This is a genomic window from Alysiella filiformis (assembly GCF_014054525.1).
GTDB lineage: Bacteria > Pseudomonadota > Gammaproteobacteria > Burkholderiales > Neisseriaceae > Simonsiella > Simonsiella filiformis.
This window is the reverse complement of record NZ_CP059564.1, coordinates 2,361,680-2,419,350: the sequence shown is the minus strand read 5'-3', so window position 1 is coordinate 2,419,350 and position 57,671 is coordinate 2,361,680. Positions and strand designations below refer to the sequence as shown.

Annotated in this window: 50 protein-coding genes, 1 tRNA gene, 1 other RNA gene and 1 pseudogene (2 of these 53 running past the window's edge); 23 read left to right on the top strand and 30 right to left on the bottom strand. The window is 47.6% G+C overall.

Translation table 11 applies throughout. From position 1 onward, the window contains the following. From mlaD to H3L97_RS11700, 5 genes are all read right to left on the bottom strand, one after another. Positions 1-22, bottom strand: partial view of an outer membrane lipid asymmetry maintenance protein MlaD gene (gene mlaD / locus H3L97_RS11715; protein ID WP_097114283.1) — the 5' portion only. It extends 473 nt beyond the left edge of the window; only the first 22 of its 495 coding nucleotides appear in the window; its start codon is at positions 20-22; its stop codon lies off the left edge, out of view. Positions 23-73: 51 nt separating this feature from the next. After that, complete coding sequence (gene mlaE, locus H3L97_RS11710; protein WP_097114282.1) at positions 74-850, bottom strand: lipid asymmetry maintenance ABC transporter permease subunit MlaE; 777 nt, start codon at positions 848-850, stop codon at positions 74-76. 115 nt (positions 851-965) lie between these two features. Beyond that, positions 966-1,769, bottom strand: a complete 804-nt coding sequence (locus tag H3L97_RS11705) for an ABC transporter ATP-binding protein (RefSeq protein ID WP_371271261.1) — start codon at positions 1,767-1,769, stop codon at positions 966-968. A gap of 84 nt (positions 1,770-1,853) precedes the next feature. Further along, entirely contained in the window at positions 1,854-1,985 is a 132-nt protein-coding gene (locus tag H3L97_RS12115; protein WP_257010991.1) for a hypothetical protein, read from the bottom strand. A gap of 63 nt (positions 1,986-2,048) precedes the next feature. Then, the gene (locus tag H3L97_RS11700) at positions 2,049-2,366 is read right to left on the bottom strand and encodes a hypothetical protein (protein WP_097114280.1); all 318 of its coding nucleotides are present in this window, start codon (positions 2,364-2,366) and stop codon (positions 2,049-2,051) included. Between the two features lie 98 nt (positions 2,367-2,464). On the opposite strand from H3L97_RS11700, the gene H3L97_RS11695 reads away from it, so the two are divergent. Continuing rightward, on the top strand, positions 2,465-2,722 hold the full coding sequence (locus tag H3L97_RS11695; protein WP_097114279.1) for a helix-turn-helix domain-containing protein: 258 nt from the start codon (positions 2,465-2,467) through the stop codon (positions 2,720-2,722). A 74-nt stretch (positions 2,723-2,796) separates the two neighbouring features. On the opposite strand, the gene yidC is transcribed toward H3L97_RS11695, so the two are convergent. The 7 genes from yidC to H3L97_RS11660 all read right to left on the bottom strand — a co-directional run bounded on the left by yidC (position 2,797) and on the right by H3L97_RS11660 (position 8,333). Then, on the bottom strand, positions 2,797-4,464 hold the full coding sequence (yidC, locus tag H3L97_RS11690; RefSeq protein WP_097114278.1) for a membrane protein insertase YidC: 1,668 nt from the start codon (positions 4,462-4,464) through the stop codon (positions 2,797-2,799). A 20-nt stretch (positions 4,465-4,484) separates the two neighbouring features. Next, entirely contained in the window at positions 4,485-4,697 is a 213-nt protein-coding gene (gene yidD, locus H3L97_RS11685; protein WP_097114277.1) for a membrane protein insertion efficiency factor YidD, read from the bottom strand. Between the two features lie 104 nt (positions 4,698-4,801). After that, positions 4,802-5,146, bottom strand: coding sequence for a ribonuclease P protein component (gene rnpA / locus H3L97_RS11680; protein ID WP_097114276.1), 345 nt, complete (start codon positions 5,144-5,146; stop codon positions 4,802-4,804). After that, positions 5,147-5,281, bottom strand: coding sequence for a 50S ribosomal protein L34 (gene rpmH / locus H3L97_RS11675; protein ID WP_002214728.1), 135 nt, complete (start codon positions 5,279-5,281; stop codon positions 5,147-5,149). A 128-nt stretch (positions 5,282-5,409) separates the two neighbouring features. Continuing rightward, positions 5,410-6,255: a basic amino acid ABC transporter substrate-binding protein gene (locus H3L97_RS11670; RefSeq protein WP_097114275.1), complete on the bottom strand. Its 846-nt coding sequence runs from the start codon at positions 6,253-6,255 to the stop codon at positions 5,410-5,412. 76 nt (positions 6,256-6,331) lie between these two features. After that, entirely contained in the window at positions 6,332-7,069 is a 738-nt protein-coding gene (locus H3L97_RS11665; RefSeq protein WP_097114274.1) for an OmpA family protein, read from the bottom strand. A 412-nt stretch (positions 7,070-7,481) separates the two neighbouring features. After that, positions 7,482-8,333 (bottom strand): glycosyltransferase family 8 protein, encoded by an 852-nt coding sequence (locus H3L97_RS11660; protein WP_097114273.1) that lies wholly within the window; start codon positions 8,331-8,333, stop codon positions 7,482-7,484. A gap of 220 nt (positions 8,334-8,553) precedes the next feature. Here H3L97_RS11660 and H3L97_RS11655 point away from each other — a divergent pair, with 220 nt between their 5' ends. The 4 genes from H3L97_RS11655 (at position 8,554) to clpB (ending at position 20,784) form a co-directional block, all read left to right on the top strand. Further along, the gene (locus tag H3L97_RS11655) at positions 8,554-10,239 is read left to right on the top strand and encodes a ShlB/FhaC/HecB family hemolysin secretion/activation protein (RefSeq protein ID WP_097114272.1); all 1,686 of its coding nucleotides are present in this window, start codon (positions 8,554-8,556) and stop codon (positions 10,237-10,239) included. A 491-nt stretch (positions 10,240-10,730) separates the two neighbouring features. Beyond that, positions 10,731-16,523: a hemagglutinin repeat-containing protein gene (locus tag H3L97_RS11650; RefSeq protein ID WP_097114271.1), complete on the top strand. Its 5,793-nt coding sequence runs from the start codon at positions 10,731-10,733 to the stop codon at positions 16,521-16,523. Positions 16,524-16,745: 222 nt separating this feature from the next. After that, positions 16,746-17,642, top strand: coding sequence for a glycine--tRNA ligase subunit alpha (gene glyQ, locus H3L97_RS11645; RefSeq protein ID WP_097114270.1), 897 nt, complete (start codon positions 16,746-16,748; stop codon positions 17,640-17,642). A 565-nt stretch (positions 17,643-18,207) separates the two neighbouring features. Then, positions 18,208-20,784, top strand: coding sequence for an ATP-dependent chaperone ClpB (gene clpB, locus H3L97_RS11640; protein WP_097114269.1), 2,577 nt, complete (start codon positions 18,208-18,210; stop codon positions 20,782-20,784). Positions 20,785-21,039: 255 nt separating this feature from the next. On the opposite strand, the gene H3L97_RS11635 is transcribed toward clpB, so the two are convergent. Further along, on the bottom strand, positions 21,040-21,726 hold the full coding sequence (locus H3L97_RS11635; protein WP_179655825.1) for a hypothetical protein: 687 nt from the start codon (positions 21,724-21,726) through the stop codon (positions 21,040-21,042). 142 nt (positions 21,727-21,868) lie between these two features. Beyond that, entirely contained in the window at positions 21,869-22,615 is a 747-nt protein-coding gene (gene fabG, locus H3L97_RS11630) for a 3-oxoacyl-ACP reductase FabG (protein ID WP_097114268.1), read from the bottom strand. Between the two features lie 346 nt (positions 22,616-22,961). On the opposite strand from fabG, the gene H3L97_RS11625 reads away from it, so the two are divergent. From H3L97_RS11625 to H3L97_RS11605, 5 genes are all read left to right on the top strand, one after another. After that, positions 22,962-23,285, top strand: coding sequence for a DUF2185 domain-containing protein (locus H3L97_RS11625; RefSeq protein WP_097114295.1), 324 nt, complete (start codon positions 22,962-22,964; stop codon positions 23,283-23,285). Positions 23,286-23,330: 45 nt separating this feature from the next. Continuing rightward, positions 23,331-23,555 (top strand): DUF2798 domain-containing protein, encoded by a 225-nt coding sequence (locus H3L97_RS11620; protein WP_097114267.1) that lies wholly within the window; start codon positions 23,331-23,333, stop codon positions 23,553-23,555. 24 nt (positions 23,556-23,579) lie between these two features. Further along, positions 23,580-24,035, top strand: coding sequence for a 6,7-dimethyl-8-ribityllumazine synthase (gene ribH, locus H3L97_RS11615; RefSeq protein ID WP_097114266.1), 456 nt, complete (start codon positions 23,580-23,582; stop codon positions 24,033-24,035). Between the two features lie 59 nt (positions 24,036-24,094). Beyond that, positions 24,095-24,550: a transcription antitermination factor NusB gene (gene nusB, locus H3L97_RS11610; protein ID WP_097114265.1), complete on the top strand. Its 456-nt coding sequence runs from the start codon at positions 24,095-24,097 to the stop codon at positions 24,548-24,550. Positions 24,551-24,674: 124 nt separating this feature from the next. After that, entirely contained in the window at positions 24,675-25,247 is a 573-nt protein-coding gene (locus tag H3L97_RS11605; protein ID WP_097114264.1) for a hypothetical protein, read from the top strand. Between the two features lie 322 nt (positions 25,248-25,569). On the opposite strand, the gene H3L97_RS11600 is transcribed toward H3L97_RS11605, so the two are convergent. After that, the gene (locus H3L97_RS11600) at positions 25,570-27,378 is read right to left on the bottom strand and encodes a hypothetical protein (RefSeq protein WP_097114263.1); all 1,809 of its coding nucleotides are present in this window, start codon (positions 27,376-27,378) and stop codon (positions 25,570-25,572) included. A gap of 30 nt (positions 27,379-27,408) precedes the next feature. Between H3L97_RS11600 and H3L97_RS11595 the strand changes: the two genes are divergently transcribed. After that, complete coding sequence (locus H3L97_RS11595) at positions 27,409-27,573, top strand: hypothetical protein (protein WP_179655824.1); 165 nt, start codon at positions 27,409-27,411, stop codon at positions 27,571-27,573. Here H3L97_RS11595 and proB read toward each other — a convergent pair. Continuing rightward, positions 27,543-28,667, bottom strand: coding sequence for a glutamate 5-kinase (gene proB / locus H3L97_RS11590; RefSeq protein WP_097114262.1), 1,125 nt, complete (start codon positions 28,665-28,667; stop codon positions 27,543-27,545). The genes H3L97_RS11595 and proB overlap by 31 nt on opposite strands. 182 nt (positions 28,668-28,849) lie before the next feature. On the opposite strand from proB, the gene H3L97_RS11585 reads away from it, so the two are divergent. Further along, positions 28,850-28,925: transfer RNA gene (locus tag H3L97_RS11585), tRNA-Phe, on the top strand. Between the two features lie 118 nt (positions 28,926-29,043). Further along, positions 29,044-29,892 carry a KPN_02809 family neutral zinc metallopeptidase gene (gene ypfJ / locus H3L97_RS11580; protein ID WP_097114261.1) on the top strand — a complete coding sequence of 283 codons (849 nt, stop codon included), beginning with the start codon at positions 29,044-29,046 and terminating at the stop codon, positions 29,890-29,892. A gap of 288 nt (positions 29,893-30,180) precedes the next feature. Here ypfJ and H3L97_RS11575 read toward each other — a convergent pair whose 3' ends face one another. Further along, the gene (locus tag H3L97_RS11575) at positions 30,181-30,417 is read right to left on the bottom strand and encodes a GlsB/YeaQ/YmgE family stress response membrane protein (RefSeq protein WP_097114260.1); all 237 of its coding nucleotides are present in this window, start codon (positions 30,415-30,417) and stop codon (positions 30,181-30,183) included. 202 nt (positions 30,418-30,619) lie between these two features. Here H3L97_RS11575 and uvrA point away from each other — a divergent pair, with 202 nt between their 5' ends. Continuing rightward, entirely contained in the window at positions 30,620-33,466 is a 2,847-nt protein-coding gene (uvrA, locus tag H3L97_RS11570; RefSeq protein WP_097114259.1) for an excinuclease ABC subunit UvrA, read from the top strand. A 4-nt stretch (positions 33,467-33,470) separates the two neighbouring features. After that, complete coding sequence (locus tag H3L97_RS11565) at positions 33,471-34,892, top strand: pentapeptide repeat-containing protein (RefSeq protein ID WP_097114258.1); 1,422 nt, start codon at positions 33,471-33,473, stop codon at positions 34,890-34,892. Positions 34,893-35,276: 384 nt separating this feature from the next. Here H3L97_RS11565 and H3L97_RS11560 read toward each other — a convergent pair whose 3' ends face one another. Both H3L97_RS11560 and ffs read right to left on the bottom strand, forming a co-directional pair. Next, positions 35,277-35,498, bottom strand: coding sequence for a hypothetical protein (locus H3L97_RS11560; protein WP_097114257.1), 222 nt, complete (start codon positions 35,496-35,498; stop codon positions 35,277-35,279). 92 nt (positions 35,499-35,590) lie between these two features. Beyond that, positions 35,591-35,687, bottom strand: an RNA gene (gene ffs, locus H3L97_RS11555) — signal recognition particle sRNA small type. A 128-nt stretch (positions 35,688-35,815) separates the two neighbouring features. Here ffs and H3L97_RS11550 point away from each other — a divergent pair. Further along, the gene (locus H3L97_RS11550; RefSeq protein ID WP_097114256.1) at positions 35,816-36,337 is read left to right on the top strand and encodes a cytochrome b; all 522 of its coding nucleotides are present in this window, start codon (positions 35,816-35,818) and stop codon (positions 36,335-36,337) included. A gap of 155 nt (positions 36,338-36,492) precedes the next feature. Here H3L97_RS11550 and nrdA read toward each other — a convergent pair whose 3' ends face one another. Further along, on the bottom strand, positions 36,493-38,769 hold the full coding sequence (nrdA, locus tag H3L97_RS11545) for a class 1a ribonucleoside-diphosphate reductase subunit alpha (RefSeq protein WP_097114255.1): 2,277 nt from the start codon (positions 38,767-38,769) through the stop codon (positions 36,493-36,495). 371 nt (positions 38,770-39,140) lie between these two features. Here nrdA and H3L97_RS11540 point away from each other — a divergent pair, with 371 nt between their 5' ends. Beyond that, positions 39,141-40,529, top strand: coding sequence for a GntP family permease (locus H3L97_RS11540; RefSeq protein WP_097114253.1), 1,389 nt, complete (start codon positions 39,141-39,143; stop codon positions 40,527-40,529). 43 nt (positions 40,530-40,572) lie between these two features. Continuing rightward, positions 40,573-41,076: a gluconokinase gene (locus H3L97_RS11535; protein WP_097114252.1), complete on the top strand. Its 504-nt coding sequence runs from the start codon at positions 40,573-40,575 to the stop codon at positions 41,074-41,076. Between the two features lie 55 nt (positions 41,077-41,131). Here H3L97_RS11535 and H3L97_RS11530 read toward each other — a convergent pair whose 3' ends face one another. Beyond that, positions 41,132-42,586, bottom strand: a complete 1,455-nt coding sequence (locus H3L97_RS11530) for a TrkH family potassium uptake protein (protein ID WP_097114251.1) — start codon at positions 42,584-42,586, stop codon at positions 41,132-41,134. Positions 42,587-42,789: 203 nt separating this feature from the next. Between H3L97_RS11530 and H3L97_RS11525 the strand changes: the two genes are divergently transcribed. The 3 genes from H3L97_RS11525 to H3L97_RS11515 all read left to right on the top strand — a co-directional run bounded on the left by H3L97_RS11525 (position 42,790) and on the right by H3L97_RS11515 (position 46,657). Then, a complete protein-coding gene (locus H3L97_RS11525) occupies positions 42,790-43,290 on the top strand; it encodes a hypothetical protein (RefSeq protein ID WP_097114250.1) in 501 nt (166 codons plus the stop codon). 87 nt (positions 43,291-43,377) lie between these two features. Next, a complete protein-coding gene (locus H3L97_RS11520; protein ID WP_097114249.1) occupies positions 43,378-45,822 on the top strand; it encodes a heavy metal translocating P-type ATPase in 2,445 nt (814 codons plus the stop codon). 151 nt (positions 45,823-45,973) lie between these two features. Beyond that, the gene (locus tag H3L97_RS11515) at positions 45,974-46,657 is read left to right on the top strand and encodes a M15 family metallopeptidase (protein WP_097114248.1); all 684 of its coding nucleotides are present in this window, start codon (positions 45,974-45,976) and stop codon (positions 46,655-46,657) included. 420 nt (positions 46,658-47,077) lie between these two features. On the opposite strand, the gene infB is transcribed toward H3L97_RS11515, so the two are convergent. The 9 genes and pseudogenes from infB to fabD all read right to left on the bottom strand — a co-directional run bounded on the left by infB (position 47,078) and on the right by fabD (position 56,028). Continuing rightward, a complete protein-coding gene (gene infB / locus H3L97_RS11510) occupies positions 47,078-49,918 on the bottom strand; it encodes a translation initiation factor IF-2 (RefSeq protein ID WP_097114247.1) in 2,841 nt (946 codons plus the stop codon). 11 nt (positions 49,919-49,929) lie between these two features. Further along, the gene (gene nusA / locus H3L97_RS11505) at positions 49,930-51,429 is read right to left on the bottom strand and encodes a transcription termination factor NusA (protein ID WP_097114246.1); all 1,500 of its coding nucleotides are present in this window, start codon (positions 51,427-51,429) and stop codon (positions 49,930-49,932) included. Positions 51,430-51,506: 77 nt separating this feature from the next. Next, on the bottom strand, positions 51,507-51,944 hold the full coding sequence (gene rimP / locus H3L97_RS11500; protein WP_097114245.1) for a ribosome maturation factor RimP: 438 nt from the start codon (positions 51,942-51,944) through the stop codon (positions 51,507-51,509). A gap of 167 nt (positions 51,945-52,111) precedes the next feature. Further along, a complete protein-coding gene (locus H3L97_RS11495; RefSeq protein WP_097114244.1) occupies positions 52,112-52,291 on the bottom strand; it encodes an oxidoreductase-like domain-containing protein in 180 nt (59 codons plus the stop codon). After that, on the bottom strand, positions 52,269-52,502 hold the full coding sequence (locus H3L97_RS11490; protein ID WP_097114243.1) for an RNA-binding S4 domain-containing protein: 234 nt from the start codon (positions 52,500-52,502) through the stop codon (positions 52,269-52,271). The genes H3L97_RS11495 and H3L97_RS11490 overlap by 23 nt, the downstream gene beginning before the upstream one ends. A 17-nt stretch (positions 52,503-52,519) precedes the next feature. Continuing rightward, positions 52,520-52,987: an SsrA-binding protein SmpB gene (gene smpB / locus H3L97_RS11485; RefSeq protein ID WP_224446338.1), complete on the bottom strand. Its 468-nt coding sequence runs from the start codon at positions 52,985-52,987 to the stop codon at positions 52,520-52,522. After that, complete coding sequence (locus tag H3L97_RS11480) at positions 52,984-54,015, bottom strand: WaaS/CpsH family glycosyltransferase (protein WP_097114241.1); 1,032 nt, start codon at positions 54,013-54,015, stop codon at positions 52,984-52,986. The genes smpB and H3L97_RS11480 overlap by 4 nt, the downstream gene beginning before the upstream one ends. 28 nt (positions 54,016-54,043) lie before the next feature. Further along, positions 54,044-55,053, bottom strand: a pseudogene (locus H3L97_RS11475) (WaaS/CpsH family glycosyltransferase). Between the two features lie 48 nt (positions 55,054-55,101). After that, positions 55,102-56,028 (bottom strand): ACP S-malonyltransferase, encoded by a 927-nt coding sequence (fabD, locus tag H3L97_RS11470; protein ID WP_097114240.1) that lies wholly within the window; start codon positions 56,026-56,028, stop codon positions 55,102-55,104. On the opposite strand from fabD, the gene H3L97_RS11465 reads away from it, so the two are divergent. Then, positions 56,027-56,179, top strand: a complete 153-nt coding sequence (locus tag H3L97_RS11465; RefSeq protein ID WP_182073076.1) for a hypothetical protein — start codon at positions 56,027-56,029, stop codon at positions 56,177-56,179. The genes fabD and H3L97_RS11465 overlap by 2 nt on opposite strands. 84 nt (positions 56,180-56,263) lie before the next feature. Further along, positions 56,264-57,671, top strand: the 5' portion of a protein-coding gene (locus tag H3L97_RS11460) for a monovalent cation:proton antiporter-2 (CPA2) family protein (protein ID WP_097114239.1). Its footprint extends 479 nt past the window's final position; only the first 1,408 of its 1,887 coding nucleotides appear in the window; its start codon is at positions 56,264-56,266; its stop codon lies beyond the right edge, outside the window.

Here is a 57,671-nt window from a genome sequence, read left to right as displayed (position 1 = left end):
ATTCCAAAATGCTTTTTTTCATAAAATTGTTCACTTAAAAAGTTTAAATTCAACCGTTTCAGGCAGCCTGAAATCAATTCACAAACATAAATGCCGTCAAAATAAAATCCAAAGCCAACACCGTTAAAGCCGATGACACCACCGTGCGCGTGCTGGCGCGTAAAATCCCTTCGGCAGTAGGCACGCAATGAAAGCCCTGATACACCGCAATCAACGCCACCGCCATACCAAAACACAGCGATTTAATTAAGCCATTTGCCACATCATACGACCAAGTCATATTATTTTGCATGTGCGACCAATACACGCCCGCGTCCAAGCCCAGCCATTCCACGCCCACCAAATAGCCGCCATAAATGCCCGCCACATTAAAAATGTTTGCCAACAAAGGCATAGACAGCACCCCAGCCCAAAATCGCGGCGCAACCACACGCGCAACAGGGTTTACCGCCATCACATTCATCGCTTCAAGTTGTTCGGTGGTTTTCATCAAACCGATTTCGCTGGTCATTGCGCCGCCTGCGCTGCTGGCAAACAAAATCGCCGCCAACACAGGACCCAGCTCACGCAACAGCGATGCCGCCACCATAAAGCCCAACACATCAGCCGATTTGAATTTCGCCAACTGCGTGTAGCCCTGCAAACCCAATACCATGCCCACAAACAAACCCGACACCGCAATAATCAACACCGACAACACGCCCGAAAAATACATTTGGCGCAAAGTCAAACGAGGGCGCAACAGCGTTTGCGGCAAAAGGCAGCATATTTTGATGAGAAACAAAACGTTCGCGCCCAAAGTTTGAATAAAAGCCAGCGTTTTCGCGCCAATATTTTGGATAAAATTCATCATTTAAATCCGTTTTTCGTCTTTCAGGCAGCCTGAAAAATCGTTTCAACATGACAATTTAGAACGCGCGTCTTGCCGCGCACCACGCTTTCAGGCAGCCTGAAAGCCACCATTTTCATTTTTTGCCCAACAAATCTTCCTGCAAACTCGTTTGCGCTGGAAAACGGAACGCCACAGGGCCATTTGGCAAACCATTGATGAATTGCTTAATCCATTCCGAATCCGATTGCGCCATTTCTTGTGGGCTGCCTGAAAACAGAATTTCGCCATGCGCCAAAAAAATAATCTGGTCCACCAGTTGCAGCGAATGCCCCACATCATGCGTAACCATAATGCTGGTGGAGCGCAAGGCTTTATTGACACGATGAATCAAATGGGCAATCACGCCCAAAGAAATCGGGTCAAGCCCCGTAAACGGCTCATCATACAACATCAATTCAGGGTCAAGCGCAATCGTCCGTGCCAAAGCCACGCGCCGCGCCATGCCACCCGACAATTCCGAAGGCATCAAATGTTCAATGCCACGCAAACCCACCGCGTGCAATTTCAGTTTAACCAAATCATGAATCACGCTTTCGGGCAGTTGCGTCAATTCGCGCATGGGAAAGGCGATGTTGTCCAGCACGCTCAAATCGGTAAACAACGCGCCATGCTGAAACAACACGCCCATACTGCGGCGGTGTTCGGTCAATTCGGCGGCAGAAAAACTTGCCAAATCGCGTCCCTTAATCAACACGCTGCCCGATGTGGGTTGAATTTGCCCCGTAATCAAGCGCAACAGCGTGGTTTTGCCACTGCCCGAACCGCCCATGATTGCCGCAAAGCGTCCTGCCTCAATGGTGAAATTGACATCGTGCAAAATGGGGCGGTCGGCATAAGCAAAACCGACATGGCGGCATTCAATAAAAGGCGTGTTCATAAGTGAAAATGATGGCGGCGTAAAAATGGGCTTATCATAATTGTTCATTCATTATTTAAGCAAGATGCGTAAACGTGATTTAACCTAGCCTTGCATTTGGGTAACAAGAGTGTTGTTTTTTAGAACGGGTCGTGCGATGGTGTGCCAATCGGTAATGGCTTGTGATTCGGGATTAAGTGTTTGTTTAATCAATAATATTGTTGAAAATATTGCCATGATTTTGGCATGGATTGCGGAAAATAAAGCTGCCTGAAAACGCATTTCAGGCAGCTTTTGTGATTATGGTTTTTGTGGTGCAGATGCTTGTTGTTGCATCATAGGTGGTTTGGGTAGCGGTTGTGGGGTTTCACTTGCAGGCAAGCTGTATTGTTCGGGATATGTTGGATTGTGAAGAGAGATATTATGGAGTTGGGCAATTTTTTGTAAATCCTCCATTTTATCAATTTCTTGGCTCATATTTTTCATATGGTCTTCCATTTTATCAATTTCATGAACGCCTACTGCGCCAAAAGTTAGACCAATCAGCATGGTAATTGCCGCCATTAAACTGGCGGTGGCTTTGAAAAGTTCTGTTAGTTCGTTGAGTTTAATCATCATAATGAAACCTATTTGAAAAGATTGAGATAAAATTTGCCAATACGTGAAGCAAACTCCGTAGATGTAAATATATCATATCTACAAAATGGCGGTCAATCATGTCTGCACCGCTTAAATCTCCCACTACGCTACCCAGTTCCGATGATTTACGTGCCATTTTGGCTTACAATATCAAGGTTTTACGCATTCAAAAAGGCTGGTCGCAAGAATATCTTGCCAATGAATGTGAATTAGACCGAACCTATATTTCTGCGGTAGAACGTTGCAAATGGAATGTTTCCCTTTCAACGATTGAAACACTTGCGCGGGTTTTGAATGTATCCGCGTGGCAATTACTCAAAGCACCTGAAAAATAATCAATGATTGCAGTTGCATGAAAAAAAGCTGCCTGAAAACGCATTTCAGGCAGCTTTTGTTTGGTTTGAAACCCTTATTTTTTGTTTTTCGGTTCTTTATCCAAAATTTCCACTTTGGGTTGTTGTGCGGTTTGCGCCGATTGCTTGTTGATGTACCACTGTTGGGCAATGGTCAGCAAGTTGTTCACCACATAATACAACACCAAACCCGATGGGAAGAAGAAGAACATAATGGAGAACATCAAAGGCATGATTTTCATCATTTGTGCTTGCATGGGGTCGCTGGGCGGTGGGTTTAGCGTGGTTTGGAACCACATGGTTGCCGCCATCAAAATCGGCAAAATGAAAATCGGGTCGGGGCGCGACAAATCGGTAATCCAGCCCAACCATGGGGCTTGGCGCAATTCCACCGACAGGAAAATCATCCAATACAAACCAATGAAAATCGGCATTTGCAACAGCATGGGCAAACAGCCACCCAAGGGATTGATTTTTTCATCTTGATACAATTTCATCATGGCTTGTTGCATGCCCATGCGGTCTTCGCCATATTTTTTCTTGATGGCTTCCATTTTGGGGGCAACGGTACGCATTTTTGCCATGGATTTGTAGGCTTTATCGTTGAGCGGATACAGCACGGCTTTCACGATAATGGTCAGCAACACAATCGCCCAACCCCAGTTGCCCACAAAATTGTGTATCAAATTCAATAACCAAAACAAGGGCGCGGCAAAAATGTGTACGCGACCGTAGTCTTTGCTCAAAGCCAAATCGGGTGCAATGCTGTTGAGGACTTTGGTGATTTGTGGACCTGCGTACAAATTGGCGGCAAAGCTGTGTTGGCTGCCTGCGGCAATGTCGGTGGTGGCGATGTTGATGCCTGCGCCATACAAATTGTCGGCACGGCGTTTGACATCAACGGTACAGCCGTTGGTGCAAATATTGCTTTGTGCGTCATGGGTTTGCATGAGCCATGTGGTCATGAAATAGTGTTGAATCATGCCCACATAGCCGCCTGTGGCTTTGCGTTGGTATTCGGCGGTGTCTTTGCCTTTTTTGAAATCATCGTCCAAATCGCCAAATGCCACTTTTTGAAATTCGTCCGCATCGGGGGTGTACACCACGGGTCCTGTGTAGCTGTGCATGAACCAACCTTGACCTGCTGGTGTGTGGTTGTCGCGAACCACATTGTAGTGCGTACCCAATTTCACGGCTTGACCGCTTGCGTTTTGCACGTCAAAGCGGACGTTGAACAAATAGCTGCCTTTGGTAAAGGTGTAAATTTTGTCAATTTTCAAGCCATTGTGTTCGGCAGAAAGGCGCACTTCCAGTTTGTCGCCATTGAGTGTGTGGTTTTTTTCGGCTGCCTGAAACGAGACGTTTTGCAAAATGTTGTTGCCATTGGCATCAACCAAATTGGATTGGGCGATGTAGGTGTGTTCGGGCGAAGTTTGCAACAAAACAAATTCTTTGGATTCGTCTTCGGTGGCGTTGTATTGCAGCAGGGTTAATTCGCGCAAATCGCCACTTTTTTCGTCAATAATGGCTTTGACGGTGTCGGTGGTAACGGTAATGGGCGAAGTGCTGTTCAGGCTGCCTGAAACCTGTGCGCTGGTGGGTGCGGTTTGGGTGGCGGCAGGCGTGTTTTGTGCTTGCGGTTTGGGGGTGGGAAACAGGCTTTCCCAGCCAATCAAAATGAGCAGCGACAGCGAACACGCTATCATCATTCGTTTGAAATCCATAGGTTTGATTTCCTTCGTATTTAGGGAACGGGGTCGTGTCCGCTACCGCCCCAAGGGTGGCAACGGCACAGGCGTTTGGCGGTCAAACACGCGCCTTTGCACGCGCCGTGTTTGCGTATCGCTTCAATGGCATATTGTGAGCAAGTTGGCACAAAGCGGCAGCGTGGCGGCAAAAGTGGGCTGATTGCCAGTTGGTAAAAACGAACGCCAGCCAATAAAATTTTGCTTAACATTTTTCAAACAGCCAAAATCAAATTAAAAACATGAAAAAGCAGCCTGAAAATGTGCCAAAACACGCTTTCAGGCTGCCTGAAACGAAGTTCAGCACAACTGAAAATCATTTCGCTTTGGGCAACATCAATTCTGCCAACTGTTCGCGTGCTTGCTGGGCGGATTGTGCGTCAAAGCCAACGCGCACACGCACCACAAAATCGCGTGGGGGTAATTGGTTTTTGTGGCAACGAAACCACTCGCGTATCACACGTTTCATGTAGTTGCGGCGATTGGCGCGTTTGGCGGCTTTTTTGCTGACCACCAAGCCCAAACGCGGGTGTTCAAGTGAATTGCCATCAGACTGCGACACTTGCACAAAATGGCGCGAACGCTGTTTACGAAGTGCAAAAACGGAAGAGAACTCTTCCGTTTTCAACAGTCGGTAGGCTTTGCCAAAGCTGTTGCTCAATTACACAGCCAAGCGTTTGCGACCTTTGGCGCGGCGAGCTGCCAATACAGCGCGACCACCGCGTGTTTTAGAGCGAACCAAAAAGCCGTGTGTGCGTTTGCGTTTGGTAACAGAAGGTTGGTAAGTGCGTTTCATGATGATAATCCTAAATAATCAATTTGAAAAAAATTAAACGTGCGATTAAACCCTGTTTGCGCCATTTTGTCAATCAAAATGCGTGTTTGATTTGGGAAAAGCGCGTTCAGGCAGCCTGAAAATGCCGTTTATTGACCTGACGCTTGTGGGGCACTGCTGAACCATTGCGCGTGGATTTTATCGTAAGTGCCATTGGCTTTGATGGTGCTCAAACCTTTGTTGATGGCTTCGCGTAAGCCATCGTTGCGCCCTTTGCGAAAGGCAAAGGCATAGTTTTCAGTGGGAAAGCTGGGGTCAATGAGGGTGTGCAATTTGGCGTTGGGGTTTTGCGAAAAGTAGTAGCCCACCACGCTGGAATCGCCCACAACCGCGTCCACGCCACCGCTTTCCAATTCTTTGAATGCCAAGGGCATGGTGTCAAAGCGTTTGATGTTGGTGCTGTCCTTGCCTTGTAAATTTTGCAAAATATTGTCGCCCGATGTGGAATGTTGCACCGAAACGGCGCGTGTTTTCAAATCGGCAAAACTTTTAATGCTGTCGGCATGGCGTTCGGTGGTGATGACCATTTGGGTGGCTTGGAAATAGGGGTCGGAAAAATCCACTTGTTGTTTGCGTTCATCGGTAATGGAAATGCTTGCCAGAGCGATGTCGCTGTCGCCTTTGTCCACATTGGCTAAAATGCCTTCAAATGGGGTGTTCACAAATTCCAATTTCACATTTTCGCTTTTGGCTGCCGCGTCCAACACATCGTGTGAAAAACCGACCACTTTGTTGCCTTCCATGTATTCCATGGGGGCGTAGCTGGCATCGGTGGCAACGATGTAGGTTTTGTTGGTGTCCAATCCCGCTTGGCTGGCGGCAGATGCGCTGGGTGCGGAAGCGGGGGCGGTGGGGGACGGGGTTTCTGATTTGCCGCCACACGCGCTCAACAACAAGGCTGCGCCAATACAGGCGGCAAAGGTTCGGTTTAACATGATGATTTCCTTGAAAATGATGTGAAAGGCTGCCTGAACGCATTTTCAGGCAGCCAAAAATAAAGTGAATATGCGATTATTGCAAAACCACTTCCACGCGGCGGCTGTCGTTGTCGGCGGTGGAGGGTTCTTTGATTTCAATGCTGCTTTCAGGTACGCCAGCCGCCAGCAACACGCTGCGTACGGCAAAAGCGCGTTCTTTTGCCAAGCGTTCGTTGGCTTCCACGCCTGCGTAGCTCAAAATCACGGCTTTTTGACCGTTTTTCACGCCATCAACCACGCCATTTAAGGCTTGCAAAGTGTTGGCGGCAACGTCTGATTTGCCTGTGGCGAAAGTGAATTTGACCACGCCATTTTCTTCAATCACTTGGGTTTGGCTGGCTGCGGTTTCGTTTGCCAAGATGGTTTGTGCTGGGCTGGGGGCGGCAGGGGCAGATGCCACTTGGCTGGCTGCCTGAATTTGTGATGCCGCGATTGCCACATCGGAGGCGGCGTGGGTGTCGTCATCGTTTTCTTCGGCAGGGGCGGTCATGCCATTGATTTGCTGGTCGGAATTGGCAACTGCCAAGCTGGCGGCTTGAGCTTCGGTGGCAGGCACGCTGCTCAAAATTTCAGGCTGCTGTGAGCCGTTGATGCTTGCGCTGTTGGCAATGCTTTGTTCTTGATTGGGCTTGCCTTCTTGATAATTGATGTAAAATGCCAAGCCCAAAACGCCCAGCGCGGTTAAGGCTGCCACGCCCAATCCAACCCACAAACCGACACGTTGTGTTTGGTCTTGTTCATTTGAAGCATTGTTTTGATTTTTTGTGGACATAAAACCGTTCCTTTATAAACTGTGTTAATAGGGCTTCAATCCCTAGCTAAAAAATGCGGTTATTATACACAAATGATGAAACTTTGCGTAATTTTACGCGCTTGGTGGGCAAAAATTTTCAGACTGCTTTTCATTGAACTACAAAAATAAAGTGCGCTCTGTCGCTGCGTGGGCGACTTACTTTTTTAAAAAAGCAAGCCAAATACCCCGATATACATCTATTTTATTTTTTAAACGGTGTTTTGGTGCTTTCAGGCAGCCCGAAAATGTTGTTGAGGCACAAATTGTTGAGCATTGATTTATTTGGCTTACTTTTTTAAAAAGTAAGTCGCCGAAGGCAAAAACTTTATTGAGTGGGGTAATGAAAGGCAGCCTGAAAAAAGCAATTCAGGCTGCCTGAACAGTTTGCCAATCAATTTGTTGGGTTGTGATGACGGGCAATGATGTCTGACCACTGCATGCGTTGATAATGCCAATAACGTTGGCGCAATGGCACGTCTTCCTCGCCTGTTGGGGTGATTTGCCACGGTTTATGCGCTGTGGTGTAGTGAATGATTTGCGCTTGTGCTTGTAATTCAACGGCTTTTTCTGCCCAACCAAACAATTTGTGTTCACGCAAATTGCGAATGGCACCCGTTTGGTAATTGTAGGCAGGATTCAGTTGCAACCATTTGTTTTGAAAATAAATGTTCAAAATATCTTGGTCGGCATATTGCACATTGTAGCTGCTGGTTAAGTTAAATAAATCGTGTTGGGCGTTGTGTTCGCGCCATTTGTCGTTGTCCACCAGCAGCAAGCCTGCGTTGAAATAGGGTTTCATATTGGGAAATTCTTTGTACCAATGCGTGCCAACGTGATTCAGAAACATATCAGGTGCGGCTGCCAAAAAATTGCCTTGCAAATTCAACAGATACAATTCAGGCAGCATATTGCTGTCCACCACCATATCGCAATCCAAATACAACACGCGGCTATCGGGTAATTGCGGCAGCATGTAGCGATAAAAGGTTGCTTCGGTAACATGGGGCAAGGTGTGGTAGTGATTTAACCAATCGTAGGTGATTTTCGCGTCCAAAATTTCACAGTTGATTTGATTGAGTTGCGCGTTTAAGCTGTGAAACCATTCCAAAGGGTATTCTTTGTTAAACAAATAAAAGCGCACGTTTTGATGGCGATAGCAAATGGACTTGATTAAAGTTTGAACCTGTTCAGCGTAATGTAAATCGGCGGCGAGGGCGACTGCCATATAAGTATGTGATGTCATAATGGTCTTTCAAAAATAGTTGTAATGATATTGGTTGGGTATTTGATTTTGTGCTCAGTATCGTGCGTGAATGCAGGTGATACGAGTTATTACTTTAATTCGGCTCGGTACATAAAATGCTGTAAAATGGCAAATACCAATTGGTTTTGGACAGTATTGAAATGGTAAAGTCAATGCTGCCTGAAAATGTAATTTGACAAAAATAAGAAATTTTTATGCCATGTCTCTAAAAAAACACACTCTGATTTCGGCAATTGTGGCTTCAACGGTTGCCAGTTTACCCGCTTATGCGGCAGATTTGCCCTTGCCCGAACGCCCCGTGCGACAAATTGACGAAGATTTGCGCGACAATTTGGACAAAATTCACGAACTGGAAAACAAACGCCGTGAAGATGCCGCTTGGAAATTGCAAGAACAGCAACAAAATAACGTTTCAGACAGCCCAAATCCCCCAAAGCAGCCTGAAAACACCGACCACACGCAACAATCTTGCGTTGATTACGAATCGGTGCAGCTCAACGGCATCAGCTATTTGAATGCGTCAAAATGGCAGGCAAAACTGCCAAAATGCGTCAATGATGTCAGCATCAATCAATTTAACCGCGACTTGATTTCGGCTTATTTGGCAGCAGGCTACCCCCACACGCAAATTGATTTTGAAAACACCGAAGACCGCGTTTTAAAAATCAATGTCAAAGAAGGGCGCATTCGTGAAATCAAAGGCAAAAGCCGCCGCGTGAACGTGAACACCTTGTTTCCCAAGCACAAAGGTCGCCCTTTAAACATCAAATACCTTGACCAAGGCATTGAACAAGCCAACAAATTGGGCGGCAACAATGTCAGCATGGACATCTACCCCCACAGCGATGGCACCGCCACGGTAGAATTGCAAAACGAAGCAGGCAATCCCGTTTCAGGCAGCCTGACCATAGACAACAAAGGCAGCAAACCCAATCAAGTCGTAGCCCGCGTCAATTTGGCAATTGACAGCCCTTTGGGTTTGTCCGATAGCTTATATATTGGTGCGTCCAGCAATTTGCGCCACGGCAATCGCCATTACAGCCGCAGCGCAAACGCCTTTTACAGCCTGCCTTACGGCGCGTGGACGATGAGTGCCTACGCCAGCGCATCACGCAGCCAAAGCATTACCCATTTGCCCGAAAGCGGCTTGGATTTAGCCTATCGCAGCAAATCGGGCGCAGCAGGCGCAAAAGCCGAACGAGTGGTATCGCGTGGGCAAAAACACATTTTATCCTTATATGGTGGGGTGGATTACATTTCACAAAGTGCCACTTGGGGCGGTGCAGGGCTGAAAATCCAAAGCCCCAAATTGACTTCCGCACAACTGGGCGCATCGCACACCAAAATTTTAGCCACAGGCGTGTTGATGAACGATGTGAACGTGGAACGCGGTCGCGCCAAAAGCGTAGAAAGCACCCCATTTGACAAAACCTACACCAAATTGGCACTCAATACAAACTTGATTCAAAACAGACGTTTGGGCAACTGGGTGGTGGGCAATCGACACAATTTGTCAGCCGAATATGGCAAAAACGAATTGTATTCCGCCAAGCAATTTGATGTGGTGGGGCGCAGCAGCGTACGCGGTTTTCGCAATTTGTCGCTCAACGCCAATCGCGGTGCTTATTTGAACAACACGGTTACATTCCGCCGCAATGTGTCGCCCAAAATTTATGTTGAGCCATTTATCGGTGCAGACGTGGGCGCGGTTAAAGACGAACAAGGCTGGCAAAAAGCCGCAGGTGTGAGCTTGGGCGTGAATGTGGCGCAATATGGCAGGTGGAATGTGTCATTTGACGTGGCGCGTGGCTATGCGCGTACCACAGGCAGCAAAAACACGATTCGCCAAGAGCAAGTTACCGCCTCGGCACGATTCTCATTTTGATGGGTAAAGACGTTTCAGGCAGCCTGAAAAACAAAAAGCGACAGTCTTTTTCTGTCGCTTTTTGTTTTTTGGCAGGGCGATGGGTGTGAACTGACGTTTTTTTGGCAGGGTGAATCAAGAGCATTTATTTGTTTTGATGTTTATGAATAATGGCGATGGAGATTTGTTTGTAAATTTGAGTTAAGTCAAATGATTTGGGCTGACAAAAAGTGGCATTTTGACCTTTGGGAGTATGCAATTTTGCGTCATGATGGTTGGTGGTGTTGTCATGGGCTTGGTATTTTTTATTGATTTATTTTATTTTAAATCAGTGTGTTAAACTCAATTTGTCGTTTTTTGTCAGGTGGTGTGATATGTGTCGCAAAGTGAAAAGATTGGTTTGAGTCGGAATGGGCGTTGCTTTGATTTTCGTAACACTTAACATCATCAAATATTGATGAAGTGGCAAACGCTATTTCAATTTGTAATAACTCAATTTAAGGATTCAGATTATGAAACCAGAACAATATCAACCCAAATTATCCGCAACTGGCAAAATGGCAGTTGCTTTGAGCTTGGCATTCATCGGTCAAGTGGCTGTTGCTGCGCCCAGCGATGCTGTAATGGCACAACGTGCAGCTGCTTATCAAGCCAAACTTGCTGCATCTCATCATGCACATACTGCCAAGCAAGCTGTTGCCAACATTGAAGCAGTAAAAGGCGGCGCACAAGTATTCCAACAAAATAAAGTTGATGTGGTAAACATCGTTAAAGCCAACGAACAAGGCTTATCACACAACCAATTTAACAAATTCAACGTTGCCAAAGAAGGCGCGGTGTTGAACAATGCCGTTGCTGCTGGTAAATCTGAATTGGCTGGCAATTTGGCTGCCAACAAAAACTTGCAAGGCAAAGCCGCTTCTGTCATCTTGAATGAAGTTGTGAGCAAAAATCCTTCGTTGATTTTGGGTCAACAAGAGATTTTTGGTATGGCTGCCGACTATGTGTTGGCTAACCCCAATGGCATTACTTACAACGGTGGCAGCATTCTGAATGCGTCTCGTGCTTCTTTGGTTGTGGGTCGTCCCGACATTCAAGGTGGCAGCCTGAAAGCCTTCACCGTTGGTGCAAATGGCGAACAACAAGAATTGCGCGTAAACGGCACCATGAGCGGCAACAGCGTGGTGGATTTGGTTGCACCAAAAGTGGTGGTGTCCAAATCTGCTAACTTGAACGCTGGCAAAATCAACATGGTTACTGGCGCAAACAAAGTAGGCTATGCTGACGACAAAATTGAAAAATTGGCACAAGCCAACAACGCGCCTGTGTTGGACGGTCAAGTATTTGGTGCAATGCGTGCAGGTTCTATCCGCATTCACGGTACAGACAGCCGCGCGACCCAAACTTTTGACGGTGCAAACATTCAAGCCGACAGCGATTTGAACGTTAAAGCGGCTGGCGATGTGAAAGTGATTGCTTCAAAAGTAAGCGGTAACGACATCACTGTGGCTGCCAAAACCACTACCATTGACGGTTTGAAAACCACCAAAACCGACAACTACAACTACAACAACACCGAATCTGGCAACGTAAAAGCCAATAAATTCGGTAACACCAAAACCGAAAGTTTTGCAGCCAGCAACATCAATGCAAAAGGCGCATTGAACTTGGAAAACACAGGTGATGTGAACCTGTATGGCGCAAACATTGAAGCAGGCAACCTGAATGTGTCTGCTCAAAACGTGGCAACCGATGTGTACACCACCGTTGAAGCCGTAGACCACAGCTACAACCGTTCTAAAGGTTTGTGGTTCAACAACAGCAAAACCGTTTCCAGCGATGCAACCGTACACAACACCAAAATCAATGTTAAAGGCGGCGCAGTCATTGACGCAGCACAAAACTTGACTTTGAAAGCGGCTGTGTTGAACGTGGGCGGCGATGCGAAATTGACAGGTAAAGAAAGCATCAGCAGCTTTGGCGTGAACGAAGTGGATTCTGTTCACGAACATGTTGATTTCAAAAATGAAACCGCTAAACTGAAAACAGGTTACAGCGACAAACAAGAAAGCACCGCCAAACAAATCGGCACACAAATTACCGTGGGTGGCGATTTGGGCTTGGTAACAGGCAAAACTTTGAATACCCAAGCAACCACCGTTAAAGTGGGTGGCAGCGTGGTGGGCAATGCCGCAACCATGAATTTGGGCGCACAAAAAACCGCCAACAACACTTCTGTTGATGACAAATTGAAATACTGGGGCGGTATCGGTGGCGGTCAAGACGGCTCTGGTAACAGCCACAAAGAAACCTTGCACGGCACTTCCATTGTAGCAGGTGGCAGCGTATTGTTGGGTGCGAAAGACGCTGTGAATGTGTCTGGCGGTACCGTTAAAGGCAAAACAGGCGCATTTGTGAATGCCGCAGAAGTGAATGTGAAACACGCAACTGCCAATGACGTTGAAGTAAGCAGCAACCGCACAGGTACCATTTTCAACATCACGAAGAGCAAAACCCAAAGCAGCAGCCACACTCAAAACATCACTGGCACTGTGTTGCAATCTGACGCTGATTTGAAAGTGGTGGCTCAGAAAAACATCAATGTGGTGGGTTCTAGCTTGAAAGCCGCTGAAAAATTGGGCATTGAAACCGCAGGCAGCCTGAACATTGCCGCAGCTCAAGCCAAAAACAGCAGCACACAAAAAGAATTCTCCATCAAAGGTAAAGCAACGCCTTCAGCCAGCCTGAAAGACGGTTCAGCTTCTATCGGTTTGGGCTTGGTGATTACCAACAGCACCACCAAAACCGACAGCGTGGTTAATACAGGCAGCAGCGTAGCAGGTAAAGACGTAAGCTTGACCGCCAAAGACAAAGTAAAAGTGGTAGGCAGCCAAGTTAATGCTGAAAACAACGTAAGCGTAAGCGCAAGCAATGTTTCTGTTGTGGCAGCCAAAGACACCACCGTTACCAACGAGAAAAACCGCGTAACCGACATCGGCATTACTGCAACCGCATCTTACAACGGCGGTGCGCCAAAAGTGGGCGTGAGCGCAGGTGTATCCAGCAAATTTGCAGACACCACAACCACCAACACCACAGCACAAGTGTCTGGCATTACCGCAGGTGGTAACGTTGATGTAAGCGCAACCGAAAACATCTTGCACGAAGGCACCAAAATCAATGCCAAAGGCGATGTGAACCAAACTGCGAAAAACATCACCAACAATGCCGCACAAAACAGCTCTAACGTGGACGTGGTAAAACACGAAGGTGGCATTGGTATTGGCGCAAGCATTGACACAGCCAAACGTGTAACCGTTCAAGGCAACATTTACGGTCAAGGCGGCAAAGCGCAAACCACCAGCACCACTGCTGTTGTGGGCAGCGTTGAAGCCAACAATGTGAACTTGAAAGCCGAAAACAACATCACCGATGTGGCAACCAACTACAATGCCCAAGGCGATTTGAACATCAGCGCACAAAAATACGACAACCAAGCAGCGAAAAACACCCAATCTATTGATTCTAAACAAGGTGGCGCGTCTATTGGTGTGGCGGTTTCTACCAATGATGGTCAAACATTTGATGTTGATGCCAAAATTGGCGTGAACTATGCCGATGAACATGGCAAATCCAGCCAAGCAGTTAAAGGCAATATTGCTGCCAACAACGTGAACATCAATGCAGGCGACACCGCAGCGATTGCTTCTAACGTGGCAGCCAAAGAAAACGTGAACATCAACGCAGCAAACGGTGTAACCTTCACACAATCCAAAGACACGGCTGAATCCAACGGCACCAAAGTGGATGTTGGTTTGAGCGTGGGTGCGAAAGTACACGTTTCTGGCGCAGTGGCACCAAAAGGCAGCCTGAATGTGGGCGTGAACGTGGGCGACAAAGAATCCACAGTAGGCAGCGCAGGCACCATTACCGCAGGTAAAGACATTGTGGCAACTGCCGAAAACGGTAAAGTGCACGTTGATGGTGCAAACTTGGTAGCCGAAAACTTGGTTAAATTGGAAGGCAAAGTTGTGGAAAGCAACGGCTTGACCAATACCCGTCAAGAAAACGGTGTGAATGTGGGTGTTTCTTTGGGTGCAAGCTCTGCTTTGACTGAAACCACCACAACCCAAACCACCACAACAACCGAACAACACTTGGTACACGACAGCTACTGTGAACCACCACGTTTGGTATTGGTTGAAAACACCCAAACGACTGAATTTACTGAAATTGGTTCACAAATGACGGGTGCAAACTTTGGTGTGAATGTGGGTGTGAAAAAAGAAGATGAAGTATCCAACTCTGCCAACGTGATTATTGGTAAAGGCGGCATGACCAGCACACCTGACACCATCGTGAAAGAGCCTGACACCATCGTGAAAGAGCCTGACACCATCGTGAAAGAGCCTGACACCATCGTGAAAGAGCCTGACACCATCGTGAAAGAGCCTGACCGAGTTATTACAACACCTGACCAAATTATTACTGTTTCTGAGGATGAGATTGACAATACTGAAACAAGTACTACTCCTGGTAACACGACAGCAGATGGTTCAAGTGTTGTGCCTTCTACACCTGCAACGACTACAACAATTATTCCTGGTACAACAACAGTTATTCCTGGTAAAGTAAACGTGATTCCTGGTAAGGAAACTGTGGTTCCTGGTAAGGTAAATGTGATTCCTGGTAAAGAAACTGTGGTTCCTGGTAAAACAACCGTTATTCCTGGTAAAACAGCACAAACAGGTGGTGTGATTATCAATGCAAACTCTGCTGGTAATGGTGTATCCATCAAAGGCACCAACATCACAGCAGGTGTAGCAAGCATTACCAATGCAGGCGGTAATGTTCATATTGGCAGCATGGAAGGTCATTTGAACAAAACCAATGCGGAAGTAGGCGTAGGCTTGAGCTTGGATGTGAACGGTGGTGAAGTGAAACCTACTGGTGGTTCTGCTAGCGTAACTGTTGATTTGGCGAAAAACAAAACCTTTACAGGCAGCAGCATTACCGCTACCGAAGCCGTGAACATCAATGCCAAAGACAATTTGGACTTGATTAGCAGCACCATTACTGCCCCCGAAGTAAAAGGCAATGTGGGCGGCAATGTGAACATTGAAGCACAACAAGATGTGGTTGATGAAACATTTGTTCATGTTGGCGTGGGTGTGGGTGTGAAAGGTAAAGGCTTTACACCTAGCACAGAACAAACTGTTGAGCACACTGCAGAATGTGGTCCTTGCGGCTTGGTTGAAACCACCAAAGTAACCACTGAAGAAACCAAATTGTTGGGCAGTCAAGTGGAAAACCCACAAACTGCTGACAACAATGCCCTGATTGCCGCAGGTGGTACTGTATTGCAAGGCGCACAAACCGTTCAAGGTGCAGTAGGCATTGCAGACAGCATCAAAAAAGGTGATAAAGTTCAACGCGATGACATTGCTGGTGTGATGACTGGCGCATTGGGTACTGTAACCACAGCCACTCAAAACAAAGGTGAAGCAAGTGGTGTATTGAATGCGTTGAGCAATGACATTAATGCAGGCAGCATTGGTGGCGTACATGCACACTTGAACATCGGTGTTGATGTAGAGAAAAGCAAAACCACCAAGCAAACTGGTATCACTGCCAACAACTTGGATTTGAACGTGGGCAATAAAGTGATTAACAAAGCGGGTCAAATCACTTACCAAGAAGGCAGCAATGGCTTCGGTAACGCCCAAGTGGTTGATGCAGGCAGCAATGTGGATTCCAGCAAAAAAATCCAAGGTCATTTGAACTTGACCACCGACATTGCACAAAACATTGCCAATGGCATTGAAATGGCGCAAACAGGTAAAAATCCTTGGGTAGGTGGCAGCAGCGCTCAAACTGCACCCACTGCTGTGAATACCAATGTGAATGAAACTGCCAAACCTGTATTGGCAGAGCCTGCTGCCCCAGCAGCTGCAGGTGAACCTGTGGTTATTCAAAAACCTGCTATTGTGATGGACAAACCTGCTCCGATTGAGTTGGATAAACCTGCCCCAATCGTGTTGGACAAACCTGAACCAATCGTGATTGATAAAGGTACGGCTGCGAATGCGCCAGCAGCAACTCAACCTGCTGTTAACCCAGCACCTGCTGCTATCAATCACAATGTTGAAATTCATGAAAATGAAGCAACTGAACCTGCTAATCCAGTAGAGGTATTTGCACCTACATCTGCGGTAGAACCAACAGAAGTGGCAAACAACAACCATAATGTTGAAATTGAAGATGAAGAAGCTGTACCATCACAAGCAGCACCTTTGTTCTTCTAAATCTTGAGTGATGTCGCAAAGCTGACTGAATCTGTGAAGTTGGGCTAAGTCAGTTTAAGCACCCCAATCCCGTAACAGGTATTGGGGTGCTTTTTTGTATTGCGCGAAAAGGTTTCAGGCAGCCTGAAAATCCAGTAAAATGGCGCGGTTTATCGCTTTTCAGGCAGCCTGAAACGCCTTTTTGTTCCTTCTTTTATCCAGACTTTTTACAAAGAAAACATCATGCTGACTTTTCAAGAAATCATTTTCAAATTACAAACTTATTGGGCGGCACAAGGCTGCGCGATTATTCAACCGTTTGACATGGAAGTGGGGGCTGGCACTTCTCACCCGTCCACTTGTTTACGCGCATTGGGTCCCGAGCCTTGGAATGTGGCGTATGTGCAGCCATCGCGCCGCCCCAAAGACGGTCGTTATGGCGACAACCCCAACCGTTTGCAGCATTATTATCAATTTCAAGTGGCGTTGAAACCCGCGCCCGACAATATTCAAGATTTGTATTTGGGCAGCCTGAAAGAATTGGGCATAGACCCCACCGTTCACGACATTCGTTTTGTGGAAGACGATTGGGAAAACCCCACTTTGGGCGCATGGGGTTTGGGTTGGGAAGTGTGGCTCAACGGCATGGAAGTTACCCAGTTTACCTATTTTCAACAAGTGGGCGGCATTGATTGCACCCCCGTGTTGGGCGAAATCACCTACGGCATTGAACGCTTGGCGATGTATTTGCAAGGTGTTGAAAATGTGTATGATTTGGTATGGGCGAAAACGCCACAAGGCACCCATTTGACTTACGGCGATGTGTATCATCAAAACGAAGTGGAACAATCCACCTACAATTTTGAATATTCAGACGCAGAATGGCTGTTGCGCCAATTCAACGATTACGAAGCGCAAGCCAAACGCCTGTTGGAACAAGAAAATGCCCAGCTTGCCTTGCCCGCGTATGAATTGGTGTTGAAAGCAGGACACACCTTTAACCTGCTGGACGCACGCGGCGCGATTTCCGTAACCGAACGTGCCACTTACATCGGTCGCATTCGCACTTTGAGCCGCATTGTGGCGCAGAAATTTGTGGCAAGCCGCGAGGCTTTGGGTTTTCCTTTGTTGAAATCTTGATAAGATGCAATGATTTATCCGCAAAAAATGCTTTTCAGGCTGCCTGAAAACGTTTTTGCGGATTTTTTGTGAATGCGAGTTCGGGATAAAAATCATTGGTAAATTGAAGTCACTTTACTCCCTCTCCCTGTGGGAGAGGGGGAGGGTTCAGCTCAACAAGCCTGAAACTTTTGCAAAACTCGGTTTGTAGGTAGGGGCAGATTTCATATCTGCCCTTTTTTTCAATTTATTGATAACGCGATTTCGGGATAAAAGTGATGGATAAATTTAAGCCACTTTGCTCCCTCTCCCTGTGGGAGAGGGCTGGGGAGAGGGTATGCTGTTCAACAACCCCTCTCTCCAACTCTCTCCCATAGGGAGAGAGAGCGGGTTGGTTGGCAAATTGACAGTTACTTATCCCGAGTTCACGTTTTGTTTGGGGAGAACGACAATTTTGATGAAAAAACAACCGTGAAACAAACCGTCCTTCTCTCCTAACATAAAAATACGCAAAACGCCACTTGTTTTTTTCAAAAGCTGCCTTATATCGTGCCTATCAAAAACTTAATCCGCAAAGGACAAAAACATGCGATACGATAAACTCACCACCAAGCTCCAACAAGCATTGGCAGACGCGCAAAGCCTTGCCCTTGCCAAAGACCATGCCTACATTGAAAGCGTTCACGTTTTGCACACGCTGCTCAACGACACCACAAGCGGCATGGGTGCATTGTTGGTTAAAGCCAACGGCAATGTGGCGCAAATCAAACGCGATGTTCAGGCAGCCATTGACGCGCTGCCGCAAGTATCGGGGCAGGGCGGCGAAATCAACATGAGCCGCGAATTGCAAAACGTGTTCAATTTGATGGACAAAGCCGCCACACGTTTGGGCGACACCTTCATCGCCACCGAATTGTTTCCATTGGCATTGATTTTGGAAAAAGGCAATACAGGCAGCCTGTTGCAAAACGCAGGCGTGAGCGAACAAAGTTTACAACAAGCCATACAAGCCATTCGCAACGGACAAAACGTTCACGAACAAAATGCCGAAGACCAACGCGAAGCCCTCAAAAAATACACGCTGGACTTAACCGAACGCGCACGCGAAGGCAAACTTGACCCCGTGATTGGGCGCGATGACGAAATCCGCCGTGCCATTCAAGTTTTGCAACGCCGCACCAAAAACAACCCCGTGCTGATTGGCGAACCAGGAGTGGGCAAAACCGCGATTGTGGAAGGCTTGGCGCAACGCATTGTGAATGGCGAAGTGCCAGAATCTTTGCGCGGCAAACGCTTGCTGGTGTTGGATTTGGCAGCCTTAATCGCAGGCGCAAAATACCGTGGCGAATTTGAAGAACGCCTCAAAGCCGTGTTAAACGATTTGGCGCAAGACGATGGCAACAGCTTGATTTTCATTGATGAAATTCACACGCTGGTGGGCGCAGGCAAAACCGATGGCGCAATGGACGCTGGCAATATGCTCAAACCCGCTTTGGCGCGTGGCGAATTGCATTGCATAGGCGCAACCACGCTGGACGAATACCGCCAATACATTGAAAAAGACGCGGCTTTGGAACGCCGTTTCCAAAAAGTGTTGGTGAACGAACCTTCTGTGGAAGACACCATCGCCATTTTGCGTGGCTTGCAAGAGCGTTACGAAATCCATCACGGTGTGGACATCACCGACCCTGCGATTGTGGCGGCGGCAGAATTGTCCAACCGCTACATTTCCGACCGTTTCTTGCCCGATAAAGCCATTGATTTGATTGATGAAGCCGCCAGCCGCATCAAAATGGAAATCGATTCCAAACCCGAAGCAATGGACAAACTTGACCGCCGCATCATTCAATTACAAATGGAAAAAATGCACGTTGCCAAAGAAACGGATGAGGCGAGCAAAAAACGTTTGGCTTTGATTGATGAAGAAATCGGCAGCCTGCAAAAAGAATATGCCGATTTGGACGAAATTTGGAAAGCGGAAAAAGCCGCCTCCACCAGCAGTGCCGACATCAAAAAGCAAATTGATGAAATCAAACTGAAAATTGAACAAGCCAAACGCGCGGGCAATTATGAACAAGCGTCCAAATTGCAATATGGCGATTTGCCGCAACTGGAAACGCAATTACAATCTGCCGAACGTTCAGGCAGCCTGAAAGCCGAAAACAAGCTGTTTCGCACCGAAGTGGGTGCGGAAGAAATTGCCGAAATCGTGTCGCGCATGACAGGCATTCCCGTTGCCAAAATGATGGAGGGCGAGCGCGAAAAATTGCTCCGCATGGAAGAAGTTTTGCACAAACGCGTGGTGGGGCAAGACGAAGCCGTTCGCGCGGTGGCAGATGCGATTCGCCGCAGCCGTTCGGGTTTGGCAGACCCCAATAAACCTTATGGCAGTTTCCTGTTTTTGGGGCCAACTGGCGTGGGCAAAACCGAATTGTGCAAAACGTTGGCAAGTTTCTTGTTTGACAGCGAAGAGCATTTAATCCGCATTGACATGTCGGAATACATGGAAAAACACAGCATTGCGCGTTTAATCGGTGCGCCCCCTGGTTATGTGGGTTATGAAGAAGGTGGCTATTTGACCGAGCAAGTTCGCCGCAAACCATACAGCGTGATTTTGCTGGACGAAGTGGAAAAAGCCCACCCCGATGTGTTCAATATTCTGCTGCAAGTGCTTGATGATGGACGATTAACCGATGGGCAAGGGCGCACGGTGGACTTTAAAAACACGGTGATTGTGATGACCAGCAACATCGGCAGCCAGCACATTCAAGAATTGGGCGACACCGCCGATTATGGCGCGGTGAAAGCGGCTGTGATGGGCGATGTGAAAGCCTATTTCCGCCCTGAATTGATTAACCGCATTGATGAAGTGGTGGTGTTCCACGGTTTGAGTCAGGCAAACATTCGCAGCATTGCCGAGATTCAACTGGGCAGCCTGAAACGCCGTCTTGCCGCGCAAAATCTGCATTTTGAAATCAGCAATGCGGCTTTGGATTTGCTTGCCGAGGCGGGATTTGACCCTGTGTATGGGGCGCGTCCGCTCAAACGGGCGATTCAGGCGGAGATTGAAAATCCGCTCGCCAAAGCCTTGCTCAATGGGCAATATGCGCCTGAAAGCACAATTCGCGTGGACAGCAATGGCGAATATGTGATTTTTGCTTAATGTGAACTCGGGATAAGTAACTGTTAATGTGCCAATAAATTAGCGCTCTCTTCCTCTGGGAAAGCGTTGGAGAGAGGGCTGGTTGAGCAGCATACCCTCTCCCCAGCCCTCTCCCATAGGGAGAGGGAGTAAAGTTACTTAATCCCGAACTCGCGTTTGCTTAATGGTGTGTTTCAGGCAGCCTGAATGGCATAATTTAGGCGACACAATGACAATGGGGCAGATGAAAAATCTGCCCCATTTGCATTGATGAAATCAACTTGGCGCGCGCATGATGTTGTAAACGCTAGATAAATCATACACTTTATAACGCGCAGGTTCTTGGCGACCTTCGCCAGCATAGCTTAATGTCAAGCCCAAATTGCGGCTTTTGTCCACCCAGCCGATGAACATGCCACTGTGTTCAATGTTGTTGTAGCTGTGGTTTACATGGTAAATCCAGTCGCCTGCGCGCAAATCATCAACGTTGGCGTATGCACCGCCGTGGCTGCTTTTGTAAACGGTTTGGCGCATATTGCGGTTTACGCCAGCGCGTGTCCATGCCGCGTCCAAATAATCCCAACAGCCGCCTTGAATGATTTCTTTGTGAAACAAGGTCATTTCACGCGATTTTGCCAAGATGTTTTTGATGTATCCCGAAGATTGGTTTTCAGCCTGCATGATTAAGGGCAAAAAGTCGTCATTGGTTTTGCCACGGTATGCGGCGGCTGCCGATGGATTGGGTTGTTTGGTGTAGGCTGTGTTGGGTGTGTAGATGGGTGTGTGATGATGTGGCTGAACAGCCGTATGGTGTGGTACGGCAGAACCATAAACCCCACGCGCGGCATCATCGTTTACATGCCACACACGCGCGTGGCTGATGTCGGGCAAGGCGCGAGGCGCACCACCGCAGGCAGCCAAAATCAAACACAGGGGCAATGTGGTACAGATTGAGCGTTGCATAATCGCATTTCCTTTGAAAACGTGAACCAAAACGGCAACAATCATAAAACAGTACATTGAAAAATGGTGTTATTGGAAAATCATTTTTTGTTCAAAATCGCCCATTTTCAGGCAGCCTGAAAATGGGCGAACCATACGGCATTTAGGGCATGAGCATACCGCCATTCACGTGCAAAGTTTGCCCTGTGATGTAGCTGGCTTGGTCAGAGGCGAGAAACAGCACGGCATTGGCAATGTCTTGTGCTTGTCCGAATTTGCCCAATGCGGTTTGGTTTTCAAAGGTTTTGCGTGTTTCTTCGGGCAGGGCGCGGGTCATGTCGGTGTCAATGAAACCAGGGGCAACACAGTTTACGGTAATGCCGCGACTGCCCACTTCACGCGCCAATGATTTGCTGAAACCTTGCAACGCGGCTTTGGCGGCGGCATAGTTGGTTTGACCTGCATTGCCCATGCTGCCCACCACCGATGTAATCGTGATGATGCGACCTGCACGCTGTTTCATCATGCCGCGCATCACGGCTTTGCTGGCGCGGTAAACCGATTTTAAGTTCACATTCATGATGTCGTCCCACTCATCGTCTTTCATGCGCATGAGCAGATTGTCGCGCGTGATGCCTGCGTTATTGACCAAAATGTCCAGTTTGCCAAATTCTTTTTCAATGTCGGCAATCAGGTTTTCAATTACGTTATCGTCTGCCGCGTTCAGGGCGCGACCCACGCCATGCCATTGTGCCAAACGTTCGCCAATGGCGGTTGCGCCGTTTTCGGAAGTGGCGGTGCCAATCACGGTTGCGCCTGCTTGTGCCAAAGTGTCGGCAATCGCTGCGCCAATGCCGCGAGACGCGCCTGTTACCAAAGCGATTTTGCCTGTTAAGTTTTGTGTTGTCATGGTGTTGTCCTTGTTTCAAAATGGGGGAAGTGTTTTTCAGGCAGCCTGACAATACACGACAATTTTTGATGTTGCCACGCACCTAACCCCTCACCCTGTGTAAGGGGGAGGGCTGGGGTGGGGGTTAGAAAGCCAATGCGCCACCCCACCCTAACCCTCCCCCGCCAGACGGGGGAGGGAACAGATTGCAGGCAGCCCAACCATTTTTGTCGCGTGTTGTCAGGCAGCCTGAAAAAGGCGATTATAGCAGTTAGTGTGATAACACCAATCACGAATGTGCATTTTCAGGCAGCCTGAAACAAAAGCGCGTATAATTCGCCCATTTATTTTCAGATTCAATTTAACCATGAACGCTTTTGCCCAAGCCCTATCTGCCGCATTACAATATGCGATTGTCAGCCGCCAAGTGAGCGATGAAGGCGAATTTGTCGGCTTTTTGTACCGCGAAGAACCCGCTTTTGAACACGATAGCGGCTGGCGGTTTTTTTCGGGCGCGGAAGACGATGAATATGCCGACAACCCCGACCATTTCATCACCGCCCCTTTGAGCGATGTGCTGAACACCCACCCCGAAGTTGCCCCACTCATGTCGCAAACCCAAGGCGCGTGGGAATGGCACGATGAACAACAGCAATTTGTTGCCGTGGCAGATTGGCAAGGGCAAAATTGATTTTCAGGCAGCCTGAAAAGCCTTTTTATTTACATCAATCAAATCATGATTCACAAAAAATACGTCAATATTGTTTTCGCATTTTACATGGCAGCGATGATGGCATTTATGATGTCGTGCGTGTTGGTGGCGGTCAATTCGGGCATAGGCAGCAACTACATGTTGCGCGTGCTGAAATCGTATGCCATTGCCATGCCCATTGCGTTTTGTTGCGTGTTGCTGGTGCGACCCATTGCCGTGTGGCTGACCAACAAAACCTTAAAACCCTAATTTAATGATACATAAGGAAAAAACATGAATACCATTCTCCCCAATTTAAACGGCGCAGGCTTAAAAATCGGCATTGTGCAAGCGCGTTTTACCAACGAAATCGGCAGCGCAATGGTGCAAGTGGCACACCAAAAATTATTGGAACTGGGCGTGGCAGACGAAAACATCACACTCGCCACCGTAGCAGGTGCTTTGGAAGTGCCATTGGCATTGCAAAACATGGCAGCCAGCGAAGAATATGACGCGCTGATTGCCTTCGGTGCCGTGATTCGTGGCGAAACCTACCATTTTGAATTGGTGGCAAATGAATCGGGTGCCGCCATCACGCGCGTGGGCTTGGATTTCAATATTCCCATCGCCAACGCCATTTTGACCACCGAAAACGATGAACAAGCCCACGTTCGCATTCAAGAAAAAGCCACAGATGCAGCGATTGTTGCCGTAGAAATGGCAAATTTGCTTTTGGCTTTAAGTGAATAAGCCGTTTTCAGGCAGCCTGAAAACCCCTCCCGCAACCCCATCAAACGAAAAACACCAAAATGACCGAACCCAAACGCCCCAACAAATCCCCACGCCGCCGTGCGCGTGAATTTGCGGTACAGGCTTTGTACCAATCCATGATGAACCAAAATACACCATTGGGCGACATCGCCAACCACCTGCGCGAACACACCGATTTCAAAAATGCCGATAAAGAATTGTTTAATCGCCTGTTTTTGGGTGCCAGCCACAACCAAAGCGATTACATGCAGCAAATCGTGCCGCATCTTGACCGCGATGAAAAAATGATTAACCCCATTGAACGCGCCATTTTGCTCATGGCAACGCACGAACTGAACGCCATGTTGGAAACCCCACACGCCGTGATTATCAACGAAGCGATTGAAGTAACCAAAACCTTTGGCGGCACCGACAGCCACAAATTCATCAATGGCATTTTGGACAAATTGGCAGCCCAGTTGCGCCCAGCCAAACAGCCCGAATCCGAAGCGTAAATCAACGCGAGTTTGGGATAAAAGTGATTGATAAATTTGGCGCATTGACAGTTATTTATCCCGAATTCACGTTAAATCAAAGCTGCCTGAAAAACCATTTCAGGCAGCTTTTGGAAATGCGTTTATGAAACCCAATTTAATTGATTTATTGCGCGATGCCCTCAACATCATGCGCATGCGTTACCAAGTTGCCGAGGCTTATGACTACGGCTTACCCGTGTTTGTTGCGGTGATGTTTGCCGTGGGTGCCATCAATGCCGTGGCAATGACCCCCTTGTTTGGCAACAGCCCAGCCGCGTTTGCCTTTGGCGTGTTGATGAGCCTAACCCGTTGGCTGGTACTCACACGCATGGCAGCCGAGATTTTGCGTCCCCACAAAAGCCCACGCATCCCCTTTTTGGGTTACACTTTGGCAGGCGAAGCCCTTGTTTTGCCACAGGTTTTGGTATTTTATTTTGAAACATGGGCATTGCCATTGTCTTTGTGGGCAACGTGGGCATTTTGGGCGCAAGCCATTGGTTTTTATCACATTAGCCAACAGAGCATGGGCAAAGTGGCGGTGGTGTATGTGGCGCATTGGTTGGTGTCGGTGGTGCTGATGAGCGTATTTTTGGCGATGTTTGTGGCAGAAGGCTGGTTTGATTGGACAATGATTGAGGTCAATTTCAAAAAATACACCGATTTGTACGCCAAATAATGCAATAACAAGGTTTCAGGCAGCTTTTCAACATTTCAGGCAGCCTGAAATCTTTGCAAAACTCGGTTTGTAGGGGCAGATTTCATATTTGCCCTGTTTAGACTTGCAGAAATTTTTATTTTTGGGACACCATGTAGGGTGCAACTTGTTGCACCAAGTCCATGTTTTATCAGGAAAATGGTGCAACAAGTTGCACCCTACACTCGTCCTATTTTTACATAAATTGAAAAGAGGCCGATATGAAATCCGCCTCTACATCAGTTTAAAAGTAGGTTTTGCAAAGGTTTCAGGCTGCCTGAAACCTTTTTTTGTGCAAACAAAATCAATTCGCAGCCGCCAAGCGATTGTGCAATTCATTGGCAAATGCCGACAAATCAAACTCCGTGCGGTTTTCAGGCAGCGTCAAAACCACAGGCAAGCGTGTCATGCCATTATTGCCAGCAGGATAAGCATAATTGCGCTGCATTTCATTGGTAATCAACAGCGAATCAAATTCCAAATGCACCATTTGCTCCTTAAAATCCTTGGGCATATGGAAAATGTTTTGATGAACCCCCCAAGCCGTTTGGCGCATTTCCTTTTTCAATTCGTCCAATTTTTCCTGTTGTTTTTCCTTGGTGTGCAACATTTTACCAATGAAACCAACGGGTTTTTCCATCAATTCCTGTTGCGCTGCCACTTGCTTAACCAAATCGCGATAAGGCTTAATTTGCTTGTTTACCCAATCGCGCACCTTGTTTAAGCCTTCTTGGGCGCGATTGTGGTGATTTGCCCAATCCACCTCGCTTTGATGCACAAACACTTCCGTGCGGCGTTTTTCCAAAAATGAAGCATAAGCCACCAGTTGTGCAAACAAAGTGGTTGCCGTTTCATTGCCCAACACAGCAGGCAGCGTTTGGAAATCCTGAAACGATTGCACAATGCTGCCAAATAATTGGCGCATGCCCACATACAAATATTCACACTCATCATTGTTTTTCGCCATTTTGGATACCGCTTGGGTCATCGGTTCCAAAATGCGTTGCGTGAGCAGTTTTTCGTATTGTTTCAAGCGTTCAGCCACCGCCACATCAATGTTTTGCACCGATTTAAATGGCTCAAACAACATCGGCAACAATACATCATCATGATATTGTTCAATTTCCGCAAAAAAATCAATGATGGCACGACTCACGCTCGCCTCAATGGTGATGACCAAATCAATTTGTTTTTTGAATTTGGCAATGTAAATGTCATCGCAATTTGCCAGCATTGCCGTGTTCAAAGCCACACCATTGAGCAGCACGCTGCCACCAAACAAGCGTTCCTCCAACAAAAATCGGCGAATGGTAAAGGGATTGACCGCATATTCCAAACTCGGCGCAATGGAAAACAAATATTTGGACGCGCGCACCACTTCCAGTTGGCGAATGCGTTGTTCTTGACGCAAAAATTGGTTCAACACTTCGTGTGGCATATCGGCAAGCTGACGATTGCGTAAGGTTTTAAACCAATAGCCAAGCAGTTGATGTTTCAAATAAACTTCGTTGATAAAGGTTTTGATAATGGGCAAATTTAAGCCGCGCACGGTTTTGGGAATCAGAAATTCTTTTTTCTGTTTGATGATGTCGGCGGCGGCATAAATGAATTCGGTGAGCAAGCGTTGTTTGGCGCGTTGTAATTGCACGCTGTCTTGCACGTCTTGTTTGTGGATTTGCCCAATCAGGTTTTCCAAAAATTCGGCAATTTTAACCACATCGTCCATGGTTTTGAGTGCATTCAAATGGTCGGGCAATTTCAGGGCAAACGCTTTCATGCGCTTGGCGTTGGCTGGCACTTGGGCAATGGCTTGTTCCAAATTGTCTGCCTGATTGTGATGATATTCAAAGATTTTTTGCTCGGCATTCCAAGCAATGCGTTTGGGTGCCAAAATTTGTTTGGCAACGTTTTGCCGCTCTTGTGCCGACATGGCTTTGAACAAGTCAAGCAAATGGTCTTGCCAAAACACGTCTATGCGCGGGTCAATTTGGTTGATTTGGGTACGCAGGGTGTAGGGAATGTGGTCAATCAAATCATGAATGGATTGATTGCTTGGTTGCTTGGTTGCTTGGTTGCTTGGTTGCTTGGTTGCTTGGTTGTCATTTTTCATCATCTTATTGAAAATAAAATAAAAAATAAATAGATGAATCATTTTAACACAGATTTGCACAATAGTGCATTTATTTACATTTTTGCCACAAAATCAAATGTGCCGTCATTTTCGTTGTGGGCAAGCATGACGGCACAATTCTGTTTCAGGCTGCCTGAAACCGCATTTTACCAATGCAAAGCCAAATTATCGCGATGAATCAATTCATCTTCAAAGGCATAGCCCAGTTTATCGGCAATTTCGTTGGCATGACAACGCACGATTTTTGCCGTTTCTGCGCTGCTGTAATTTGCCAAACCACGCGCAATTTCTGCGCCCGATTCGTTCAACACGGCAATCAACTCGCCACGGTGAAAATGACCGTTTACGCGCACCACGCCCACGGGCAACAAACTGCCATTTTTGTGCAACAAAGCCTGTTCTGCGCCTGCGTCCACGTTTACGCTGCCTGAAATTTGAATGTGTCCCAACAGCCATTGTTTACGCGCATTCACGCGGCTCAATTCGCTGGTAAACAGTGTGCCTATGCTTTCGCCTGTGCTCAATCTTTGCAACACATCGGTTTCGCGCCCCGATGCCACCACCGTGTTTGCGCCGCTCAAAGCCGCCCGTTTTGCTGCCAATACTTTGGTGTACATGCCGCCTGTGCCAACTCCTGTGCCTGCACCGCCTGCCATTTGGGTGAGATTGGGGTGGTTGGCGGCAATTTGGCTGATGAATTGGGCTTGGGGATTTTTGCGCGGGTCGCTGTCGTACAAGCCGCGCTGGTCGGTTAAAATGATGAGTGCGTCTGCGTCCACCAAATTGCTGACCAATGCGCCCAAGGTGTCGTTGTCGCCCAATTTGATTTCATTGGTGGTAACGGTGTCGTTTTCGTTAATCACAGGCACGATGTTTTGCGACAACAGGGTTTTGAGTGTACTTCGCGCATTCAAATAGCGTGTGCGGTCGCTCAAATCTTCGTGTGTGAGCAGAATTTGTGCCGTGTGCAAACCGTGTTGCGAAAAGGCGCGTTCATAGGCTTGGGCTATGCCCATTTGCCCAACAGCCGCCGCCGCTTGCAATTCGTTGATGGCGGTGGGGCGTTTTGCCCAGCCCAAGCGTTTCACGCCTTCGGCAATGGCTCCGCTTGACACCAAAATCACATCAACGCCATTTTGTTTGATGTGGGCGATTTGTTTTGCCCAATTATTGAGCGCGGATTGGTCTATGCCGCGTCCTTCGGCGGTAACGAGGCTAGAACCGACTTTCACAACCAATAATTTGGCGTGGGATAAATTTTGCGTATTCATGTTTCAGGCAGCCTTTTTGGGTAAATACAGATGAGAAAGGCAAATTGTAACGCAATTTAACGAATAAAGTGTTTTCAGGCAGCCTGAAAAATTATTTTTATTTTGAAAACAATATTCAAAAACAAAACAACACAATTTTTCTTGCCAAAAATGCGGCGATTTGATTTAATACACGCTTTCTAGGTCGGATAGCTCAGTCGGTAGAGCAACGGATTGAAAATCCGTGTGTCGGCGGTTCGATCCCGCCTCCGACCACCACATTCAGACAGCCCAAACATCGCGTTTGGGCTGTTTTTACATTGATTTTGGCTTGAAAAAGTGGTTTCAGGCAGCCTGAAACGGCATTTCCCCAAAACATTCACATAAGGAAAACATCATGCGTTGGCAAGGCAGAGAAAAAAGCACCCATTTTGAAGACAGACGCGGTTCATCAAGCGGTGGTGGGGGAGGTGGTCGCCCCACGATTATCGGCATTATTGTGTTGTTGGTGGGTGCGTATTACGGTGTGGATTTGAGTGGTTTGGTTGGCTCGCCACAAATGGGTGCGGTACAGCAGACCCAATCTGCGCCACGCCAAGTTTCGGTACAAGAAAAACAGTTGGAAGATTTAAGTTTGGTCGTTTTACGCGAAACTGAAAAAGTGTGGGGTGCATATTTTCAAAAACACAATCAGAAATATCCTGCGCCCACTTTGACGGTGTATAACGGACGCACCGCCACCGCTTGTGGCACAGGCGATGCCAATGCAGGACCTTTTTATTGCCCAGCCGACCAAAAGGTGTACATTGATTTGTCGTTTTACAACACGATGAAAAACCAGCTTGGTGCAGAAGGCGATGCGGCATTCGCCTACGTTTTGGCGCACGAAGTGGGGCATCATGTGCAAACGATTACGGGGACAATTCAAAAAGTCAATCAAATGCAACAGCGTGTTTCCAAAAAAGAAGCCAATGCCTTGTCGGTTAAATTGGAATTGCAGGCAGACTGCTATGCTGGCGTGTGGGGGCATTATGCTGAAAAAGACGGCTTGTTTGAACAAGGTGACATTGAAGAAGCCTACAATGCCGCCGAAGCGGTGGGCGATGACACTTTGCAACACCGCGCACAGGGCTACACCGTGCCACATACTTATACGCATGGCACATCGGCACAGCGCAAATCGTGGTTTGAGCGCGGTTTTAAAACAGGCGATGTGGCACAATGCAACACGTTTGCGGTCAAATAAATTTCGTTTAAAAACATTTGTTTGTTGATTTTTACGCTATTGATAATAATTTTTATTTGCAAAGTTGAGCGATTTTGTATACTATACGCCTACCAGCTACACAACGCAGCTTAAACGCAAGTTTGAACCAAGCAGTCAGTCGTGTATTTTGGTAGTGGTTTGTGTTCCTTTTGGGTCTCTTGTTTCTCCAAGCAAGAGACCATTTTTCTTGCGGTTTCAGGCTGCCTGAACGCACAAAAAGGGAAGATGAATGCACATCTGCCCTTTTGCCATCGTTTTAATCTGAAATTATTTTTTCATTTTATTGTAAATCGTCAATAAAATCACAGCCATGATGACCGATGCGATAAACCCTGCTGTTTCATCGGGTGCATACCAGCCCATGCCGCGTCCCACCACGCCTGCACCAAACGAACCTGCAATGCCCAAGAAAATGGTGGCAATCCAACCCATTGCGTCTTTACCAGGTTTGAGAAAACGCGCCAACAAACCCACAATCAAACCAATCACAATTGACCAAATCATTGTCTTTCCTTTGTGTTTCAGTTAATCAGGCGAAACAGTATAGCACAAAAAATGAGCCATTCTGTTGAATTGGGTATTTTTGATGAAAAATTGGTAAAGAAATGCGGTGGGTGTCATCTTGCGTTTCAGGCTGCCTGAAAGCCAATTTTTCCAGCAAAAATGTTAAAATACCCAGTTTTCAATTTTTCAGGCAGCCTGAACCATGTCCAAATACACCCCCATTCAAAACAACGACTTCATTCGCATTCGCGGTGCGCGCACCCACAATCTCAAAAACATTGATTTGGACATTCCCCGTCATCAACTGGTTGTGATTACAGGGCTTTCGGGTTCGGGCAAATCCAGCTTGGCGTTTGACACGCTCTATGCCGAAGGGCAACGCCGCTATGTGGAAAGCCTGTCGGCTTACGCGCGTCAATTTTTGCAGATGATGGACAAACCCGATGTGGATTTGATTGAAGGTTTGTCGCCCGCCATTTCCATTGAACAAAAATCCACCAGCCACAATCCGCGTTCCACCGTTGGCACGGTTACGGAAATCCATGATTATTTGCGCCTTTTGTATGCGCGTATCGGCACGCCCCATTGCCCCGAACACGGCTTGCCGCTCGCCAGCCAAACCGTTTCACAAATGGTTGATTTTGTTTTGCAATTACCCGAAGACACGCGCATGATGATACTCGCCCCAGCCGTGCGCGGACGCAAAGGCGAATTTGTGGATTTGTTTGCCGATTTGCAAGCGCAAGGTTTCGCGCGTGTGCGCGTTGATGGCGAAGTGTACACGCTGGACGAAGTGCCGAAATTGGCGAAAACCCACAAACACGATATTGATGTCGTGATTGACCGCATTAAAGTCAAACCCGATTTGCAACAACGACTTGCCGAAAGTTTTGAAACCGCCTTGCGACACGGCGGCGACCGCGCCATCGCCCTAGAAATGGATACCAATCAAGAACATTGGTTTTCCGCACAATTTGCCTGCCCCATGTGTTCGTACAGCCTGCCTGAATTGGAACCGCGCTTGTTTTCGTTCAACAATCCAGTGGGCGCGTGTCCGAGTTGCGATGGCTTGGGCAGCAACGATTTTTTTGACCCCAACCGCGTGGTTGCCCACCCCGAATTGTCGCTGGCGGCTGGCGCGATTGAGGGCTGGGACAAACGCAATCAATTTTATTTTCAAATGATACAATCACTTGCCCACCATTATGGTTTTGACGTGGACGAACAATGGTGCAGGCTGCCTGAAAACGTCCAAAAAATCATTTTACACGGCTCTGGCAAAGAAGTGATTAACTTCAAGTATTTATCCGAAAAAGGCGGCACATTTGAACGCCCCCACGCCTTTGAAGGCATTTTGCCCAATTTGGAACGCCGCTACCGCGAAACCGACTCCGAAACCATACGCGACAAATTGCGCGAATACCAAAGCCACCGCGCCTGTCCAAGCTGTGGCGGTGCGCGTTTGCGAAAAGAGGCACGATACGTTTTGGTGGGCGACACCGCCTTGCACGATTTGTCCGCCTTGCCCTTAAATCAAACACTTGAATTTTTTGAAAATTTGAAACTGGACGGCAACAAAGCCCAAATTGCCGACAAAATCCTTAAAGAAATCACCGAACGCTTGGGCTTTTTGATTAACGTGGGCTTGGATTATTTGAATTTAAGCCGTTCAGCCGAAACGCTTTCAGGTGGCGAGGCGCAACGCATACGCTTGGCAAGCCAAATCGGTAGCGGCTTAACAGGCGTGATGTATGTGTTGGACGAACCTTCAATCGGCTTGCACCAGCGCGACAACGACCGATTGTTGATGACCTTGAAACGCTTGCGCGATTTGGGCAACAGCGTGATTGTGGTGGAACACGATGAAGACGCAATCCGCCATGCCGATTTTGTCGTGGACATGGGCGTGGGCGCAGGCGAACATGGCGGTCGCGTACTCATTGCCGACACGCCCGATAAAGTCGCCCAATGCGAACATTCGGTTACAGGACAATATTTGAGCGGCAGAAAACAAATCAGGCTGCCTGAAAAACGCACCCCCGTTAATCCCGACAAAATGCTGGTTTTAACAGGGGCGCGTGGCAACAATCTCAAAAACGTTACCCTAGAATTGCCTTTGGGTTTAATCACTTGCGTAACAGGCGTTTCAGGCAGCGGCAAATCCACGCTGATTAACGACACCCTTGCCAAAATAGCCGCACGCGAACTCAACCGCGCTCACGAAGAACCCGCCCCCTACGATGAAATTCATGGCTTGGAACATTTGGACAAAGTCATCAACGTAGACCAATCGCCCATTGGACGCACACCGCGTTCCAATCCAGCCACTTACACAGGCTTGTTCACGCCCATACGCGAATTGTTTGCAGGCGTGCCATTGGCGCGAGAACGCGGTTACAGCGTGGGCAGATTTTCATTCAATGTCAAAGGCGGACGTTGCGAAGCCTGTCAAGGCGATGGCGTGATTAAAGTGGAAATGCACTTTTTGCCAGACGTGTATGTGCCATGCGAAGTGTGCCACGGCAAACGCTACAACCGCGAAACGCTGGAAGTGCGCTACAAAGGCAAAAACATCAGCGAAGTCTTGGACTTAACCGTAGAAGAGGCGCGTGAATTTTTTGATGCCGTGCCGACCGTGTCGCGCAAATTGCAAACGCTGATGGACGTGGGTTTGGGCTACATTCGTTTGGGGCAATCCGCCACGACCTTATCGGGTGGCGAGGCACAGCGCGTGAAATTGGCATTGGAATTGTCCAAACGCGACACAGGGCGCACTTTGTATATTTTGGACGAACCGACCACAGGTTTGCATTTTGCCGACATCGCCTTATTGCTGGAAGTGATACAGCGATTGAAAGGCAAAGGCAATTCCATTGTGATTATTGAGCATAATTTAGATGTGATTAAAACGGCGGATTGGATTGTGGATTTGGGGCTGGAAGGTGGTGCAGGTGGCGGGACGATTTTGGTTTCAGGCAGCCCTGAACAGGTGGTAAAATGCAAGGAAAGTCATACTGGTAAGTATTTAAAACAAGTTTTGGAGGTTTAACATCATGAAAGATGATACTAAAGATAAAAAGAGTATTCTAGTGGAGGGACACTCTGAAGGTAGTACAAACTTAGATGATGAGAATAAATCAATAAAACAAGAAATTAAAGATAATAGTATAAATTCGGGTGATTCTTTAAATGGTAATGAAAAATCCAATAATAATTTAGATGCTGTTGAGAAATATGATTTAACGATTAAAAATAGAATTTCAAGTCAAAACGATGCTAATAACGAGATTAGTAATATTAATAGTGATAATTCTTTAACGCAAGAAGACCTTGACAATATTTTAGGACAACATGAAAAATGGGTAGAAAGCCAAAATAAGGAAGGAAAACCTGCTAATTTATCGAATCTCATTTTAAGGAATCTTGATTTTCAAAATTACAATTTAACAGGAATTAATTTAAGTAGAAGTGATTTAAGAAAATCAAAATTAATAAGAGCAAATTTAACTAAAGCAGTACTTGCTGAATCTATTCTTATACAGGCTGATTTTACAGGTTCACACCTCCAGTATGCAAATTTACAAAAGGCGAGTTTAAAAGGTGCAGATTTACGCGGAGCTGACTTAAAGTATGCTGATTTGAGTAATGCTGATTTGCGTGGCTCATATTTGAGACGTGCTGACTTTAGTCATGCAAATTTAACCAGTACAGATTTAAGAGGTACTTATAGTAAAGGAGCAACTTTTTATGAAAATATTGGTTTATCAGAAAAAATACTTGAACATGCTCGCGATATTCAACAACATCAAGATGAAATTTCAGAGCTAAAAGAAAAATTAGAAAATAATGATAATCCTGAATCTAAAAAAGAATTAGAGAAAAAACTCGCTGATACTGAATATGAATTAGCAAGAGCACAACATAGATTTGATACTCACTACAATATTGACAAAGCAAAGGACTCGTTATCTGAATCGTTAGCAAATATTACAACACATTTAGATAATAGTAGTAAATCTGCAAAAGAATTTGGGATGATGGCAAAAGTAGTCATTATTATTAATTTTTTCTTACTTATGGTAATACCAATTTACTTATGGATAACGAAAGATTTTCCAGATAATAATTGGCATATTGCCTTTTATACATTTCCGGTTATTACATTAATCTTACTTGCTACAATGTTACTTAGGCATCAGAAGGCTTTGTTAAGTGAAATACGATATTTTTCAAATATGAAGTATCGTACAGAAGTATTCAGCGGATTATTAGAAGCTTCACAACATGTTGCAGCTAGTTTATCCACAGACGAAGACTCATCAAAATATGTTGTAGATACTTTTACACAAATTAGAGATAGTCTCATTTCTATGCAGCCACCTGATTCACAAACTGGCAATAACGATAAAGAAAACGAAACTGATAAAGTCCCCGAGATTTTGGGTAAGGTTATTGAGCAACTAGGTAAAAAATGAGCAAGCATAGGATGGGTACTTGCCTCCACAAGCAAGCGTAGGGTGGGTGCTTGCACCCACGCATTTTATCCCTAAACCACATTTTGTTTTTCAGGCAGCCTGAAAGCAAGAGTGGGTGGGCAACTTGTTGCCCACGCGGTTTGATAATGCACCACAAATCCATGTTTTAACGTGAAATATTTGATTTTAGGCTACCTGAAACAGAGCTTTGGGTCAGTGGAATATCAAAATCAAATTGATGGCAAAACACACACCGCGTGGGCAACAAGCAAGCGTAGGTCGGCTCGGAGAGCCGACCTACGCATAGCTATGTTATCCATACATGGCATTTTTCAGCCTGAAGCCTTTGTGAAACCCCAAAGCAATGCAACTGCTTTGGGGTTTTCAATAAAAATGGCAATATCTACCCAAACTTGACCCATTCATACCCATTAAACAGCCCTTTTCAGGTTGTTTGCCGCTTTCATCGTTTTGCGAGTCGGCAATATTTTGTTCCAAAGCCGCAATCATTTGGTGCAATGATAACAACACTTTCAAAGCCTCCAAACGAGCCAATCTGGCTTTAAGCTGGCGAATGTGGAGCGGTTCGGGCTGCCCAATAAACAAAATCCTGTTTCCAATTCAAGAAACAGGATTTCATAATATCAACCAAAAAAAGGAAATCATCATGTTTAAGCAAAAATTGCTTTAAAAATGGGGGTAGCGAGCTGTAATCTCGGCACTGGCTTTTTCAGGTGGGCTGCTGACTTCCGCCCCTGACCCGTTGCCCAAAATCGCCATGCGAGGCAACCCGCTACTTACTTTGCATTATAAAGGTTTGTTGGAAAATTTCAAGTCTTTTACAATTTAAGCTCATTTTCTTTACACACAAATGCGTATAATTAATTATTTTTTATCAATAAAATTCACAAGGAACCCTCATCATGAAATCGGATAACGCCCAATATTACGGCACAATCAGCCGCGCTTTACATTGGTTAATGGCATTGTGTTTCACATTTATGCTTGGCACCGCAGTGGCTTGGAACATGAACGAAGAATATTTCAGCCTGATGAATTACCACAAAGCCATGGGGTTTTTGCTGATGATTTTGGTGGTGGTGCGCGTGATTTGGGCAATCAAAAATCGCCACAATCGCCCTACTGCTGGCAATATTTTGGTTAAATTGGGGCATGGCGCATTGTATTTTTTGATGATATTGGTACCTTTGGTGGGTTTGCTGCGTCAATATGGCAGTGCGCGTGGCGATTTGAGCATTTTCGGTATCACGCTTTTGCCTGCCGCCCCTGAAAAAATTGAATGGATGAACAAACTGGGTGGCGCATTGCATGGCGAAGCGGCTTGGGTGTTGTTTGCGTTGGCTGGTGGACACATTTTGTTTGCCATTGCCCACCAAATTCGTGGCGAGAAAATCATCAATCGCATGGCAGGTCCGCGCAAGTGATTTTTCAGGCAGCCTGAAACCTTTGTAAGACTTGGTTTGTAGGGACAGATTTCATATCTGCCCCTTTTTTCTTTTAGATAATTTCAATTTTGTCAATAATTGGAAAAAAGGGCGGATATGAAATCCGCCCTTACGCCATTTCAGGCTGCCTGAAATCAAATTTTACACGAACCGCCCACGCAACCATCATCTTGCAAATCGGTTTGGGTATCGTCCGCGCCGTCTCGCGTGTTGTGGTAATACAATGTTTTTAAACCGTATTTGTATGCTGACAACAAATCTTTCAACATTTGATTCATTGGCACTTTGCCGCCTTCAAAGCGTTTGGGGTCGTAGCTGGTATTGGCTGAAATGGCTTGGTCGATGAATTTTTGCATGACGCCCACCAGTTTCAGGTAGCCATCGTTGCCACCCATTTGCCACAAGGTTTCGTATTGTCCGCGCAAACGGTCAAATTCGGGCACAACCTGTTTCAAAATGCCGTCTTTGGAGGCTTTGATGGATACCAAGCCGCGCGGTGGCTCAATGCCGTTGGTGGCATTGGCGATTTGTGAGCTGGTTTCGCTGGGCATGAGTGCGGTTAAGGTGCTGTTGCGTAAACCATATTTCACAATATCGGTGCGTAAACTTTCCCAATCGCAATGCAGGGGTTCGGTGCAGAATTTGTCCAAATCGGTTTTGTAGCTGTCAATGGGCAAAATGCCTTGTGAATAGGTGGTTTCGTGGAACAGGGGGCATTTGCCGTATTCTTTTGCCAAATTTACGGACGCTTTGAGCAGATGATATTGCATGGCTTCAAAGGTGCGGTGGGTCAAGCCGATTGCGCTGTCATCGCTGTATTTCACGCCATTTTTTGCCAAATAATAGGCATAGTTAATCACGCCCACGCCCAAGGTGCGGCGGTTCATGGTGGCGTGGTAGGCTGCCTGAACGGGGTAATCTTGGTAATCCAACAGCGCGTCCAAAGCGCGAACCACCAAATCTGCCAATGGTTCAAATTCGCCCAAATCTTCAATCGCGCCCAAATTGAAGGCGGACAAGGTACACAAGGCAATTTCGCCATTTTCATCGTTAATGTTGTTTAAAGGCTTGGTGGGCAAGGCAATTTCCAAGCACAAATTGGATTGGCGTACGGGCGCAACTTTGGGGTCAAAGGGGCTGTGCGTGTTGCAATGGTCCACGTTTTGAATGTAAATCCGCCCTGTGCCTGCGCGTTCTTGCATGAGCATGGAGAACAAATCGGCAGCAGGCAGGGTGCGTTTGCGGATATTGGGGTCGTTTTCGTATTGGGTGTAGAGGCGTTCAAATTCGTCTTGGTCGGCAAAAAAGGCTTCGTACAAACCTGCGACTTCGTTGGGCGAAAATAGGGTAATATCTTGATTTTTAATCAAACGGGTGTACATCAATTTGTTGATTTGCACGCCATAATCCAAATGGCGCACGCGGTTGTCTTCCACACCGCGATTGTTTTTCAACACCAGCAGGCTTTCGGCTTCAATGTGCCAAAGTGGGTAGAACAAGGTTGCCGCACCGCCGCGTACACCGCCTTGCGAGCAGGATTTGACGGCTGCCTGAAACATTTTGAAAAAGGGAATGCAGCCTGTATGCTGCGCTTCGCCACCGCGAATTTCGCTGCCCAAGCCGCGAATGCGCCCTGCGTTGATGCCAATGCCTGCGCGTTGTGAAACGTATTTCACGATAGAAGATGTGGTGGCGTTGATGGAATCCAAGCTGTCATCACATTCAATCAAGACGCATGAGCTGAATTGGCGCGTGGGGGTACGCACGCCCGACATAATCGGCGTGGGCAGGGAAATTTTGAATTGCGATACCGCGTCATAAAAGCGTTTCACATAATCCAAGCGTGTGGCTTTGGGGTATTTGGCAAACAGGCACATTGCCACCAAAATGTACAAAAACTGTGGGCTTTCGTAAATTTGTTTGGTAACGCGGTTTTGCACCAAGTATTTGCCTTCTAATTGTTTGACGGCGGCGTAGGAAAAGTTCAAATCGCGGTCGTGAACGATGTGGTCGTTGAGTTGGTCAAATTCGGTGCGGTCGTAGTCTTGCAAAATGTGGGGGTCGTATTTGCCCATTTGGGTCATTTTGACAACGTGGTCGTACAAATGGGGCGGTTCGTATTCGCCGTAAGCGATTTTGCGCAAATGGAAAATCGCCAAACGCGCTGCCAAATATTGATAATCGGGTGTGTCTTCTGAAATCAAATCGGCGGCGGATTTGATGATGGTTTCGTGAATGTCTTTGGTGTGAATGCCGTTGTAAAACTGGATATGCGATTTCATTTCCACCTGCGACACGGAAACATGGTTCAAACCTTCTGCCGCCCAGTCTAATACGCGGTGAATTTTGTCCAAATTGATGGCTTCCAAACGTCCGTCTCGTTTGGTTACTTTGAGTGTGCTGGTGTTCATAATCGTCTTCCAAAAGCAAATTTAATGGGGGCAATCATACGTTTTTTCAGGCAGCCTGAACAGTCTTGACAGATTTAAAATGTTGTTTTGTAATGAATTTGATTTTGAAATGGGTGTGTCGTGGCGTGTAAGTTTTTTGTAAACAGCAGCTTACCTTTGGCAACATTTTTTAGGCTGTCTGAAAAGCCCAAAAATGCCGTTTTGGATAAATACAAAGGGGTTTTCAGGCTGCCTGAAATGCTTTTATTGTAAACATTGTTGCGATTTGGCAACGGCTTTTTTGTATGAAAAAATGATGTTAAAAAGTGTAAACTTGGGGGTATTTGGTGGCATAATCACGACTTCTGTTTTCATTTCATCAAGGAAAAAACATGGACGGCTGGACACAGACTTTAAGCGCAGGTTCATTATTGGGCATTGCGGCTGGCGCAATTTTATTGATTTTATTCATGATTATCAAATTGCGGATACACGCGCTGCTCACACTGATTGTGGTGAGTTTGCTCACGGCAATCGCCACGGGTTTACCTTATGGTGCATTGGTTAATGATGTTTTGGTGAAAAACTTTGGCGGCACTTTGGGTGGTGTGGCGCTGTTGGTGGGATTGGGCGCGATGTTGGGGCGTTTGGTGGAAACATCGGGCGGCGCACAATCGTTGGCAGATGCGATGATACGCAGATTTGGCGAAAAACGTGCACCTTTGGCTTTGGGGGTGGCTTCTTTACTGTTTGGTTTTCCGATATTTTTTGATGCAGGTTTGATTGTGATGTTGCCGATTGTGTTTGCCACCGCAAGACGCATGAATGCAAATGTGTTGGCGTATGCTTTGCCGTCCATTGGCGCATTTTCGGTGATGCACGTTTTCTTGCCACCGCACCCAGGGGCGATTGCAGCAACGGAATTGTTGGGCGCGAACGTGGGCTATGTGCTGATTTTGGGCTTGCCTGTGGCATTGCTGACTTGGCTTGTGAGTGGCTATTGGTGGGGTTTGACGGCTGACAAAAAATTCCCCATTTCTGTACCCGATTTGGTGGCGGGCGGCAAACAAGATGACGACCAACCCCAAGCACCAGCCAGCGCAAGTTTGGTGATTGCATTGATGTTAATCCCCATGTTTTTGATTTTCATGAACACGGGTTTGCACATGGCAAGCTCCGCCAAATGGGTGGACGGTAAAGCGGAATGGGTGCAATTTTTGCGTATGATGGGTTCAACACCTGTGGCTTTGTTGATTTCGGTGTTGGCAGCGATGTATTTCTTGGGCAGCAAACGCGGTGTTTCAGGCAGTGCGTTGGAAAAAACGCTGGACGGCACACTTGCGCCTGTTTGCTCGGTGATTTTGATTACGGGCGCAGGCGGTATGTTTGGTGGCGTATTACGCGCTTCGGGCATCGGTAAAGCTTTGGCAGATACAATGGGGGATTTGGGCATACCTGTGTTGTTGGCATGTTTTTTGGTGGCGGTGGTGTTGCGGATTGCACAAGGTTCGGCAACTGTGGCATTGATGACAGCTGCCGCTTTGATGTCGCCAGCCGTAGCCAGTGCGGGTTTTAATGATTGGCAGTTGGCAGGTGTTGTTTTGGCAACGGCAGCAGGTTCGGTGGCAGCCAGCCATGTGAACGATTCGGGTTTTTGGTTGGTGGGCAGATTGTTGAACATGGACGAAGCCACCACGTTGAAAACGTGGACGGTCAATCAAACCCTGATTGCGGTAGTGGGTTTTGCGTTGTCGGCATTGGCGGTGTTTATTTTGGGTTGATTTGACATTTCAGGCAGCCTGAAAATGGCATAAAGGAAAAATCATGACAAAACATTATGTGATTATGGGTATTTGCGGTTGTGGCAAAACCACCATCGCGCAAAAATTGCAGCAACATTTGAATTGCCAATACGCAGAAGGCGATGATTTCCACACCCAAGCCAACCGCGACAAAATGGGCGCAGGCATTCCGCTCAACGATGATGACCGCGCCCCATGGTTGGCGAATTTGCGCGATTGGATGAGCCAGCAAGCCGAAAATGGTGCAGCACACAGCGTGGTAACTTGCTCGGCTTTGAAAAAAGCGTATCGGGACATTTTGCGCGGTGCGTTGGGCGAAGTGCATTTTATTCATCTGTCGCCTCCTGTTGAGGTAAACCGCGAACGCATGGCAGCACGCAAAGGGCATTACATGAAAGCCAATATGGTGGATTCGCAACTTGCCATTTTGCAGCCACTTGAAAGCGATGAGTTGGGTTTTGTGGTAAACAACGCAGGTTCGCCCGATGAAGTGTGGGTGGAAATGGTTACGAAAATTTCATCATAAAAAAGATTACTCACACCAAAACAGGCAGCCTGAAACATTTTCAGGCTGCCATTTTTCATTTTTTCCAATAGCTTGGCGTAAACAAAATGAATACGGTAAAAATTTCCAATCGCCCCAACAGCATAACCACCACACACAGCCATTTTTGCACATCGCTCAAACTGGCATAATTTTGGCTGGGCCCTACCGAACCTAAACCCGGCCCCGCGTTGGTGATGCACGCCACCACCGCCGTGAGCGCGGTAATCAAATCCAAGCCCGACATCATCAAGGCAAATGTGAACACCACCACCGTCATGAAATAAACAAAAATGAACGCCATAATCGCCATGGTAATGCGTTCGCTCAAACTGCGCCCGTTTACTTTGACGGTGCGGACGGCATTGGGGTGCAGCAATAAGGTCGTTTCGCGCAAGGAAAATTTTGCCAAGGCAATGACCCGCGCCAATTTAATCCCACCGCCCATTGAGCCTGTGTTTGCCAAAACATTGCTCAAAAAAAACATCCACAACGACACGATTAACGGCCATGAGGCAAAATCGGCATTGGCAAAACCGCTCGCCAAACCAATGGAAACGTAATTGAAACTGACATAACGAAACGCTTCGCCCAAAGTGTAAAAACCTTTGTATGCCAAATACAGGCTGCACACCACAATGCTGCCTGAAAGCAACAAAAGCATAATGCGGCATTCTTCATCACGCCAATAGTGCCACAGGCTTTTTTGGCGCAAGGCGGCAAAATGGTTGGCAAAATTGATGCCGCCAGCAATGGTTGCCAACATAATCACGGCTTCAATCGCCACCGAATTGAAATGGGCAATGCTGCTGTCGTGGGTGGAAAAGCCGCCCAAGGCAAACACCGACATGGCATGGCACACCGCATCAAACCAATTCATGCCCGCCACGCGCAATGCCAAGCACGTTAAAATGGTAAAAGCAAGGTAAATCAACCACAAACGTTTTGCCGTTTGGGAAATGCGTGGGGCGATTTTGTTGTCTTTTTCCATGCCAGGGATTTCGGCTTTGAACAGTTCCGTACCGCCCACGCCCAAAATCGGCAAAATCGCCACCGCCAGCACAATAATCCCCATGCCGCCCAACCAATTAAGCATGTGCCGCCAAAAATTCAAAGACGGTGCAAGTGTATCCAAGCCATTGATGACGGTTGCGCCTGTGGTGGTCAGTCCGCTCATGGCTTCAAAAAAGGCGTTGGTGAAACTCATGTCGTCAAAATGCAAATAAAACGGCATGGCGGCAACGGTGGCAAATCCCAACCACAACAACACCACCATGGTATAACCATCGCGCGGACGCAATTCTCGCTGATACCGCCGCGTGAGCCACCACAATATGCCCGATACCAAAGTGGTCGCCAAGGCAGTTTCGCCAAATGCCATGAATGCGCTGTCTTGATAAATGAATGAAACCAAGGTGGGAAACAGGGTCAAAATGGCAAACAGCAAACTCAATTTGGACAGGGTGTGGATAATCGGTAAAAGTTTGTGCATGAAAAAACCGTTTCAGGCTGCCTGAAAAACAAAAGGCGGTTATTGTGCCACATTGTTTTTTGCTGTGCAAAATGATGATTTTCGGGCAGCATTTTGCCGCGCATTGGGTTAGAATGCAGACACACAAAGTAAAGAACCTGTATTCATCATCTGAATCGCTTGCAATCTTGCGAACACAGGTGCGAAATTGGGAGACAATGGCAATGCAATTTACCAACCCATTTACGGCAATTTGGCTGAAAAAAACCGCTTGGGTGCTGGGCATGAGTGTGGGCATAGGCTGTTTTGCCAGCGCAATGCTGCTGCCTTTTGTACCAAATATGAATGGCTGGCAACTGTCGTGGCACACCCTCAAAACAGACGCTTGGGGCGGTGCGCCGCATTCGGAATTTGTGTTGTTGCTGGTGGTAAAGGTGCTGATTGCGGTGTCGGCATTGGCATTGCTCAATCAACTCAAAGCGCGTTTGACTTTGAGTTTGGCGGGCATTTTTTTGGCATATGCTTTTGCGGTAATGGAAAAAATTTTGTGGAGCAATGGGCATACGCTGCTGCTTTGCGCCCTAATTGCGCTGTTTGTGGCGATGTACAGCTTGCCTGCACAAGAGCCATTTCACCCTGTGCTGTTTGCCATCAACACCTTGATTTTGATTTATGTTTTTCTGATTGTGATGAGTGAACCCATCGTGCCAAGCACATCGCCATAAATTGCACTTATCGGCAAAACAGTTGCCAAAGCCCACTTCTGATAGCACAATTTAGGCTGTTTGTTTCTTTTCAGGCAGCCTGAAACCATGTCTCACGAAAAATCTTGTTTTCATTGCGGTTTACCCGTTCCCGACCACATTCAGCTTACCGTCATCTACGAAAACCAAGCCCAAGCCACCTGCTGTGCAGGCTGCCAAGCCGTAGCGCAAAGCATCATAGACGCAGGTTTGGGCAACTACTACAAAAATCGCACCAGCCAAGCACAAAAAGCCGAATTGCCCCCCGATGAAATTTTGGCACAACTGAAATTGTACGACTTGCCCGAAATGCAAGCCGAATTTGTGGAAACGCTGCCTGAAAACGCCAAAGAAGCCATGCTCATGTTGAGCGGCATCACTTGCGCGGCGTGTACATGGTTGATTGAACAGCGATTGTTGCGTTTGGCAGGGGTCATCAAAGTGGAACTGAATTACAGCACCCAAAGGGTACGCGTGCGTTGGGACGCGGCGCGTTTGAATTTATCCGATATTTTGTATTTGATTCAACAAATTGGCTATTCCGCCGCGCCCTACGACCCCCAAAAAATGGAAGTGCAAGCCCAACAAAATCGCAAAAAAATGCTGATACGCATGGCGGTAGCAGGCTTATCCAGCGCACAAACCATGATGTTTGCCATGCCCACCTATCTTTACAATGATGTGGAAACGCAATACCTGACCATTTTGAATTGGGGCGGATTGATTATGTCGCTGCCTGCCATGTTGTATGCCGCGCAACCGTTTTATTTGGGCGCGTGGCGCGATGTGAAAAACCAGCGTTTGGGCATGGATACGCCTGTGGCTTTGGCTTTGACTTTGGGTTTTGCCATGAGCGTGTACGGCTTATTGGGCGGATTGAGCATGGATATGCACTTTGCCAGTCTGTCCATGTTTGTGTTTTTTCTGTTGATTGGGCGATTTATGGAATTGTCCATGCGGCACAAAGTGGGCGATGCGGCGGAGCGTCTGGTCAAACTCGTGCCTGCATTTTGCCACAAGCTGCCACATTATCCCGATGAAAACAGCGAAGAAACCCCCGTTATCGCTTTGCAAAAAGACGATGTGATTGTGGTACGCGCTGGCGAAGTCATACCCATAGACGGCATGGTGCTGCAAGGCGAAAGCGAAGTGAACGAAGCCATGCTCACAGGCGAAAGTTTGCCCATTGCCAAGCGTTCAGGCAGCCTTGTTACCGCAGGCACGCTCAATTTGCACAGTCCGCTCATCGTGCGTGTGAGTCAAGTGGGGCAACAAACGCGCTTGGCACACATCGTCAAATTGCTCGATACCGCCCTGTCGCAAAAACCGCGTTTGGCAGAATTGGCGGAACGTTATGCGTCTTGGTTTACCTTTGCCGTGCTGGTGTTGGGTGTGCTGACTTTTGGCATTTGGTTTTATTTGGCAGATGTGGCTACGGCTTTGTGGATAACCGTTTCGCTGTTGGTGGTAACTTGCCCTTGCGCTTTGGCATTGGCAACGCCAGCCGCTTTGGCAGCCAGCACAGGCAAATTGGCAAGTTCAGGCATTTTGGTGGCGCGCGGTCATGCTTTGGAAACCTTGGCGCACATTTCCGATGCGGTGTTGGACAAAACGGGGACACTCACGCAAGGCAAATTGTCGGTGCAAGCGTGGCACAATGTTTCAGGCAGCCTGAACAACGATGAACTGATTGCCATCGCCAAATTGTTGGAGCAACAATCCGAACACCCCATCGCCCAAGCCATTTTGAATTTGCCACACACCGCCACCGCGCCCCTGCTCATTGCACAAAAATTGAACAAAATCGGACACGGCGTATCGGCACAAATCACGTTTCACAATCAAACGCAAATTTGGGCGATTGGCAAACCTGAATTTGTGGCAGACATTTCAGGCAGCCTGTCGCCACAATGGGCAGAATGGGCAAAACAAGGCAGCTTAATCGCCTTGGGCAACCAGCAAGGTTTTCAGGCAGCCTTTATTTTGCAAGACACGGTCAAACACGATGCCGAAAACATGTTGCAAAAATTGGCTCAACAAAACATCAATTTACACATTTTGAGTGGCGACAACGAAGCCGCCGTATCCCAATTGGCGCAAACCCTAAACATTGCCCACCACCGCGCCAACGCCACGCCCGAAGACAAACTGCACTATGTGCAAACCCTGCAACAGCAAAACAAGCGCGTTTTGATGTTGGGCGATGGGATTAACGATGCGCCCGTGTTGGCAGCCGCCGATGTGTCGGTTGCCGTGGCAGGTAGCGCAGATGTGGCACGAGATGGCGCAGATGTGGTGTTGCTGCACGATGATTTGGCGGCATTGCCCACCATGTTGTTGCAAGCCAAACGCACACAAAAAATCATTCAACAAAACCTGTGGTGGGCAACAGGCTACAATTTGCTGGTTGTGCCGATGGCGATGTTGGGCTGGGTAACACCCCTGTTTGCCGCCATAGGCATGAGTGCCAGCTCACTGATTGTGGTGTGGAATGCCTTGCGATTGCGAAAATGATTTCAGGCTGCCTGAAAACGGTGGCTTAATGATTGGGGATATTGAAACGATATTGTTTACTGTATCCACACATTGCATTTTTCAGGCAGCCTGAAATCATCAAATCCATTACAATACCCGCTTTGTCATTGAATCATTTGTTTGAAATGCCATGTGGAAAGCAAAGTTTCTTGTATTTTTGTTTATCAATATGTTGCCCATTGGTTTGTGGGCAGCCACACCCACACTCAATCAAGTCAGCGGCATGGTTTCGCCACAAAAAGACAGCCGTTTCACACGCATTCCCAGCAAATACACCAACAAAACCGAATACATTCAAAAAGATGTCATGCCCGATTTGGAACGCATGATACGCGCAGCCCGTCAAGATGGCGTGAACATACGCGTGATTTCCGCCTTTCGTTCTTATTCACATCAGAAAAACATTTGGCAACGCAAATGGCAACGCACTTCGGGGCGCGATAAAACGCGTTTGCGCGTGATACTGCGCTATTCCAGTCCACCTGCTTTCAGCCGCCACCATTGGGGGACTGATGTGGACGTAAACAGTTTGAAATTGAGCTATTGGGCAGGCGTTGATGGTCAAAAAACGCTGGGTTGGTTGCAAAAAAATGCGCGAAAATTCGGTTTTTGCCAAGTCTATGCACACGGGCGCAATGGCGGTCATGCGGAAGAAATCTGGCATTGGTCGCACATGCGTACTGCACAACCGTATTATCAAGTTCGCATGAAAAACATCAAAAAAATAAATGATTTAAATGTTTCAGGCAATCATCTTTTAACGCCCAAATTGTTGAAAAGCTATGTTGTGTCGGTGAAAAGCTGTGGTTTGTGATGATGGCGCATGGTGTTTTTCAGGCAGCCTGAAACCTTTGCAAAACTCGGTTTGTAGGGGCAGATTTCATATCTGCCCCGTTTAGGTTCGCAGAAATTTTCATTCTTATCAATAAATTGAAAAAAGGGCGGATATGAAATCCGCCCCTACGTCAGTTTAAAAGTAGGTTTTGCAAAGGTTTTAGCCTTTCAGTACACGACATTTTTTGATATTGCCACAAGCCTACCCCCTCCCCCTATGCAAGGGGGAGGGCTGGGGTGGAGGTTAGAAACGCAACGTACCACCCCCACCCTAACCCTCCCCCGCCAGCAGGGGAGGGGACCGGTTGCAGGCAGCCTGAAAGATTTTTGTCGTGTACTGAAAGGCAGCCTGAAAACCGATTTCTCCGTTTTTAGGCTGCCTGTTTTCATTCAAACGCGATTACAGCGTACGCGCCACTTCCACCACGTCAAAGCATTCCAGTTGGTCGCCTTCCATGATTTCATTGAAGTTTTTAATCATCAAACCGCATTCAAAGCCCATTTTCACTTCTTTTACATCGTCTTTAAAGCGTTTGAGCGATGACAATTCACCCGTGTGAATCACCACATTGTTGCGAATCAAGCGCACTTTGCTGTCGCGTTTGACCAAGCCGTCCGTAACCATACAGCCTGCAATATTGCCGACTTTGGACACCGTAATGACTTGGCGGATTTCCACCGTACCCGTGATTTGTTCTTTCTCTTCGGGCGACAACATGCCGCTCATTGCCGCTTTCACATCGTCAATCGCATCGTAAATGATGTTGTAGTAGCGGATTTCCACGTCTTCGGTTTCTGCCAATTTACGCGCAGCATTGTCCGCGCGCACGTTAAACGCAATAATCAACGCACCCGAAGCAATCGCCAAGTTCACATCACTTTCAGAAATGCCGCCCACGCCACTGTGCAAGACTTGTACACGCACTTCATCGGTGGACAATTTTTGCAGGCTGCCTGCCAAAGCTTCGTAAGAACCTTGCACATCTGCTTTGATGATGATAGACAAGTTTTGTGCTTGATTTTCGCCCATGTTGTTGAACATGTTTTCCAATTTGGCGGCTTGTTGTTTTGCCAAACGCACATCACGGAATTTGCCTTGACGGAACAGGGCAACTTCACGCGCTTTTTTCTCGTCCGCTAACACCAGCGCGTCTTCGCCTGCATTGGGTACGTCCGACAAACCCAAAATTTCTACGGGGATAGAAGGACCAGCCTCGTCAATAGGTTTGCCGTTTTCGTCCAACATGGCGCGGATTTTACCGAACGTGGTGCCAGCCAACAGCATATCGCCTTTACGCAAAGTACCGCTTTGCACCAACAAGGTGGCAACCGCACCGCGACCTTTGTCCAATTTCGCTTCCACAATCAAGCCTTTGGCAGGTGCTGCGACTGGGGCTTTCAATTCCAACACTTCCGCTTCCAACAACACGGCTTCCAACAATTTGTCAATGTTGATGCCGTGTTTGGCAGACACGTCCACAAATTGCACATCGCCACCCCATTCATCGCACACGACTTCGTGTTGGGTCAATTCTTGGCGAATGCGTTCGGGGTTGGCGGAATCTTTGTCAATTTTGTTCACGGCAACCACAATCGGCACACCTGCGGCTTTGGCGTGGGCAATGGCTTCAACGGTTTGCGGCATCACGCCATCATCGGCTGCCACCACCAAAATCACGATGTCGGTGGCTTTTGCACCACGCGCACGCATGGCGGTAAAAGCTTCATGACCAGGGGTATCCAAAAACGTGACCACACCGCGTGGCGTTTCCACATGATACGCGCCAATGTGTTGCGTAATGCCACCAGCCTCGCCCGACACCACGCGCGTTTTGCGAATGTGGTCAAGCAGCGAAGTTTTACCGTGGTCAACGTGTCCCATCACGGTAACAACGGGTGGACGTGGCAACATTTCCGCATCAACATGGGTGCTGTCATCGTTCAAGAAGGCATCTGGGTCGTCAATGGCGGCAGGTTTGCCGATGTGTCCCATTTCTTCTACCACGAGCAGGGCGGTGTCTTGGTCAAGCGATTGGTTAATCGTAACCATCATGCCCATTTTCATCAGCGTTTTGACCACTTCCACGCCTTTTACTGCCATTTTGTGCGCCAAATCGGCTACGGTAATGGTTTCAGGCACCAGCACTTCGTGAACCACAGGTTCGGTTGGGGCTTGGAATGCGTGTTGGTTGGGCGCGAGTTTGAGTTTTTTCGCTTTTTTGTTGCCACCGCGTACGCGCTCATCATCGCCACCTGCATTGCGGCTGTCGTTGCGACCGCCTTTGACGTTTTTGCCACCTTTGCCTTTGGGTGCGTCATCATCGCGACTGTGGCGGCGGTCGTCTTTTTTGCGGCTGCCGCTGCTGGGGTTTTCATCGTTCAGGCTGCCTGAAACGGGTTTGGCGACTTTTTCAGCAGGTTTGCTGGCTTTGTCGTTGGTTTTGGCGATGGGTTTGGGGGATTTGGTTTCTGCTGCTTTTTGTGCCAATTTTTCTTCGGAAGGCTTGGCGGTGCGTACGCCTTTGCCGTCTTTGCCTTCTTTTTTGGCGGCGGCAGCCAAGCGAGCTTCTTCGGCAGCTTGGGCTTTGGCGGCTTCGCGGCGTGCTTGGCGTTCGGCGCGTTCTTGTTTTTCGCGCAACAGGGCTTCTTGGGCTTCGCGGCGTTTGCGTTCTTGCTCGGCTTCGGCTTCGCGGCGAGCAGCTTCTTCAGCGTTTACCACTTCAACCAAAGTGGGAACGGCTTCGGGTGCGCCATCTTTGTCTTTGTTTTTATTGCGATTGCGACCGCCACGAGAGCGTTTGCGTTTTTCTTTGGTTTCGCCATTTTCGCCAGCAGGTGCATTGTCGCTGGGCGCGGCAGGGGCTTTTTCAGGCTGCTTTTCGCTGCTGTTTTCGGTGCTTACGCTGGGCGTTTCGGGGCTGTCTGCAACGGTTTCTTTAACCGTTTTTGCCGTTTCGGATTTGGCAGACTTGGCGGCTTTGGCAGCTTTCAATTTGGCAGCTTCTGCTTCAGCGGCGGCTTTTTTGGCGGCGCGTTCCGCGTCTTCGGCAGACAAAGGGGCAGACGCATTTTCAGGCTGCGGTGCGGTGTTGGCAGGAGCGGGTGTGGCAGGGGTTTCGGTTTTGGCGGTTTGGGCAGATTGTTCTGCTTTCAGTTGCGCCAACATTTCCTCGCGCGACATTTTGACTTTTTTGCCGCCCTTGTGTTCCACTTCGGGTTTGTTATTGCGATTGTTACTCATGTTTGTGTTCCTTATTCTGCGTCATCGGCAAACCAGTGCGCGCGTGCTGCCAAAATGACTTGTTCGGCTTCTTCTTTGCTCACGCCTGTGATTTCAATCAATTCATCAATCGCCAATTCAGCCAGTTCATCGCGGTTGGTGATGTTGGCATCAACCAAGTCGCGCAACATATCATCGTCCATGCCTTCCAAATTGCGCAAATCATCGGCGATGTTGTTCAATTTTTCTTCGGCAGCCAATTCTGCTTGCAGCAGCACTTCACGCGCTTTATTGCGCAGATTTTCAGCCAGCGCATCGTCCACGCCCTCAATGTCGGTCAAATCGCTCATGGGGACGAAAGCCACTTCTTCCAATTCGGTAAATTCAGCGTCAATCAGGGCTTGGGCAATGTCTTCGCCCACATTCAGTTGCGACATGAACATATCGCGCAAGGCATTGGCTTGTGCCAAATCGCGTTCTTGGGCTTCTTGTGAAGTCATGATGTTCAGTTGCAAGCCAGTTAATTCTGCTGCCAAGCGCACGTTTTGTCCGCCGCGACCGATTGCCAAAGCCAGTTGGTCTTCTTCCACAATCACGTCAATGGCGTTTTTCTCATCGTCAATCACAATGCGCGACACTTTGGCAGGCGAGAGCGCGTTAATCACAAATTCTGCCGTATCGTCAGACCACAACACCACATCAATGCGTTCGCCACCGATTTCGTTTGAAACGGCATTCACGCGCGAACCGCGTACGCCAATGCAAGTGCCTTGTGGGTCAATGCGTTGGTCGTTGGATTTGACGGCGATTTTGGCGCGTTGTCCTGCATCGCGTGCCACTTCGCGGATTTCCAACAAGCCATCGGCGATTTCAGGCACTTCTTGTTCAAACAGTTTACGCAAAAAGTCGTTAGAAGAGCGGCTCAACAAAACCTGTTTGCGACCGCCATTGAATTCTTCCACTTTCAAAAACAGGGCGCGAATGCGGTCGCCACCACGATAATTTTCGCGTGGCAGGCAATGTTCGCGTGGAATGAGCGCGTCCAATTTGGGGGCGATTTCCACGATGATGCCGTGGCGTTCCACGCGTTTGACTGTGCCAATCACAATGTCTTCGCGGGTGGACAAAAAGCCGTTTAAAATTTGTTCGCGTTCGGCATCGCGGATTTTTTGTAAGATGATTTGTTTGGCGGTTTGGGCGGCTTGGCGACCAAAGGCTTCGTTGGGAATGTCTTCTTCGTAATATTCGCCAACGGCAATTTGGATTTCAGGCTGCTCTTCTTGAATTTGCTCGATGGTTTTTTCCAATTCGGGGTAGGTGTAGTCCAAATCTTCTACGATTAACCAACGGCGCACGGTGCGGTATTCGCCTGTTTCGCGGTGAATGCGGACTTCCAAATCCATGTGTTCGCGGTCGGCTTTTTTCTTGGCGGCAATGCCCAAAGCCACTTCAAGGGCTTCAAACACCACATCGGGTTCTACATTTTTTTCGCTGGCAAGGGCTTCTGCCAAGGCTAAAATTTCGCGGCTCATTTTGCCATGTTCCTTATTTTAAATATCAAAATGGGGTGGGGCGTTTCAGGCTGCCTGAAAGCGCATTGCGTGAAAAATCAAAATTTGAATTCGGGTTTAATGCGGGCTTTGTCCACATTATTCAGTTCAATTTGGGCGGTTTTGCCGTCAAACGATACGGTGATGGTTTGGGTGGTTTCGTCAAAGCCTTCAATTTTGCCGATGAAGTTTTTTTGTCCATCAACGGGCAGGCGGGTTTTGATTTTGGCTTGGCTGCCTGTAAAGCGAACAAAATCGCTGGCTTTTTTCAAGGGGCGGTCAAGACCGGGGCTGGAAATTTCCAAGTTTTTGTAGTCCACATCTTCCACCAAAAACACGCGGCTCAAATGGTTGCTGACGGTGGCGCAATCTTCTACGGTAATGCCTGTTTCATTGTCAATGAACACGCGCAAAGTGCCTTGGGCGGTCAGTTCAAAATCCACCAATTCGTAGCCCAATGCGGGCAGGGTTTTGTCTAAAATGTTTTGTAAATCCATGTTTTTGTTTCGTTTCTGTGTCGCATAAAAACAAAAAAATGACCGCGCGGGTCATTTTTCGTTGGGATTGAAAAATTTGATTTATTATAATGCTTTTTCATTGAAATGAAAAGGTTTTCTGCAAAAGATTTTTTCAGGCAGCCTGAAAATGTGGGGCTGCCTGAATTTTATTTTGCCGCATCGGTGTGCATTTGTGCCAATTCGCGCTGTTGTTTGTCGTAGGCTTCTTTTTGGTGATAGTAAATTTGAAAAATGCACGCATCGCCGCATTCGCTGCCGCAACATTCCCAATCTTCGGGTGGGGTGGGGGGCGGCAACAATTCATCAGGCTTCGGGGTCGTGTCCATCGCAAATTTCCAAAATTGAGCCAGCAAATTCAATCACATCGCCACCGCGAATTTTGGCGGTTTTGCGCGTTTCCACTTCGCCATTGCGTAAGACTTCGCCTGCGGCAATGGCGGCTTTGGCTTGACCGCCACTTTCAGCCAGCCCCGCCAATTTCAGCAAATCGCACAGGGCGATGTATTCTTGTTCTTCCAAATAAACTTGTGCTTGCATGGTGTTTTTTCCTAACATTAACGCGCGTTTTTCATCAAACGTTGTTTTTCGCGTTTCCAATCGGCTTCTTTGCTGGCTTCGCGTTTGTCGTGCAATTTTTTGCCTTTTGCCAAGCCGATTTCGGCTTTGATTTTGCCACGATGAAAGTGCATATTGAGCGGCACAATCGTGTAGCCAGCGCGTTCGGTTCTGCCAATTAACTTGTTGATTTCGCGCTGATTGAGCAGCAATTTGCGCGGACGAACAGGGTCGGGCTTGACGTGTGTGGACGCGGTGGGCAAAGCCGTGATGTGGCAGCCAACCAAATAAAATGCGTCTTTTTTCCAGTAAATATAGCTTTCTTTGAGCTGCACGCGACCTGCGCGTATGGCTTTCACTTCCCAGCCTTGTAGTACCAAGCCTGCCTGAATTTGCTCTTCAATATAATAATCGTGAAAAGCCTTGCGGTTGTTGGTAATGGACATTTTGTTTTCCTTATCTTTCAAATATTTGGCAATGAGATGGGGATATGCGGTGTCAAATTCAAAATGTGGCGTATCCAGTTGCCAAAGCGGTATTTTTCGTAAATGTGGGGCGGCAATTCGTGATAGGGCAAAGCCAAAAATGCGCTTATTTTATCAAAGTCTTGCCCGTCCCAAATGCAAACGTTGTTGGGGTGGTAAAAATCGTAGTGGGCGATTTCGTGGTTGGTGGTAATCAGCTTTTTGCGGTAGCCCAAGGCTTCAAAACTGCGAAAGGATAAACCATGATGCACGGGCGTTTTGAAATCCACCAAAATGCGGCTGTTTTGCAAACGCGCCAAATTGTCTGCAAAACCATAGGTTTGCCCACTGACTGTAACATTATGGGGATAAAGTGGGCGCAATGTTTTTTCGTGGCGCACGGCACAGCCCACGTTAAAATCCAATTTTAGCCCATGCGCTTGGGCAAATTGGGCAAATTGACTGATTTCTGCCACACGTTCATCCAAATGTGCGCCAACAAAATAGCAATCGTTTTGCGGATTGTGTGGCAAAGGCGGCAGGTGGTCAAAATAAAAATTGGTGGTGGGCAAAAAACGGTGTTCAGGCTGCCTGAAATCGTGCGGGTCAAACAGAAAAAATCGGTCAAATTGTTCAATATAATCATTGACTTCTGGGTATCGTCCAATGCCGTCCCATTGGTATGCCACCCATTTTGCGACATGGGGCTTTAATTGTTCAATCAAAGCCAAGGGGTAAATATCGGGGCGAATGAACAAGGCGAAATCAAATTGTTCTATTTTTTTGATTTCATTTAAAATGGTTTCTTTTGCCAAGCGAAATTGCAAGTTTTGTTTGGCTTTCTTTTCTTGCAAAAACAGTTGGCGAAATTTGGTTGCCAAGCGCGTGGGCAAATTGGGATAGCGAAACTCGGTATGAAAAAAATGGGAAATATTGCACACATGAAAACCGTGGTATTTCAAATTTTCTTCAAAAATCAAATGCAAATTGTGGTTGGTTGGCATTGCCAATAAAATGTTTTTTGCGCTCATGGTGTGGTGTTTTCAGGCTGCCTGAATATCATTGCGGGGCTAAAATGCGGTGTATCCAGTTGCCAAAGCGGTATTTTTTGTAAATGTGGGGCGGCAATTCGTGATAGGGCAAAGCCAAAAATGCGCTTATTTTATCAAAGTCTTGCCCGTTCCAAATGCAAACGTTGTTGGGGTGGTAAAAATCGCAGTGGGCGATTTCGTGGTTGGTGGTAATCAGCTTTTTGCGGTAGCCCAAGGCTTCAAACACGCGAAACGATAAACCTTGATGTTGCTGTATCACAAAATCAACCAACACTTTGCTTTGCTGGGCTTTTTTGATGTTTTCGGCAAAGGGTGTGGCTTGGGCAAAATGCAAATGTTGTATGCCTTGACCTGCAATTTGGTGGGCGACACGCTCGGGGTGTTTGCTGATAAAGGTAAAATCCAAAGGCAAATGCGCTTTTTGGGCGTGGGCGACAAATTGGCGTATGCTCTCGGTGCGGCTGGGTTCGTATCCACCGATAAAATAGAGATTGTCGTTGCTGTTTGGGGTGGTTTCAAGCGCATCATCAAAATAAAAATTGCAGGCTGCCTGAAAACCATATTGTGGGTATTTTGCCACATCGCTGTGGTCAAACACAAAAAATCGGTCAAAATAGCCCACATATTCCAAAATATCGGGGTAGCGGTCTATGCCGTCCCATTGATAATTCACGCAAATTTGGCTGTGTTGGCGAATTTGGGCGATGATTTTTTGGGATACACATTGGCGCGTATGCACAGGGCATAATCGGCTTTTTGGGGCGAAAGGGTGTTTAATTTTTGTTCAATGGCGTTTTCATACAAATAATAATGTAATTGTTTTTGATAATCTTGGTCGCCTTTGATTTTTTTGTGATACCAATTTTTGACGCGGCTGATGAGATTGGGATAATGCGTTTGGCGATTGCCATAGCACAAATTGATGACATGATAACCGTGATAACGCAAATTGCGTTCAAGGCATTGGTCTAAACCATACAGCGATGGCATGGCTAAAATCAGGGTTTTTGCAGTCATGTTTTGTCCCAAATGCTGCCTGAAAGGGGGGGTCAGGCAGCCTGAAAATTATTCGCCGCGAATAAACGCTTCCACCGCCTCTTGCGACACCAGCGCGGCACAGCTTACGCGGTTGTCAATGCGTTTTGCCAAGCCTGCCAAGACTTTATTGGGCGTGCATTCGGCGGTGCGGGTGTAGCCTTCGTTTGCCAGCAGTTGTACGGTTTCTGTCCAGCGCACGGGGCTGTAAAGTTGGCGCACCAAAGCGTCTTTGATTTCATCGGCTTGGCTGTGGCTTGCCACGTCCACATTGTGAATCACGCGGATTTGTGGGGTGGCGATGTCCACGTTTTGCAAAGCCAAAGCCAGTTGCTCGGCAGCAGGTTTCATCAAGCGACAATGCGATGGCACCGACACGGGCAAAGGCAAAGCGCGTTTTGCGCCTGCTGCTTTGGCGGCGGTCATGGCGCGTTCTACGGCGGCGGCGTTGCCCGCAATCACCACTTGCCCTTGCGAATTGAAATTGACGGCTTCCACCACATCGCCTTGTTCGGCGACGGCGCAAATTTCGCGGACTTTATCATCGTCCAAACCCAAAATGGCTGCCATTGCGCCTTCGCCTTGTGGCACGGCATTTTGCATGAGTTGGGCGCGTTTGCGTACCAGTTGCACCGCGTCTTCAAATTTCAGGCTGCCTGCCACCACCAAAGCGGTGTATTCGCCCAAGCTGTGTCCTGCCACCACATTGGGGGCAACGCCACCTGCTTGCAAATAAGCGCGGTAAGTTGCCACGCCAGCCGCGAGCATAATCGGTTGGGTGTTTACCGTTTGGGCGATGAGGTCGCTGTCGCTGCCGTTAATCATTGCCCACAAATCTTGCTGCAACACTTGGGAGGCTTGCTCAAAGGTTTCTTTCACAACGGCAATGTGTTCAAAGCCGTTCATCATGTTCAGGCTTTGCGAGCCTTGTCCTGCGAAAAAGAATGCGAATGACATGGTATCAAAATCCTTGTTTATCAAAATCAATTTGGGGCGCATTGTAGCGATTTTATGGCTGGGCGACAATGTTTCAGGCAGCCTGAAACGGTTTTTTTCAATACATCAAATCCCCACAAAAATCGCCAAAAAAACCGCTAAAATGCGGTAAAATAACGCAAAAATGCTTTTCAGGCTGCCTGAATGCACACGCACGCGGGCTTTTTTACTAACCTTTTGATTATGAAAGAGATTGATGACCTACATTTTAATCTACACCTTTATTTACTTGTTTTTTGCGGTGGTGGCGGTGCTGTCATCACAAAAATTGGGTTTGGGTTCGGTGCTGGGCTATTTGATGGCGGGCATTGTGATTGGACCCACATTGGGTTTGGTGGGAAAAGAAGCCGAATCCATTCAACACATTGCCGAATTTGGCGTGGTCATGATGCTGTTTTTGGTTGGTTTGGAGCTTGCCCCACAAATGCTGTGGCAAATGCGCCATAAATTGCTCGGATTGGGCGGTTTGCAAGTGCTGGGTTCGGTGGGGGCGATTGCGGCGGTGGCAATGGCATTTGGGCAAACGTGGCAAATTTCGGTGGCGATTGCCTGTATTTTGGCGTTGTCGTCCACCGCGATTGTGTTGCAAACCTTTGCCGAAAAACAACTTTTGCAAACCGAAGGCGGTCAGGCAGGCTTTGCCGTGTTGCTGTTTCAAGATGTGGCGGCGATTCCCATGTTGGCATTGCTGCCCTTGCTGGCGGTGGGCGGACATCAGGCAGCCAGCGCAGATGCCCATTCCAGCAACATTTTGGCAGGACAAGCAGGCTGGGTGGTTGCCTTGGTCAGCGTGGCAGCGATAGCCTTGATTTTGTTTGCGGTACGCTATTTGGTGCCATTTGTGTTTCGTTTTATTGCCAAAACGCGCTTGCGTGAAATGTTTACCGTGTTCACACTCACATTGGTGGTGGGCATTGCCGCTTTAATGTCGCTGATTGGTTTGTCGCCCGCATTGGGGGCATTTATCGCAGGCGTGGCTTTGGCAAACAGCAGCTACCGTCATGAAATGGAAAGCAATTTAGAGCCATTTAAAAGTTTGTTTTTGGGCTTGTTTTTCATTACCGTGGGCGCGAGCATGAATTTTGGCTTGCTGGGCAGTCATTTTGTGGAAATTGTGGCAATCACGGCTGGTGTGATGTTGATAAAGGCAGTTGTGTTGTGGATTTTGGGTAAGGGCTTTCGTTTATCCGCCTTATCCAGCAAATTGTTTGCATTGAGTTTGGCGCAGGCAGGCGAATTTGGTTTTGTGTTGCTCTCCATTGCCAACCAGAGCCACGTTTTGCCCAAAGACATTCACGATAAAACATCGTTGGTGGTGGCATTGTCCATGCTGCTCACGCCTTTGTTGTTCATTTTTTACGATAAAGTGCTTGCCAAACGCGCCATCATTGCCGAAAACGAAAATCGCCCCGATGATGAAATCCACGAAGAAAACCCCGTGGTGTTGCTCGGACATGGGCGTTTTGGTCAGCAAATCAACCGAATGCTGATTGCTTGCGGCTTTCACGTTACCGTGATTGACAACCACGCCGAAATGGTAGAAGGCTTAACCAAATACGGCATCAAAACCTATTATGGCGATGCCACGCGCCCCGAATTGTTGA

Coding starts and splice junctions, on each gene's coding strand:
- H3L97_RS11535 (WP_097114252.1), top strand. CDS start 40,573: ATGACAAAACATTATGTGATTATGGGTATTTGCGGTTGTGGCAAAACC.
- H3L97_RS11670 (WP_097114275.1), bottom strand. CDS start 6,255: ATGTTAAACCGAACCTTTGCCGCCTGTATTGGCGCAGCCTTGTTGTTG.
- H3L97_RS11595 (WP_179655824.1), top strand. CDS start 27,409: ATGAATCATTTTAACACAGATTTGCACAATAGTGCATTTATTTACATT.
- nusA (WP_097114246.1), bottom strand. CDS start 51,429: ATGAGCCGCGAAATTTTAGCCTTGGCAGAAGCCCTTGCCAGCGAAAAA.
- H3L97_RS11520 (WP_097114249.1), top strand. CDS start 43,378: ATGTCTCACGAAAAATCTTGTTTTCATTGCGGTTTACCCGTTCCCGAC.
- ribH (WP_097114266.1), top strand. CDS start 23,580: ATGAATACCATTCTCCCCAATTTAAACGGCGCAGGCTTAAAAATCGGC.
- nusB (WP_097114265.1), top strand. CDS start 24,095: ATGACCGAACCCAAACGCCCCAACAAATCCCCACGCCGCCGTGCGCGT.
- H3L97_RS11515 (WP_097114248.1), top strand. CDS start 45,974: ATGTGGAAAGCAAAGTTTCTTGTATTTTTGTTTATCAATATGTTGCCC.
- H3L97_RS11550 (WP_097114256.1), top strand. CDS start 35,816: ATGAAATCGGATAACGCCCAATATTACGGCACAATCAGCCGCGCTTTA.
- yidC (WP_097114278.1), bottom strand. CDS start 4,464: ATGGATTTCAAACGAATGATGATAGCGTGTTCGCTGTCGCTGCTCATT.
- H3L97_RS11650 (WP_097114271.1), top strand. CDS start 10,731: ATGAAACCAGAACAATATCAACCCAAATTATCCGCAACTGGCAAAATG.
- infB (WP_097114247.1), bottom strand. CDS start 49,918: ATGAGTAACAATCGCAATAACAAACCCGAAGTGGAACACAAGGGCGGC.
- yidD (WP_097114277.1), bottom strand. CDS start 4,697: ATGTTAAGCAAAATTTTATTGGCTGGCGTTCGTTTTTACCAACTGGCA.
- mlaE (WP_097114282.1), bottom strand. CDS start 850: ATGAATTTTATCCAAAATATTGGCGCGAAAACGCTGGCTTTTATTCAA.
- rimP (WP_097114245.1), bottom strand. CDS start 51,944: ATGGATTTACAAAACATTTTAGACAAAACCCTGCCCGCATTGGGCTAC.
- fabD (WP_097114240.1), bottom strand. CDS start 56,028: ATGTCATTCGCATTCTTTTTCGCAGGACAAGGCTCGCAAAGCCTGAAC.
- glyQ (WP_097114270.1), top strand. CDS start 16,746: ATGCTGACTTTTCAAGAAATCATTTTCAAATTACAAACTTATTGGGCG.
- H3L97_RS11490 (WP_097114243.1), bottom strand. CDS start 52,502: ATGCAAGCACAAGTTTATTTGGAAGAACAAGAATACATCGCCCTGTGC.
- H3L97_RS11540 (WP_097114253.1), top strand. CDS start 39,141: ATGGACGGCTGGACACAGACTTTAAGCGCAGGTTCATTATTGGGCATT.
- H3L97_RS11705 (WP_371271261.1), bottom strand. CDS start 1,769: ATGAACACGCCTTTTATTGAATGCCGCCATGTCGGTTTTGCTTATGCC.
- nrdA (WP_097114255.1), bottom strand. CDS start 38,769: ATGAACACCAGCACACTCAAAGTAACCAAACGAGACGGACGTTTGGAA.
- H3L97_RS11620 (WP_097114267.1), top strand. CDS start 23,331: ATGATTCACAAAAAATACGTCAATATTGTTTTCGCATTTTACATGGCA.
- H3L97_RS11635 (WP_179655825.1), bottom strand. CDS start 21,726: ATGCAACGCTCAATCTGTACCACATTGCCCCTGTGTTTGATTTTGGCT.
- H3L97_RS12115 (WP_257010991.1), bottom strand. CDS start 1,985: ATGGCAATATTTTCAACAATATTATTGATTAAACAAACACTTAATCCC.
- ypfJ (WP_097114261.1), top strand. CDS start 29,044: ATGCGTTGGCAAGGCAGAGAAAAAAGCACCCATTTTGAAGACAGACGC.
- H3L97_RS11565 (WP_097114258.1), top strand. CDS start 33,471: ATGAAAGATGATACTAAAGATAAAAAGAGTATTCTAGTGGAGGGACAC.
- proB (WP_097114262.1), bottom strand. CDS start 28,667: ATGAATACGCAAAATTTATCCCACGCCAAATTATTGGTTGTGAAAGTC.
- H3L97_RS11530 (WP_097114251.1), bottom strand. CDS start 42,586: ATGCACAAACTTTTACCGATTATCCACACCCTGTCCAAATTGAGTTTG.
- fabG (WP_097114268.1), bottom strand. CDS start 22,615: ATGACAACACAAAACTTAACAGGCAAAATCGCTTTGGTAACAGGCGCG.
- H3L97_RS11660 (WP_097114273.1), bottom strand. CDS start 8,333: ATGACATCACATACTTATATGGCAGTCGCCCTCGCCGCCGATTTACAT.
- H3L97_RS11665 (WP_097114274.1), bottom strand. CDS start 7,069: ATGTCCACAAAAAATCAAAACAATGCTTCAAATGAACAAGACCAAACA.
- rpmH (WP_002214728.1), bottom strand. CDS start 5,281: ATGAAACGCACTTACCAACCTTCTGTTACCAAACGCAAACGCACACAC.
- uvrA (WP_097114259.1), top strand. CDS start 30,620: ATGTCCAAATACACCCCCATTCAAAACAACGACTTCATTCGCATTCGC.
- H3L97_RS11525 (WP_097114250.1), top strand. CDS start 42,790: ATGCAATTTACCAACCCATTTACGGCAATTTGGCTGAAAAAAACCGCT.
- H3L97_RS11700 (WP_097114280.1), bottom strand. CDS start 2,366: ATGATGATTAAACTCAACGAACTAACAGAACTTTTCAAAGCCACCGCC.
- H3L97_RS11575 (WP_097114260.1), bottom strand. CDS start 30,417: ATGATTTGGTCAATTGTGATTGGTTTGATTGTGGGTTTGTTGGCGCGT.
- H3L97_RS11600 (WP_097114263.1), bottom strand. CDS start 27,378: ATGATGAAAAATGACAACCAAGCAACCAAGCAACCAAGCAACCAAGCA.
- H3L97_RS11655 (WP_097114272.1), top strand. CDS start 8,554: ATGTCTCTAAAAAAACACACTCTGATTTCGGCAATTGTGGCTTCAACG.
- H3L97_RS11695 (WP_097114279.1), top strand. CDS start 2,465: ATGTCTGCACCGCTTAAATCTCCCACTACGCTACCCAGTTCCGATGAT.
- H3L97_RS11465 (WP_182073076.1), top strand. CDS start 56,027: ATGGTATCAAAATCCTTGTTTATCAAAATCAATTTGGGGCGCATTGTA.
- H3L97_RS11495 (WP_097114244.1), bottom strand. CDS start 52,291: ATGGACACGACCCCGAAGCCTGATGAATTGTTGCCGCCCCCCACCCCA.
- H3L97_RS11480 (WP_097114241.1), bottom strand. CDS start 54,015: ATGAGCGCAAAAAACATTTTATTGGCAATGCCAACCAACCACAATTTG.
- H3L97_RS11625 (WP_097114295.1), top strand. CDS start 22,962: ATGAACGCTTTTGCCCAAGCCCTATCTGCCGCATTACAATATGCGATT.
- clpB (WP_097114269.1), top strand. CDS start 18,208: ATGCGATACGATAAACTCACCACCAAGCTCCAACAAGCATTGGCAGAC.
- H3L97_RS11605 (WP_097114264.1), top strand. CDS start 24,675: ATGAAACCCAATTTAATTGATTTATTGCGCGATGCCCTCAACATCATG.